This window comes from Paenibacillus thalictri, assembly GCF_004307995.1.
Classification (GTDB): Bacteria; Bacillota; Bacilli; order Paenibacillales; family NBRC-103111; genus Paenibacillus_AF; species Paenibacillus_AF thalictri.
This window is the reverse complement of record NZ_SIRE01000023.1, coordinates 57672-115342: the sequence shown is the minus strand read 5'-3', so window position 1 is coordinate 115342 and position 57671 is coordinate 57672. Positions and strand designations below refer to the sequence as shown.

The window sequence follows — 57671 nt, the reverse complement described above, 5'->3', positions numbered from 1 at the left end:
GCGATACAACGCTTATGTTTTATATGAATTTTTACAAAGCGATATGGGGCGTAGGATGATAGATGCCTTACAAACGGGGACAACAATTAAACTGATCAACCCTTCCAAATTAGAGCAGCTTGAAATCCCGTCATTTCCAATTGAGATAATGAATGAAGTGGGAGGGAAGTTAAAGCAGAATAAGCTAGAATACGAAGAAAAATTAGTGGAAGCAGAAAAAAAGTTTGTATCACAAAGGAACATATTGCTTGAACGTATAGGAATGGATTAGACGGTTTAAAGGGGATTGGATAGTGGAAAAAGAGTATAGCTTACGTTATCTTGCAATAGCCCAATCAGATTTGATAGATATCGTTCAGTATATTAGCGAACAGCTATTTGCACCAGATGCAGCCATGTTACTTGTCGATAAGCTTGATAAGGCTATTTCTAATCTACAGCAATTTCCTTTCTCCGGACATCATTACAGAGGTGTGGGAAGGCTTAAGAATGACTACCGAATGCTTGTTGTTGAGAATTATCTTGTATTTTATGTTGTAGAGGGCAAGATTGTAGAAATCCGACGCATTATTTATAGTAAACGCGATTACCAAAAGCTGCTTTGAAGTATTTATGCGACCAGAATAATTTCCAAATTAACTCTGCATACCGGCACAGTGGAGTACTGGCTCAACACCGCTGAAACCAACAGGAGTTACTCCAATTTCAGGCTGCCCGCTGCCTGACAAACATGCTACAATCATGGATAAGCAGCAAAAAATGGGAGGGAATTTAATGGAGTCAGTGGAATTGGTTGTGGACGCAAAGGCGACGCTGGGCGAAGGGCCTTGTTGGGATGAACAGGCAGGTAAGCTGTTGTGGGTCGATATCGTAGAGAAAAGAGTACATATTCACGATCCTGCGTCGGGGAGCAACCGGGTGATTCAGCTTGATCAAGAGATTGGCGCCGTCGTGCCACGCACCGGCGGCGGTCTGATGGTTGTGCTGAGGAATGGATTTTACGCGCTTGACCTGGAGACGGAGCAACTGCAGCAGATTGTGGATCCGGAGGCGGATCAGCCGGGCAATCGGTTCAATGACGGCAAATGCGACCCGAAAGGACGATTCTGGGCGGGGACGATGGATTTAAAGGAAAAGGTGAAAGAAGCCGGCAAGCTGTACTGTCTTAACGTGGACGGCAGCCTCCGCACAATGGAAGTGAACGTCACCACATCCAACGGATTGGGGTGGAGCCCTGATCATAAAGTGATGTATTACATCGATTCTCCGACAAAGCAGGTTGCCGCTTACGATTATGATGTAGCGACCGGTTCGATATCGAACAAACGTATCGTTGTAGAGTTGGGCGAAGGAGAAGGTTTCCCCGACGGCATGACGGTAGATGAAGAAGGGATGCTGTGGGTTGCGCAGTGGGGCGGCTTCAAAGTGTCGCGCTGGAACCCGCAAACCGGAGAACGGTTATCCTACATTCCAGTCCCGGCTGCGCGCGCTTCTTCTTGTGCGTTTGGCGGGGAGAACCGGGATGAGTTGTACATTACGACGGCAAGAACCGGAAACGACGAGGAATATCCGCTGGCGGGCGGCGTGTTTCGGGTGAAACCGGGAGTCCGCGGATTGCCGACATACAGCTACGGCGGGTAATTGCCGCCGCGGTCACGGGGCAAGTTTGTAGGAACATCCGGTTGTGGTATGATGAGTAGGGACCAGCTTACGAAGCAAGTTTTGCTTCGCAAAACTCAAAGCCAACGCTTAAGAAGCAAGTTTTGCTTCGCAAAACTCAAAAGCCAATGCTTACGAAGCAAGTTTTGCTTCGCAAAACTCTTAGGAGGAATCTCAATGCCATCATCAATCAAAGATACGACCGTATTACATAATGGGGTTCATATGCCTTGGGTGGGGCTCGGGGTGTGGAAGGTACAAGAAGGCGGCGAAGTGGAACGGGCAGTCGAAACGGCGATTCGCACTGGTTACGTGAGCATCGATACGGCTGCGGTATACGGAAATGAAGAAGGCGTCGGTCAGGCGATTCAGCGCAGCGGTATTGCGCGGGACCAGCTTTTTGTGACGACCAAGGTGTGGAATGCCAACCAAGGTTATGACTCCACATTGAAAGCATTTGACGAAAGCCGCCGCAAGTTGGGGCTGGACATGATTGATTTGTACCTGGTTCATTGGCCGGTTAAAGGAAAATATAAAGATACATGGCGCGCGCTGGAGAAGCTGTACCGTGACGGTGCGGTGCGGGCGATCGGCGTCAGCAACTTCCAGGTTCATCATTTGCAGGATGTGATGCAGAACAGCGAGATTACGCCGATGGTCAATCAGGTGGAGTTTCACCCGCTGCTGCAGCAGAAGGAGCTTCGCGCGTTCTGCAGTGAAAACCGCATTCAGCTTGAGGCGTGGAGCCCGCTGATGCAAGGCAATTCGCTGGACCATCCGGTGCTTGCCGGACTTGCCGCCAAATACGGAAAATCGCCGGCACAGATCATACTGCGCTGGGATTTGCAAAATGGAGTTGTGACGATTCCGAAATCGGTCAACGAAAACCGTATCCGCGAAAACAGCGATCTGTTCGGCTTTGAGCTGACGGCTGAAGATATGGCGCAAATCGAGACCATGAACCGCAATCAGCGCTTCGGCGCGGATCCGGACAACTTTAATTTCTAGCATAAGCAAGACCGGGTTTCCTTTTATCGGGACCCGGTCTTTTTCGCGTTGAAGGGAGGCATATTTTGGCGGTAGAGGCGCAACACTAAAGCTAGGAAGGAGGGATAGCCATGACAACAAACACATTAACAAAAGATGTCACGACGGTGCTGAATACGCAAGTTGCCAATTGGAACGTGTTGTTTGTCAAGCTGCACAATTACCACTGGTACGTGAAGGGACCCCATTTCTTCACGCTTCACGTGAAGTTTGAGGAGCTGTACAACGAAGCGGCTCAAGCGATCGACGACTTGGCGGAACGGCTGCTGACGCTGGGAGGCAAACCGGTCGCCACGCTTAAGGAGGCGCTGCAGACGGCTACCGTGAAAGAAGCTGCGGGCGGGGAAACGGCGGAGCAGATGGTTCAGACGTTGGCCGGCGATTTTCAAACGGTGATCGGTGAGCTGAAGCAAGGCATGAGCATAGCCGAAGCGGGCGGAGACCAGGCCACGTCGGATATGCTCCTTGGACTATGCAGCAGTCTGGAGAAGCATGTATGGATGCTGCGGTCTTTTTCGGGCCGCTAAACAAGATATCGAGGTCGCAATGAAGTCCCGTGAAGTATGATGGGGCTTCTTTTTTGTGCATTTTGTGAAAGCTTTGCTTGGCGCGCCGGGGTTTGGTATGATGCAAGGGACAGGATGATAATGGAAACGAAATTGAGCGGAACGGGGTTTGTCACCAACATGGAGAACATACAACAATTGACGGCGGAGCTGCTTTCGAGCCGTTTGCTTATACAGGCGACACTAAGCCAACTGCGCAAATCCGATCCCGAAGGATTCAGCAAGGTGATCGTCAAGCCGGTCGAGCTGAAGGGTGCGCTGCATTATCAATTCAGTTATTTTTACGGCAAAAAGGTGAAACACGACAATTTACTGCCGGAGGAAGCGGAACGGAGACTTGGGGTGTTATTCGCGGATACGTTCCGCCAAGGGCTGTATCAAACGGCGTCGGCCGACTACCAGATTCTCATCAGCAAGAAAAACAAGGCGGCCGTGCTGAAGAAGCCGGCGACCAAGCAAACCGCGGAGCTTGCGCATAACCGCAAAAAGCAATATGTGCTGGAGGAAGGCCGGCCGGTACCATTTCTCGTGGAACTGGGCGTTATGAGCCCCGAGGGCAGGGTGCTGGCCAAAAAATACGATAAGTTCCGCCAAATCAACCGATTTGTTGAAATGATCGCCGATGTGGTGCAGCATTTGCCGACGGGCCGGACGCTGCGTATCGTCGATTTCGGCTGCGGCAAGTCTTATTTGACGTTTGCCCTTTATTATTATTTGAAAGATTTACAGGGGTTTGATATTGAGATTACCGGGCTTGATTTGAAAGAAGACGTCATCCGGCATTGCAGCGAATTGGCCGGTAAGCTGGGCTGCGACCGTCTGCATTTTAGGGTGGGGGATATCGCCGATTATTCGGCTGTAGAGCAGGCCGATATGGTCGTGACGCTGCACGCTTGCGATACGGCCACGGATGCGGCGCTGGAAAAGGCGGTGCGTTGGAACGCATCGGTCATCATGTCGGTGCCTTGCTGTCAGCATGAGCTGATGCCGCAGGTGAAAAGCAGCGTGCTCAGCCCGATGCTGGAGCACGGCATTATCAAGGAGCGGTTCGCCTCGTTGGCCACGGACGCCGTACGCGCCCGTCTGCTGGAGATGGTGGGGTACCGCACGCAGCTTGTTGAGTTTATCGATATGGAGCATACGCCGAAAAACGTGCTGATTCGCGCCGTCAAGGCCGGCTCTGCGGATGTCGCTTTATTAGCGCGGGAATATCTCGAGTTCAAGCGATTTCTGCATATCGATCCGTACTTGGAACGGGCGCTTCATGATCGTCTGGCGCCGCTTTTGGCCGCTGCAGCGGGCGAAGGAACATAGACACATATTACAAAATAGGGGAGCAGGTTTGACATGAGAGGTTGGTTTCATTCGTTATCAAGCCGATTCATGGTTTATACCGGGGTTGTTTTGTTTTTGCTGATGTGCGGGTTGTATTGGTTCGAATGGCAGCAAATCCGCAAGGATGCGGAGCAGCAGCTGCTGGAGAAAGGCAGCGGGCTCGCTATTGCGCTCGCCAAAAGCCTGCAGCAAGTAACGGAAAGCGATATCATAACGGGAGTGACGCTGAAAAACGGGACAAAGCTCAGCGGCGATACGATTAAGACGAACTTGTTTAACGACAAGCTGCAACTGGTGCCGGAAAGCGAGCAGGCCGCCAAAAAACGTTCGGACAACGCTTCGTACGCAAGCTCCAAGCAGGTGCTGTTTAACGGCAAAGAAATTCCGCTTGCGCAATATGAGCTTAAATATACGAGTGCTTACGACGCGTATACCGACGATCGCTGGCAGGGCATTATGGACAGCTTTCTGGTGGACGACAGCGTCATTTTCTCCATTGCCGCGGCGTATTCCGATAATCCGGACACGGCAGGTTACATTCCTACGCATAACAGCAAGTACAGCCCGACCGGGGACGGCTCGAAAGACGAATGGGGAGCAGCCGATCTGCTCAGTCAAAAATACCGCGCCAATCGCGTGTTTAATGACGCGGTTGGTTACAATTCGGCGGCGTATGCGGACACGGCAAAAGCCAAGCTGGAAAAGTACCCCCGCGTCATCGACGGCAAGGTATTGGAGACATGGAATATAGCATACCCGCTGATGATTGAAGGGAAGCATTGGGGCGGCGTTCGCGTGGCGCTCTCCAAGGAACAGTCGGATGCGATGATCGAACGTCAACGGATGACGATATTGGCGGGAATGGGCCTATTATTTGTCGCCGTATTGGTTATTTTATATATTTTATCGCGAACGATTGTAGGGGCGCGTCTCGCTTTTATTTTAAAAGCGGCAACCAATCTGAATTCTCATGAGGCCGATCTGACCTACCGGATGCCGGTCAAGGGAAGAGACGAAATCGCACAGTTGTCGCGTGAAATCAATGCATTTTTGGGGCATTTGCAGGAAATCGTCGTGCTTATCCGCGGCGTGTCGGCCCAAACCAGATCGACGTCCGAATCGCTTACCGCCAGCGCGGCCCGTTCGGCGGAAGTGTCCGTCGGCATCGCGGAAGCGATCGGCGAGGTGGCTGCCGGAGCTGACAATCAGGCGACCGGAGCGACCGACAGCGCCAAAGCGACAGAAGAGATGGCCGTAGGCATCGGCAAAATTGCCGAAGCGTCGGGAGCGGTGACGGAAGCGTCGCATCATATGGTGCATGATGCGGAGCAGGGTAATGACATGACCCGCTCTGCTGTAGCGCAGATGGAGACGATGTACAGCTCTGCAATCAAGGTCAGCGAGGCGATCGAGCGTCTGCGGAAAAGATCGGATGAAATTGGCGAGATCGCTACCGCCATTACCGGCATTGCTTCGCAAACCAGCCTGCTTGCGCTGAATGCGGCCATTGAAGCGGCCCGCGCCGGCGAGCAGGGCCGGGGATTCTCGATTGTCGCGGGCGAGGTGCGCAAGCTGGCCGATCAATCCGACGAATCGGCACGCCATATATCGGAGTTGATCGACGAGCTGCAGAAGCTGACCGCAGCCGCTTCGGCGGCGATGGAAGAAGGCGGCGGCGAAGTGGCGAAAAGCATGGGAGCGGTCGGCCATGTAAGCGAGGCTTTCGAGCGGATCGTAGGCGCGGCCCGAGAAGTTTCCGCGGCCATTACGGACATATCCGGAGCCTCTCAAGAACTCTCGGCCGGGACCGAAGAAGTGACGGCCGGTATCGAGCAAATGTCGAGAATTGCCCATGATGCGTCGGTTCATGCCGGCGCGGTGGCGGAAGCTTCGCAAACTCAGCTGGCGCTTTCCAAAGAAACAAGCGGACTTTCCGGTTCGCTCAGCAAGCTGGCGCAGGAGCTGGACCAAACGCTGGGCAAATTCAAAGTATAAGATAAGCAGCATCCATGCGGCTTCAAGAGAAAGGAAGACAGTACAATAGATGGGCATGCTGCTCTTACTTGCGGCGACAATGTCTTGGAGTTTTGTAGGCATTCTCGTCAAATCGGCATCGGTCATGCTGGACAGTTCATCGATTGCGTTTGCCCGATTTGCCTTTGGGGTTGTCGCTTTGGCGGCGTTGCTTCTGCTGTTGAGACAGCCCTTGCGGGTGGAGTACAAAAATCGCTGGATATGGATCGGCGCGCTTGGCAAAAGCGCCAATTATTTTTTTGAATGCATCGCTATCGCCATTGGTTTTTCTTACGGCAACATATTGGTCGGGCCGATTCAAACCGTCGTATTGCTGCTGCTTAATCTTCCGCAAAAGCAAACCCGTCCCAATGCGTCATCGGTTAAAATGGCCGGGTAATCCGTCTGAACGATCGACAAGTTTGATTTAAATGGGGGGAAGCCGATGAATCCAGGCAAAGCGTCTTCAGCCGCCACGGCCGAGTGGGCGGCGTATCATCCGGCGGTGGGTTATAAGCGGTTTGGCGGCACAAGGCTGACTGTCAGCGCTGCGGGTTTCGGCTCATACCGGATCGATGCCGCAGTGGAGCTGCATCGCGCTGCACTGCGGTACAGTTTGCTGCAGGGCATTAATTTGGTCGATACAAGCGCCAATTACGGGGACGGCGCTTCGGAACGACTGATCGGCGAGGTGCTGACAGAGCTGCTGTCGGCAGGGGAGCTCCGCCGTGATCAGCTTGTCATCGTATCGAAGGTAGGTTATTTGCAGGGCGCCAATTACCGGCTCAGCCAGCGGCTGAAACAGGAAGGGCGGCCGTTTCCCGAGCTCGTCGAATATGGCGCGGGGCTTGAACATTGCGTCCATCCGGAGTTTATCGAAGAACAGCTGACACGCAGTCTGGATCGGCTGCAGTTGGAACAACTGGACGGGTACTTGCTGCACAATCCGGAATATTATTTGAATTGGGCGGCGCAGCACGGTATGCCCAAAGATGAAGCGCGGCGCGAGTATATGCGGCGTATCGAAGCGGCATTCCGCCATTTGGAGCGGGAGGCCGACCGGGGGCGGATCGCTTTCTACGGTGTCAGCTCGAATACGTTTCCGGCGGCTGCTGAAGATTACGCTCATACCGCGCTTGACGAGCTGTGGGATATCGCCGAGCGTATATCCAAGGCCCACCGGTTTCGCTGCATACAGCTGCCGGCCAACCTGCTGGAAACCGGCGCATTTACCGAGCGCAATCAGCGCGGCGGGGCCACGGCAGCCGAGTTTGCCCGCGAAAAGGAGTTGGCCGTGCTTGTAAACCGGCCATTAAATGCTTTTGCCGGCCATAGGCTGATTCGCTTGGCCGATGTGCCGTCATCGCCGGAGGCGGGAGCCGCCGACGTCGAAGCGGGGCTTGCGCGCCTGCAGACGCTTGAGCGCACGCTCGCCGCCGACCTGCTGCCCCGCATCGCCGGCGACGCGGCTTCGGCTGCGGTTACGGGCAGCAGCACGCTGGCCCATTGGCGCCAATACGGCGCTTATGCGGCGTGGATGGATGGGCTTCGCCAGCGCATCGTACCTGCCGTTCAGCGCCAGATGGCGCCGCTGCTGGCGCTCGCGCAAAACGCGCCCGAGCTCGACCGCTGGAGCCGTGAATATGTGAGCGAAATCAATCACGCGATCAAGCAGGCAAGTTTGGTTTACCAATCCGAGGCGCGCCGCGATGCCGAAGCGATTTCCGCCCGGGCCGCGGCAGCCGACCCCGATTGGGCGGATGCGGGCAGCCTGAGCCGGCTGGCTATCCGTGCGCTGCGCACATCGGACAGCGTAAGCTGCGTGCTGGTCGGCATGCGCAGCGAGGCGTACGTCCGCGACGTGCTCGCGGAGCTGGGCAGCCCTGCCGCGGATAAGCCGCGCGGCGCGGCATGGAGCCGGCTGGGGGGCGGCGTATGATCGCCGCCTTCCCGCCGGTCGCGGACGAGCGGAGCCGCACGCTTGTGCTCGGCTCCATGCCGGGGGTGGCGTCGCTGACGAAGCGCCAGTACTACGGCCATCCGCGCAACCACTTCTGGCCGATTGTCTATGGCGTATTTGACGGCGGCGCGCCGTCCCCCGACTATGAAGAGCGGCTTGCCTTCGCCGCGGCGCACGGCATCGCCTTATGGGATGTGCTGTGCGAATGCGAGCGCGAGGGCAGCCTCGATTCGGCGATCCGCAGCCCTGTGGCTAACGATTTTAATGCTTTTTTGGAGTTATATCCGGGGATTACGCGAATCTTTTTCAACGGTTCCGCCGCCGCCCAATTATTTACTCGCCATGTGGACCTTGCCGCTCCGCATCAAACCCGCCTGACCTTGGAGGGGCTGCCTTCGACGAGCCCGGCTCACACGATTTCTTACGAACGCAAGCTGGCCGCGTGGCAGGCGATCCGGCAGCCCGAATAAAAGCAAGAGGCGGATTCCGATCACGGAACCGCCTCTTTTTCATCGCTATTGTTTATCTTTGAAAATGGCTCCGCGCAGGTTCTTCGTTGTCTTTACGTCCTCAACGGTATCGTTGACGAATTCCATGTTCTGATTTTCCGCTTTCATATGGGCTGTCCCTTTGTAATTGCCTTTATGTTTCGTATTTTCCGACATGGCGCTCCCTCCTTTGCTTCTCGTCAGTGGACTGCAATGTTAACCTGTGCAGCAGAACTGACATTTATTCCATACAACGGGGGCCAAGGCATGAAACAAGCCGGATATGGTACACTATACCAAAACAGGCGTTTTCAGCACAAAACAAAGAATCGGGGTGCTCCATATGGTGGTGCGTGGGAATGAACGAGTGCCTTTTGGATATGAGCCGGAAAAAGAGGATCATAGCGCTAAAGGCACCTTGATCGTATATGACGATTTCGAAAGCTGGGAGGCCGGTGATGCCGGACATCTCGTCAGTTGGGCGATCGCGAAACGGATGGCGCGAGTGGTATGGTATCCGCTCCATGAGGAGACGGTCCGGCGGATGGGTACAGGTCCGGTGCGGCCCTATTATCGGCGATTGGAGGAGCTGCAGGCATGGGTGGAAGAAGCCGCAGCCGGAAACATCCGTCAAACGGTGGAGGAGTGGGAAGGCAAACGTAAGAAGTATACGCCGATGGACACCGCATTGCGGTTTATCGCGGATAAGTATCCGGCACCTTATTTTCTATGTGTATCCGGGAAAACGGCCAACTTGTTTGCAGGGTACAGTTCGTTTGACGAATGGATTCGCAAAATCCGGCTTGTGATTAAGCCATCTCAAGGATCGCAGTCCCTGCACCCTAAGCTAAGACAAAGTGAGCATAGATGGGAGCTTTTGGACGGCCCGCGACCGTAAACGGATGCTTAAGCCTGTAAATAGGCCGGCCAATCGCTGGTAGGAATGGCATGGTGCCCGGAAGCGCGCTTTAGGCCGATGCTGCCGCCGGTCGGTTGTATGCTGTACAACGGGCGTCCTTCCTCCAAACGTTCCGTAAGCTCAGCTAGCAAATCTTCGGCGATTGCCGCCGTAGAAGCGGGCACTTCCATTTCTTCGGGAAAGTCGGCTTGTCCGATCACGACCTCTGTGAACCCGTCCGTGCTGCCGGTTGTAGGAACTCTCAGCCAGTAGGTACGGTCGGCGGACGGGTCGTAAATCATCCGGTCGTAGTCGCATCCCTCCAGCGAACCTACCGCGCTAAAGCCCATTGTTGTCAAAACGTGGTGCACCTGGGGATAAGGTTTGGTCATGCAGTACAGCTTCTTGCGTTTTTTCACGACGATCAGCTCCTTTTACCATTCTGGTAGTGCAAGACAAGCTTCCTCTTGAGCACGAATGTATCTTTGTCGAAGGGCTTCGATCAGAAGCTTTTTTACAGTATTCGACATGTATGAATGGTTTTAAGGGGGGCGCCGGGAAAAAAGCGATTTGGGTAACCATTCGTCCGGTGATATAATGGGTAACAGGAAAACTGGCTTTATGGAGTGGTTGTTTTGAGAATTAATAAATTTATGAGCGAAACCGGCATCTGTTCGCGGCGTGAAGCGGACGGGTGGATCACAGCGGGGAAAGTGACGATTAACGGAGCGGTGGCCGAGCTTGGCAGCCAGGTGGAAGAAGGCGACGATGTGCGTATTGACGGCCGCCCGATAGGCAACAAGAAAAATCACGTCTACATCGTGTTAAATAAACCGGTAGGCATCACATGCACGACCGAGCGCCACATCAAAGGCAATATCGTCGATTACGTCAACCACCGGGAACGCATCTTCCCGATCGGCCGACTCGATAAAGATTCGGAAGGGCTTATTTTGCTGACCAATGACGGAGATATCGTCAATCTGGTGCTTCGTTCGGAATATGAACACGAGAAAGAATATATCGTAAACGTAAACAAACCGCTGACGCCGATGTTTCTGCAAGGCATGTCGAGCGGCGTGAAGATCCTTGGAACGACTACCAAACGTTGTCAGGTATCGGCTATGGGCGAGAAGGTTTTTCGAATTACCTTAACCCAGGGGCTTAACCGGCAGATTCGCCGGATGTGCGCCGCTTTCGGTTACGAGGTGCTTCGTCTGCAGCGGGTGCGCATCATGAACATCCGTTTGGGCGGACTGAAGACGGGGGCGTGGCGCGATCTAACCGAAGCGGAGCTGCGGGAACTCAAGAACCGGATCGGCTATGCGCAGCACCCGCTGTAAGCCGTCTTCTCGCCGGATCAAGCTTCGGCGGCGTTTTCCGCATCCAGGGGGACGGCGCTAAATTTGTATCCGACTCCGCGGACCGTGACGATATATTTCGGATCGGTCGGGTTTTGCTCGATTTTTTTACGCAGATTGCTGATATGGACAAGCAGCGTTCGTGTATCTCCATTGCTGTCCACGCCCCAGATCGAGCGGTATAACTGCTCGATCTTGTATACTTTATTGGGTGTTCTCGCTAGCTGGACGAGCAGGTCGAATTCTTTGGAGGACAACGGTACGAGCTGGCCGGCCAAATGCACGTGATGACTGAGCAGATTGATCTCCAGGCCGGGAAAAGTCAGCATTTGCAGTTCCCCTTTCGGCTGCCCCGTAAACTGGGTGCGTCTGAGGTGGGCTTTCACCCGGGCGACAAGCTGGCTTGGACTGAACGGCTTGGTGATATAGTCGTCTCCCCCCATGCTCAGGCCCAATATGATATCCATATCCTCGCCCCTGCAGCTGACGAACAGAATCGGCGTATGCACTTTTTTGCGAAGCTGCCTGCATACCTCAATGCCGTCCATTCCGGGCAGCAAAATATCCAAAATAATCAGATCGGGACGATGCTCCATCACCTGATCGATCACTTCACTGCCGTCCTGAATACTGATGACTTGAAACCCCTCTTTCAGCAAGTACAATTCAATGAGCTCGACGATCTCGGGCTCGTCATCTACGATCATGATTTTTTCGCCAGTCATATATGCTCACCTCGTTATATTCCTGTGCGGCAAACTTCCTCTCCGCCTCGTGAAAAATCATTTCCAAAAAATTTAATTTGCGCTACTATTTATGTACAATATCTAAAAATCAGGGAGAATGTGGTATCCATTTCCAAGTCGGTTTTAGTTTATTATAAGATGCTGGCGCTCCTTTTCGCTATCATTTTGTCGACAGGTTGCTCGAATGATGTCGATTCTTCACCCGATGCACCCAAAGCGATCCGTGGCACGCTTAACCTCTCTGCATGGGATTTGTCGCAGGACGGTCCGTTGACGCTGGACGGAGGATGGGCTTTCGATTGGATGCAGCTGCTGGAGCCCGATCAAAATGCCGTTCCGCCGCGGTGGTTTACTGTGCTGCCCGGCTCTTGGCAGCCGGCCCAACCGGACAAACATAGCTCTACGGGATACGGCACCTACCGGCTGCGTATCATATTAGCCAGTCCGCAGCAGCAGCTTGCGCTGCGTGTGCCGCAAATCGCCACCGCCTATAAGCTGTGGATCGGCAGCGAACTGGTCGCCTCCAAAGGCCAGGTCGGCACGGATGCTGCTTCTTCCCGGCCGCAAACGGAAGCGGAAATGATTTATTTTCAATCGCCGTCCACGAAGTTTACGCTAACGCTGCAGGTGTCCAACTACGAATACCGGACGAGCGGGGTACAGAGCAGCATCATCTTGGGAACAGCCGAGATGATGGCGAAAGAAGACCGGAGCCGGTGGATGACCGACGCGTTTTTATACGGCAGTCTGTTTGTTATGAGTATTTATCACCTCGGTGTATTCCGCATTTGGAGGAAGGATTTAGCCAGGTTATACTTCGGATTGTTCTGCTTGGCGCTGGGTGTATATGCAATACTAATCAGCGACATATCGCCTTTCGGTTGGGTGGCCGACTTGCCCTGGAAAGCGATGATGCGCGCGCAATATGTGATGTTAAGCGTCAACTTGTCGCTGGCCGTTTTGCTGTTCTCGGCGTTGTATCCTGTGGAATATTCGCGCCGCGTGCTCAAGATCATCGTCTGGAGTTCCATTCTGCTTAGCGCTTATTCGCTGCTTGCGCCGTTTCCGCTTGTCACTTATGCCGATCTGCTTCAGATTGTCATCACCATTCCGGCGGCAGCTTACGGTCTGTACGTGCTGGGACTTGCCGCCAAACGTAAGCTTGATGGAGCATTTACCGGCTTGATCGGGGTGCTCATCATTATTGCGCTGTATATATATCTTGTATCGGATGGTCTGCGCATTTCTGAGAGTCGGATTTTAATGGCTGTAGGATTCATTTTGTTTGTTTGGCTGACTTCATTGATTATCCACTTCCGGTTTGCCAAAACATACCGCGAGGCGGAAAGCATGTCGCGGCATATGCGGGAGGTCAATACCGGGCTGGAGCGCAAAATTAACGAACGTACGGCCGATTTGGAGTTATCCAATCAAAGTTTGGAAAAAATGAACGCGGAGCTTGCCCGCTTGGAAAATTCGCGCCGCAGACTGCTCTCCAATATCTCCCACGATCTCGGCACGCCGATGACGCTGATTCAAGGTTATGTGGAGGCGATGCTGGATGGCGTAGTCGATAAGCCGGAGCAGCTCCGTAAATATTTAAGGCTTATTCATGCGCGCATAATTGGCTTAAACCGGCTGATTCACGACCTTTTCGAATTGTCCAAGCTGGAAGCGCGGCAGATCAGCTTTGCCATGCAGGAGCTGCCGGTGCGGGAATATGTCGGGCTATTCTTCGAACGATACGAGCTGGAGGTGAAAAATGCCGGATTGTCCTTCGAGCTTCGGCTTCCGTCGAAGGAACCCGGCCCTTCCTTGTTTGTTATGATAGACGTCGACCGTCTGGATCAGGTGTACACCAACATTATCTATAATGCGATCAAGCATACTCCGGCCGGAGGCACGATTACACTCGAATATACGGTTGGCGCCGGGAGAATCGTCACGCGTATCGGCGATTCCGGCCCCGGGATTAAGGAGGAAGACCTTCCGTATGTGTTCGACCGGTTCTATAGAAACGACAAACTGCGCAGCTCTGCGGGAGGAGGGAGCGGGCTTGGATTGTCGATCGCCAAGGAAATTGTCGAGTTCCATGCCGGAACCATTTGGGCGGAAAGCTCTCCGGGGCAAGGAGCGTCCATTTTGTTCGTGCTGCCGGTATTTCGGCCAAAGGACGGCGGGTAAGCTTCAAACGGATTTCATCAATAATTTAGTGAAATTTTAACTTCAGACTATGGCGATCATGCTACTATAGAAGTAATTCGTTCCCTTTAGCTTTCTATTAAATGTTCCGCGGTGGTGAGCATGATGGAAGGAAGAACCCTTCGTCAATGGATTGGCTATACAATCAAACGCGATTTATTTAACGAGCGGGGAGTCGTACTTATTCCTGCCAAAACGATTATAGATAACCATCATGTAGAAATGATTGAAAATCACCGCATTTCGCTGAGTGTTCACGATTTCGAGCTGGATAAGCAGGAACTGGCGCCCCGCGAAAGCAAAACGAATGACAAGCTCGTGGTCAAGGCCATGGAAGAAGTAAAATCGATGTTTCACTTCTTGAGTGAAAAGGGCACACTGCCCGTGGAAGAAATAAACCAATCGATCATTCCCGCCATACATCAAGCTGCCGAATACCCCAGCTTGCAAAGCGTGATGTCCGGCTTGCAGGCCAAGGATGATTATACGTACCGGCACAATATCGGCGTAGGTGTCATCTCCACATTAATCGGCAAGTGGCTGCATTTAAGCGAAAGCGAACTTGCGCTGCTGACGATGGCCGCAACACTGCACGACATCGGAAAAATCCACATCTCCGACTACATTTTAAATAAACCGGGACGTTATACCGATGAGGAATACGCGGTGATGAAGAAACACACGGTGATCGGATACGATCTGCTGTGCCAGATTCCCGGGTTGGATGCGCGGGTACCTTTAGTGGCCTTGCAGCATCATGAGCGGGAGGATGGCGGAGGGTACCCGTACAGGCTAAAAGCCCACGAAATCGATTTTTTCAGCAAAATTGTCGGGGTGGCGGACATTTTTCACGCCATGACTTCGAAAAGAGTATATAAAGACGCATCGCCGTTTCATCTGGTTATCAAGCAGATGCTGGATGACGGATTCGGGAAGCTGGAACCGTCCATTTGCAAGCTGTTTATACACCGTTTAATGGAGATGGCTGTCGGAGACGAGGCTATTCTGACGGATGGCCGCCGCTGTCAGATTGTCGGAATGAATCCGCTTGATGTCGCTAATCCGCTGATCCGGGTTGACGGGAAATACGTTGATTTGAGCAAAAGCCGCGAACTTCATATCCTGGCATTGGTCGGGTGAATCGGTAAAAGGGGTGGGGCACAGCATGTCGTTATTGGGGCCGACCGAGAATGCTCGCAAGGCCGAGCAGCTGTTATTGCAGCAGGAAACGCTGCTCGCGCTGGTTGATCATATGTTTGAAAGTGTGTATGTATTGGATGCGGAAGGACGTTGGATGTATGGACGTTCTTGTCGTACCGAGCTAGCTTCGGGAACTGTCCGGGAAATGGAAGAATATATCAGCGGTATCGAACCGGAACACCAGAGCCATGTTCGCCAGGCGCTTGATTTGGCTTTGAAAGGGAAGGTCCCTTCCACGGTCGAATACCGGAGTGTTCGCGATGACGGCGATGTTGTATGGTATGAGGGTAGAGGATTTTGCATTGGCGGCGGAGAGCAGGCGAAGGAGAATACATGCATCTGGGCGGTTAAAGAGATCACCGAGCGCAAGCTGCTCGAAGAAGAGCTTGTGCGAATGGCGTTTCACGATCCCCTTACCGAGCTGCCGAATCGGCGATTGTTTCAAGTGCAATTAAACCAATCGCTGGCATATGCAAAGCGGAACCGTCAACTGCTTGCGGTGCTGTCGCTGGATATCGACGATTTTAAGATGATTAACGATTCGTTCGGTCACGAAATCGGTGATGAATTTCTGAGAGCTTTCGCCAACAGGGTGAAGCGCTGCGTTCGGGAAGTTGACATGTTCGCCCGGATCGGCGGGGACGAGTTCAGCATCCTGCTGCCGAAGATTGAGTCGGTCGACAGCATTCAGCTGGTCACACACCGCATCTTGTCGGCAATCCGCAAGGGCTGGGATATCGGCAGCAGGACGCTGCAGTCTACCGTCAGCATGGGAGTGGCCGTTTTTCCGGCAGACGGCAGCGATGCCGACACACTGCTGAGAAACGTCGACTTGGCCATGTACCAGGTGAAGGCCGGCGGCCGGGACGGATGTTTATTCTATAACAGCCAAATCGGGTAAAGAGTGCAGTTGGTATGAAGAAGATAATAGTTAGCGCATAATAATAGGCCGTGTCGTCCGGGACGCGGCCTGTTTGCATGAAGTTTTGTCTATATACGCTGTGTGCAACGAAAGGAGAACTCACAGTTTTTTCATCGACTCGCGGTACTCCGTCGGCGGCATGCCGCACCATCGTCTAAACTGCCTTGAGAAATAAAGCGCGTCGTGAAACCCGACGGAGGCGGCAATCTGCTCGACGGTCAACTCCTGGCGTTCGCGCAGGAGATGGCGGGCTTTCTCAATCCGGTGCTTGAGCAGAAAGGTTACCGGCGTCATGCCGGTGTATTTGCGGAACAAGGTCGATAAATAGGCGCGATGATATCCCAGGTTTTCCGCCATCATTTCCATCGTGATCGGCTCGGCGTATTGTGCGGTAATAAATTGAATCGCTTGCTGGACCGCCTTTTCCCCGGCAGTTGCATGCTCTTGCGGCAGACGGTTCAGCGGCTGCAGCACATCGGCGTATTCGGCTAGCAGCAGTTGGAGCAATGCGGATGATTTCAGGTGAGCTGTTGCGGAGCGTTCCTGGAATAACGTTCTGATCCGGTCGGCATGTGCCGCGGGTGACGAAAGGTCCCCTGCCTGCACGACGGGACGGTGAGAAGTAATGCCCAGATTGTGCAGCAGCTTGGCCGCCTTGGAGCCATTAAATGCGATCCAGCGGTAAAACCAGGGGTCGTCCCCGTCCGCTTCATAGCTGATCAAATGCCCCGGCTCGATAAAAAAGCTGTCGCCGGTCCCCAGTTCGTAGGTGACGCCTTCGCAGGTAAAGGTTCCTTTTCCCGATTCAATGTGATGCAGCAGATAGTAATCGACGACCTTCGGGCCTAACTTATGCCTGGGAGCCGTTTGGCTGATGCCTGTAAACAAGACATACAGCTCTTCGTCTTGCGAAGGCTGAATCGGGTTCGATGTTACGTAATAGCTTTCCGGCTGAGGCATGCCGCACCGCTCCTTTGGCACCTTGGAATCTTTATGTAAATTGTATCATACTTGCGGGTAAATATATTCGCGATCTTACATTTATCCATATGCTTCTGACATAGCTCCATAGTGAAATCTGGCGGAATCACGTATACTACAAGTATCAAAAGCACTCTATGAAGAGCCGTTTCCAGTAAAGAAAAAAGAATAGGCGGTGTTGATTTACATGGCAGATTTGAAAAGTTTACAGCAGCAATTTACAGCATTGTTCGGCGAAAGTACGGAACCGGTTCATACGTTTCATGCGCCGGGCCGCGTGAATCTGATTGGCGAGCATACCGATTATAACGGAGGTTACGTTTTTCCGGGGGCGCTTACCTTCGGAACAACGCTGCTGATCCGCAAACGCGGAGACGGACAGCTTGGACTGGCATCCGGCAACTTCCCGCTGCGCGTACAGGTTGCAGTGGACGATTTATCGTTTCGCCCGGAGCACGAATGGGCCAATTACCCGAAGGGCGTTATCAGCGAGCTGGTTGAGCAAGGGCTGCAGGTCGGGGGCTGCGACATGCTGTTTTTCGGAGAGATCCCTAACGGCTCGGGCTTGTCTTCATCGGCATCGGTCGAAGTGGCCACGGCTTTTGGCATCATGACGGTTTTTGAGGCGCCGTCGATTGATAAAGTGAAGATCGCGCTGCTGTCGCAAAAAGCGGAGAACGAATACATGGGCGTACAATGCGGCATCATGGACCAGTTTGCCGTAGCGATGGGCAAACAAGATCATGCAATCCTGCTCATGTGCGATACGCTGGAATACGAACATGTGCCGTTTCAGACCGGGGCATACAAAATCGTTATCGGCAACACAAACAAAAAGCGCGGCCTCGTCGACTCCAAATACAACGAGAGAAGAGCGCAATGCGAGCAGGCGGTCCGCGATCTGCAAGCCAGCTATCCGGAGCTGACGCTGCTTGGGCAGCTGACGCTCGCGCAATTTAACGATGCGGCCCATCTGATCGGCGATGAGACAGTTCGCCGCCGGGCGCGCCACGTCGTGGAGGAAATCGACCGTGTGAAGCAAGCGGTGACGGTGCTGAAGGCGGGCGACTTGGCGGCATTCGGCAAGCTGATGATCGGTTCGCACGATTCGCTGCGCGATCTGTACGAGGTAACGGGAGCGGAGCTTGACGCAATGGTCGAAGCGGCGCTGAAGGTTCCCGGCGTTTTGGGCTCACGGATGACCGGAGCCGGTTTCGGAGGCTGTACCGTATCGCTGGTCCATGAGGACAGCGTAGCGCGGTTTATGGACGAGGTTGGCGAAGAATATACGGCGAAAACCGGTTTGAAGGCCGACTTCTACGTATGCGATATCGGCGACGGGGTTAAAGCATTGGCGTAACAGGTCTACACAAGCTGCTTCGGCGGCTTTATATACAGGCACATAACACGATAAAGGACAAGGAGAGGTTGGGATGGCTATCATGGTGACAGGCGGCGCAGGGTATATCGGTTCCCATACGGTAGCGGAGCTGCTGGCGCGCGGCGAAGAAGTCGTTGTTGTCGATAACCTGCAGCAAGGCCATCGTCAAGCGGTGCTTGGCGGCAAGCTGTACGAGGGAGATCTCCGCGATCAGGTGTTTTTGGATAAAGTGTTCCAGGAGAACAAGATTGAGGCGGTCATTCATTTTGCAGCCAATTCTTTGGTTGGCGAAAGCATGAAGCTGCCGGGCAAATATTATCATAACAACGTGTATGGCACGTTATGTCTTCTGGAGAAAATGAATGAATACGGAGTGGGCAAAATCGTGTTCTCCTCCACGGCGGCCACCTACGGCGAACCGGAAAACGTGCCGATTCAAGAAACGGACCGGACGCTGCCGACTAACGCCTATGGCGAAACTAAGCTGGCGATGGAAAAAATGATGAAGTGGTTTGATACCGCCCATGGCATCAAATATGTATCGCTGCGTTATTTTAACGCGGCAGGCGCTCACGAAAGCGGCAAGATCGGCGAGGACCATAACCCGGAAACCCATTTGATCCCGCTCATCTTGCAGGTTCCCCTCGGTCAGCGGTCGCATATTACCGTCTTCGGCAATGACTATGCGACATCGGACGGGACCTGTGTGCGCGACTATATCCACGTCAGCGATTTGGCCGACGCGCATGTGCTGGCGGTGGAGAAGCTGCGCCGCGGCGAAGACAGCGGCATCTACAACCTCGGCAGCGGCAATGGGTTCTCCGTCAATGAGGTCATCGAGGTGGCGCGTCAAGTGACCGGACATCCGATCCCGGCTGTGATGGAGCAGCGCCGGGCCGGTGACCCGGCTGTACTGATCGCCTCCTCGGAACGTGCGAGAGCCGAGCTCGGCTGGCAGCCGAAACGCGACAAGCTGGAGAACATCATCGCTTCCGCATGGGCTTGGCATCAGGCCAATCCGCATGGTTACGCCAAGGCGTAAGCGCTGTGCAGGTCAGAAACAGGGAGTGAACAGCTATGACATCCAATCAACATGAACAACGGGCGGCGCAAAACATCGAGCGCCTGCTCCAATTCGCGGCCAGCCGCGGACTGATGGAGCCGATTGACGCTTATGCCGCGCGCAACAGCTTGCTTGATCTTTTGCATATCAGTGAGCCTTACGAAGGCACGTTAAACGACCCTTCGGCAAACAGCCCGGTAGGAATTCTCGAAGAGTTGCTTGATTACGCGGCAGCTTCAGGCCTGCTGGAGGACAACAACACCACGCTGCGCGATTTGCTGGATGCGCGGATGATGGGGGCGCTGATGCCGCGCCAGTCGGAGGTAGCCGCTAAGTTTTGGCAGACGGTGAGGCACAGCGGTGTGGAGATGGCGACGGACGATTTTTACCGGTTGTGTATCGATGCGAATTACATTCGCATGGACCGGATCGCCAGCAATTTGTATTGGCTGGCTCCGACGGAATACGGCGATCTGGAGATAACCGTGAATTTGTCTAAGCCGGAGAAAGATCCGAAGGAAATCGCCATGCTCAAAAATGCGCCGCAAAGCAATTATCCAAAATGTTTGCTGTGCATCGACAACGTCGGCTACGCCGGCCGTCTGAACCATCCGGCACGGCAAAACCTGAGGGTGATACCGCTGGAGCTGGACGAAGAGCCGTGGTATTTTCAATACTCGCCTTATGTTTACTATAATGAGCACAGCATTATTTTCGACCGCCGGCACCGTCCGATGAAAATGTCGAAAACGACGTTTTACCGGCTGCTTGATTTTATCGACCAGTTCCCGCATTATTTCATCGGCTCCAATGCCGATCTGCCGATTGTAGGCGGGTCGATCCTTAACCATGAGCATTTCCAAGGCGGGAAACATAGGTTTGCCATGGAAAAAGCCCCGGTGGAGATGTCGTTTACTCATCCCGATTATCAGGGAGTGAAGGCGGGTATCGTCAACTGGCCGATGTCGGTTATCCGTATCTCGAGCCACAACAAGCTGCCGCTGCTGAAGCTGGCCGGCGAGCTGCTTGACGCTTGGCGCGAATATAGCGATCCGGAGCAGGATATTTTGGCGTATACGGTTAAGGATGGCGAAGCCGCCATTCCGCATAACACGATTACTCCGATTGCCCGCAACAACGGCAGCGGAGAGTATGAACTCGATCTCGTGCTGCGTAACAACCGGACGAGCGAGCAGCATCCGGACGGCATATTCCATCCGCATCAGGAGCTTCACCATGTCAAGAAGGAGAACATTGGCTTGATCGAGGTGATGGGATTGGCTGTGCTGCCGGGCCGCTTGAAGGGAGAGCTAGACGGGATCAAGCGCATATTGTCCGGCGATGCAGAGCTGCTTCAGACCGCTGAACAAAACGGGGAGCATGAGCTGAACAAACATGTTATCTGGATTCGCGAGCTTTGCCAGCGTTATGGCACCGGCCTTGAGGAGCAGGCGGCGGAGCAAGCCGTACAGGATGAGGTCGGCCGCAAATTTGCCCAGGTGCTGCAGGATGCCGGCGTATTTAAACGGACCGAGCATGGCCGGATCGGATTTGTGAAATGGATGGAAAGCGCAGGCTTTCAATTATTATAATCAGTGAGTTTTGCTCACATCGGGAGACCCGCTTTGTATAAGCAGGGTCTCTTTGGCATGTCGCGCAGTAATATCGGGAAATCGCTGCCCTCTTGTTAGCCCTACGCCCTCTCGAGGCGGAATAGTTTTTGCCGCTTAATCCATACTGAGAGTACATCAGGAAGATCTGGGCCAGATGCCCAGATCGGCAGAAGGGAAGGGTGTAAGGAAGATGATAAAGGGCATGTATGCGCTTGGAATCATGGGACTTATTGGCGGATGGCTGGCGGGAGCGGGGCATGCCGGAGCGGCTGAGCCGCTGCTTGCTTTCCCGGTTATTAGCGACGTTCACGCACAAAGCTTTGACGAGCTGGCCGCGCAGAAGCTGCAGGCGGCATTGGCTGACTTAAACGAGGTGAATCCGCAGGCGGATGCGCTGATCGTCAACGGTGATTTGGGCGACGGATCGCCGCGCGATTACGCGGCATTGTCTCGCATTTTGCAGAAAACACCGCATCCCCGGACGTTATTTTTTACCATCGGCAATCATGAATATTATCAGGCATGGCACGACCAATCCGGGAAGTGGAACATGCCGGCGTTCCCGAATGGGGAGACGGAAGCGGCTTCGATCCGGCGGTTTCTGCAGCTGACCGGCGAGCCCACGGTGTACTATGACAAGTGGTTGAACGGATATCATTTTATTTTCCTCGGTTCGGAACGTTACCGGCAGTCGGATTCGCAAATGGGAGAAGATGCTTATTTGTCGGCCGGGCAGCTTGAGTGGCTGCAGGAACGGTTGCAGGCAGGAGGGGAGCCGGCAAAGCCGGTATTTGTTTTTTTGCATCAACCGCTGCCGGATACGGTGAGCGGAAGCGGCGCGGAGCGCGGGGTTGTGCAGCACCGGGAGCTTGCCGCCATATTGGGGCGGTATCCCCAGGTCATCTTGTTCTCTGGGCATACGCATGCACGGCTGGGTATGGCACAAACGATGGTGCGGGACCGGTTTACGATGATTGGCAGTTCTTCGGTATATGAACCTTATGATGACGACGGACAGCGGGTCCCGCAGAAACTCAGAAGCAGTGAAGGGCTGTACGTCGAGGTTTACGAGGACCGGGTAATGCTGAGAGGCAGAGATTTTACACATCAGAAATGGATTCCCGAAGTCCAGTTCAAGTGGGAGCCAACCTTACCTTAAAGCTCCCATTCATTGTTGTATTGTACGACAAATGGTTAGCAAATCTCTTTGGAAATGAAAAGAAATGAAAGGGGGCAGGAAAATCATGCTAATTGTTGTTGCGTTCATAAGAGGCTGTGCTTTACAATACACATAACGATATAACATGTCAGAAAATCTCCCACACAACAGGCATCAAAAAGGGGTGACAGATGGTGCGATACAGCGAGATGATACCGGGCGAAAGAGAAATCCTGCCGTTCTTTCAACCGATCGTTTCACTCCAAACCCAGAAGGTTATTGGTTACGAGACGCTGGGCAGACAAAAGATAGGTAATGAAATACGCAGTCTGGGCCCCTTTTTCGGGGATACATCCATTCAGTATGAAACTCATTTGCGGATCGACCGCATTTTACGGGAGCAAGCCATTCAGAAATTGTCCGGCGATTCGTCGGGGGCGTGGTTATTTATTAATTTGAAGCCGTCTTGGATCTACCGGATGTTTCGCGAGACGAAGACGCTGCCCACACTGCAGTTTGTGGAAAAACACGGGATCGATCCTTCGCGGATCGTGATTGAAATAACCGAAGAGGAATTTCAAGGCCAACTGGAAGAACTGACGCAAATTATCGAGGTTTACCGCAGGCGCGGCTGTACGATTGCGATTGACGACATTGGCAGCGGCTTCAGCAACTATGACCGTATCGCCACCATTCAACCGAAAATTTTGAAAATGGATTTGAAAATATTAAAAAAAAGCGCGGTCCACAAGGGATATAAAGCGCTGCTGAAATCATTCTCCATCTTAGCCTCGCAAATCGGCGCTTCCCTGCTCGTAGAGGGCGTAGAGACCAAACAAGATCTTCATAATGCGCTCGAAGCCGGGGCCCGGTATGTGCAAGGTTTTTTGTTCTCGCCGGCCGAGCCGCATTTTATAACCGAAGATACGTTTGAAGAGATGCTTAAGAAAGAAATCAAGCTGTATACGGAACAGGAGCTGAAAAAATACCGCAGCTTGTATGCCGTACAGGACAGCTTAAACGAGCTGATTACCGCGGAAGCGTGGATCGTATCGGCGGACGATGCCGATGCGCTGGTGCAAGGGCTGCTGACCCGCGTAGCGGAAAATGTGGAGCGTATCTACATATGCCGGGAAGACGGACGGCAAATATCTTCCAACTTCACCCGTACCGATCTGGGCGCATGGCGGGTCGACGCCGCATACCGCGGCTCGAATTGGATTTGGCGTCCGTACTTTATCCCGAACGTACTGCAGATGAGCGTGCAAGGGCAAGGCAATTTATCGGCGGTGTATACCGATTTGGATAGTTCACGGCTTATGCAGACGTATTCTTGTCCCATTAATCAGCATCATTATTTATTTCTCGATTTATTTGTGTAAGTTGTTTCGCTAACATTCTTATTTCCGGTCTCATTTATTGTTTTCCTTCAACCGCATTTCGGATTGAACGATCTCTTTTATAAAATCTGCCGCATCGTCAAGCTTAAGCTCCCATTGGCGGCCGCTGCTCTGATGTTTGAGCTCGGCGAGGCCTTCTGAAGCACCTTTGCCGATAATGAGGCAAAGCGGGATGCCCAACATATCGGCATCATGAAACTTCACCCCGGCACGTTCGTCGCGATCGTCAAATAGCACCTCAAGCCCTTCTCCCTGCAAACGGGAGTAAAGCGTGTCCGCCGCCGTCCTCTGGGCTTCATCTTTGGCGGAGACGCGGATCAGATGCACGTGGAAGGGGGCGATCCCCATCGGCCAGACAATCCCCTTTTCGCCGGCGCACTGCTCTGCAACGGCCGCCAGTAGACGGGAAACGCCGATGCCGTAGCAGCCCATCTGCATCCTCTGCATGCGGCCGTCCGTCCCGCTGTAGACGGCATTTAGCGGCGCGCTGTATTTGTCCCCGAGCTTAAATACGTGACCGACTTCGATTCCCCGGTAACTTTCAAGGGGATGATGACAGCGGGGACATGGATCTCCCTCGCGGGCGATGCGAAAATCACCAATTCGCTCCAGAGTAAAGTCGCGTCCGGGACGCACATTCTTCAGATGCCAGTCCTGCTCGCCCGCACCGGTAATGGCGCTGCGGAGCGCTGCCGCTTCGCGGTCGACGTAGGCGGGCACGCTCAGCTTCAGCGGCCCGGCAAATCCGGCCGGCGCTCCGGCGGCGGCAAGCACGGTTTCGGCGTCCGCCAGGACAAGCTCTTGGGCGCCGAGATGACGCATCAGCTTGATTTCATTAACCTCGTGATCCCCTCTGACCAGTACGGCGACCGGCGTGCCGTCTGCGACATAAATTAACGTTTTGATGATGTGCTCGGGTTTGTATCCGGCGACGGCAAGCTGCTCTATCGTGCGGATGCCCGGCGTATACAGTCTTTCCGGTACCCCTGCATCCGCGCCGTGTTCACTTTGCTGCAACGGCGCAGTTTCCGCCTTCTCCACATTCGCCGCGTATTCGCAATGCGAACATACGGCAATCGTATCTTCCCCGATTTCGGCCAGCGCGACAAATTCGTGCGAACCGCCGCTGCCTCCGATGGCGCCCGCATCGGCTTCCACCTCGCGGAAGATGAGCCCGCACTGCTGGAATATGCGCGCATAAGCCGCTCTCATCGCCGTGTACGCTGCATCCAATCCGGCTTCGTCGGTATCAAACGAATAGGCGTCTTTCATCGCAAACTCCCGGCAGCGCAGCAGCCCGTAACGGGGACGGCGTTCGTCGCGGAATTTGTTTTGTATCTGGTAAAGTCTTAAGGGCAGCTGGCGATAAGAGCTGATTTCCTGCCCGACCAGCGCTGTGACGATTTCCTCATGCGTAGGACCTAACGCGAATTCGCGGCCATTCCGGTCATGGAAGCGAATCAGCTCCGGGCCGTACTCGTCATACCGTCCGGACTGATGCCATAGTTCGGCAGGCTGCATCGAAGGGAGCATCAGTTCCGCGGCTCCGGCGAGCTCCATTTCCTCTCGGATGATCTTCTCGATGTTCCGCAGCACCCGCTGCCCTAAAGGCAGGTAAGAGTAAACGCCGGCAGCGAGCGGACGGATGTAGCCTCCGCGCAGCAGCATCCGGTGTCCGAGTGCTTCGGCTTCAGCCGGAGCCTCGCGTAAAGTCGGTGCAAATAAATGAGATTGGCGCATAACGATCCCTCCATGGTTTGTATGTAAGGCGATGAAAATGAAGTGTTGCGCAAAAAAAAGACGCTTCGTCAGGGACGAATGCGTCGTGGTACCACCCTTATTGACTGTGTCCAATCACCTGAAGCCCCATTGAGGCAGACACGGTCCTTTATGCCGATAACGGAAGCTCCCGGCAGCGAATACTGAAGCCCAAAGGCCGTTCATCGCCGCGGCTGGAAGGGGGGAAGATAACCGGATCGTTCGAAAAGCCTCGCAGCCATGGGCTTTCTCTCTGGGTGAATGACCGGATATCTCATGTCCTTCGTCAACGCCGTATATATTGGTTCTACTTTACAGTACATGGGTATTTTTTACAAGTCCAACGTACCCGATCATAATCATAGAGCCGCTGGGCGTCATAGCAGTGCCAATCGGCCAGGCCGGTTACGCCTCGACCCATTCCGACCGCAGCATAAACATTTCCCGCAAATCGTCGGTGGACAGTTCGGTAATCCAGTTTTCGCCGCTGCCGACAATCTGTTCGCTCATTCCTTGCTTACGTTCGATCATTTCGTCGATTCGTTCTTCGAGCGTGCCAAGCGTGACAAACTTATGCACCTGCACGTGCCTTGTTTGCCCGATCCGGAAGGCACGGTCGGTGGCCTGATTCTCCACAGCGGGATTCCACCACCGATCGAAATGGAACACGTGATTGGCCGCGGTTAAGTTCAGCCCGATCCCGCCGGCACGAAGCGACAACAGAAAAATACCGGAGTGGCCGGTGTCGTTCACGTCCTGGAACTGCTCGATCATTTCCTCGCGCACGCTGCGCGGCGTACCCCCGTGCAGGAATGGAACGTCCGCGTCGAGCTCCTGACGGAAAATATGCTGCAGCAGCAGCCCGGTCTCCACAAACTGGGTAAAGATCAGGCAGCGGTCGCCTTCCTGGCGAAGCTCCTGCACCATCTCGAGCAGCCGTTCCACTTTATTGGAACGGTTCTGCCAGGGGCGCGAGGTATCTTCCTTCAGCAGCAAGGAAGGATGATTGCACACCTGCTTGAGTTTGGTCAGCGAAGCGAGAATGTGCCCGCGGCGTTCCATCGGGGACAGCTTATCGACCCGCTCAAGCAGGTTCTGCACTTGGCTTTCGTACAGCATCGCCTGCTCGGAGGTCAGCGACACGAATGTTTTGTATTCGTTTTTCTCCGGCAGATCGAGCTGGATGTTCGGATCGTTTTTCACCCGGCGCAGCAGGAAGGGCCTAATGAGACGCTGTACTCTGCCGATCAGCTCCGGATCCTGCGTTTTCTCCAAAGCCACCGCGTAGCGCTGGGTGAAGTCGCGCAGCGAGCCAAGGTATCCGGGATTTAAGAAGTCGAAAATCGACCATAACTCGGTGAGCCGGTTCTCGATCGGCGTACCGGTCATCGCAATCCGGTGGTTGCCGGACAATTGGCGGATCGATTGAGCTTGCTTGGTGTATGCATTTTTAATATTTTGCGCTTCGTCCAGACAGATCGAATCCCACTCCACAGAGGAGAGATCGGACTCATCGAGATGGGCGAGCGTATACGATGTCAGCACCAAATCCATACCTTCACAGCTTTCCGCAAACTTCTTGCCGTGAGCGCGGGTCGGACCGTAGTGCAGATGAACCTTCAGCATCGGCGCAAAACGCTGCAGCTCCTTCTGCCAGTTGCCGAGCACCGATGTCGGACAGATGAGCAGCGACGGCTGAGCCGAGTTGCTTTGCTGCTTGACGAGCAGCAAATAAGTGATCCATTGAATCGTTTTACCTAACCCCATATCGTCGGCGAGGCAGCCGCCTAAGCCGGTCTGCCGTAAAAAATAAAGCCATGAGATCCCATCGAGCTGATAAGGGCGCAGCGACCCCTGAAAGGTATCCGGCGGCGTTACGGCTGGAATCCGCTTGGCATGTGTCAGCAGTTCCATCATCTCTTCGAGCTGCCCGTTTAATTCGACCTCAATCGGCAGCGAGCGCTCCAGCTCGAGCTCCTCGTCATCGGAGAGCGGGCCAAGCAAGTGCAGCTCGAGCACATCACGAAACGATAAGCCGCGTTTTTTCTCGACTTGTTTCATCGCTTTTTCAATTTTCGCAAGCTGGGTAGGATCAAGCTGTATCCACGCCCCGCGCAGTTGCACGAGCTTACGCTTTTCGGTGAGCAGCTGGCGGAACTCTTCTTCGCTCAGCTCCATATCGCCGACGGCGATTTTCCAGTCGAATTGCATCAGCTGCTCCAGTCCGAACAGCGATGTGCCGGAACCCGCGGACGACTTCAGCCGTGCCTTGAGACGCGGACGCCAGCGGCGAATGCGTTCCCACCAGGACGGAAGATAGATCGTATAACCGGCTTCAATCAACCGCAGGCTGTCCTCGGCCAGAAAATCCCACGCTTCATCCGAAGTCAGCTTGGTGCGGATGCCCCCGCTTTCTTCCGGGCGAAGCCATGGAACGATACGCACCCATTTGGCGATGTCTTTGGTCAGCCGCTCCGGCGTCCAGCCCTCCGGCAGCGCAAGATCCTCCTGCGGTTCGCCGAGCTCATTCACGACGAACACGGCATCAGGGTTGGCGCGGTTCTGCAGAATGAAGCGCAGCTGCCAATAGGCCCCTTGCTGAGGCTCCACGAGCTGGAGGCAGGAACGGTAAGGCGCGGCGTCCGTCTGCCAACCGATGGAAACAAGCCAGTCCTCCTCGTCCATCCATGTATCATGAGGCGCATTTTCCCGGAGCAGCTTCGGGTACTCCATCTCCAGCTGGCGCAAACTCTCTTTCATACTGCCGTCCTGCTCCACCCATTCGGGGATGAGCTGGGCCATCCATTCCTGCACGATTGGTTCTTCCGCTTCCGGCGTATCCGGCCCGAGCTTCAACTTCCAGCCGAGCTGACCGTGTTTCCACTTGGTGAAATCCGGCATGAACTGCCCGCCGAGCAGCGCGTCTTTAATCGCCGGTGCGGAATGCAGCAGCGCCGACGTTTCGTGGTCCCATTGCAGCTTGATATGCTGTGCATGGGCCGGCTCACAGAAATAATCGAGGGCGTCCAGCGCCGGCAGCGTAAGCCCTTCTTTTTGCGACCACTCGGCCGTGTCCAGAAAAGTGCCGTAAAAGGAAGGCTGATGCCACGCAAATAAAATGTTTTTCAGCTCCATGGCATCCCAAACCCCGCCGTTGGCCCGGGTTCCCCATATGAAAAATGAGCCGGCCGGAAGCCACCGGGCATGGACGGTCAGCGTGTTCAGATCGATCATGGCAGCCATTTCCCTTTCTTCAATTCTTCCTGAAACGCTCTAAGCCGGCTGTATTTAGCGGACAGTCCGGCCATGTACTCATCCCAGCGCTGCGGCGCGCCGATCTGCTTATAGAAGCCGTTCAGCTTTTTGAGCAGCTTGACCGCGGTGGCGTAGGAAGTCCGGTTTTTTTCCACGATGCACCGTTCCACGGCTTGCGTGTACAGCGGCAGCAGCAGCGCCGGATCATGGGCTTCAACCGCTTTGAGCTCCGCTGCATATAAATTGGCGGGTGAAATCCGGTTCGAAATTTGGAGATCGACCCAGTGCTTAAACCGCGACGTTTGGAGCAGATACGCCGTATAGTAGTAATATGTGCGCGGCAGCAACGTCTCCATGACGGCGACCCATTCCTCATCGCTGGACTGATGCTGCATGGCTTCCGTCCAATACCCGCAATATACCCCGAAATCGTCTTGGCCCGCCCGCTGCATGGCTGGAGTCAGCCATCTAAGCAGGCTGAGCATCCGTTCCCATTCGCCCATCCGTTCAAATCTGTATAAGTAGAGGAAGAAATCGCGCGGCTCGCGTACTTTCAGTTCCTGCAGTTGCAGCATAGCTGCCTGATCATCGCCGCGGATGACGGCGAAATGCGCCATGGCCAGCAGCAAAATGTCCTTTTTGCGCGGTGTGACATTGGATTTCTCCGCTTCGGTCCGCAGATGCTTAAGTTCTTCCTGTATCCACGTTTTCTGCTCGGCGGCCCGCCACCAGAACTGCCGGTACACGGTCAGCCAATCCAGCGGCGTGTCCTTGGATTGCAGCATATGCTCCGACAGCATGGCGGCCGTTTCTTTTACGTATCCGTTGTATTGCTTCAGCAACTGCTCGATCGGCAGCTCCGGCAGCAGCTCCAGCGATTGATCAAGGCACAGCTTGGCGACCGCTTTGCAGCCGGACTCGTGGTAATGCGACAAATACGAAGACTTGCTGTCCAGAAAGAACTGCTCGGTTTTTCGCATAATAAACAACACGACATGAAGCCGGTACAACTGCAGCAGCGGGTCCGGCCATTGCTCGGCCAGCTTGCCAAGCGTCTCTTGCGCCGTCTGGTAGAACGCTTCAATCGAGGATTGATGCGTTACCGAGAATCCGTAAAACTGCTGGTCAAAATAGCGGTGCCATGAAGAAGGCGGCTTGTTCTCGGCGGGAGCAACGACCTGATCCTGCTTCTTATCGCCGCGTGGACCGCCGGTGCGGGCTTGCTGCTGCTTGGCTTTGACCAGCAGCTCTTTTTTGAGATGCTGAAGCAGAAGCTCGGGGCGCCCGTAAGGCACATACAGCGCAAATACCGTTGCAGGGATGTGGGCGCACCAGCCCTCATCGGGACAGCTGCATTCGCTTTTTTTGAAATCCTCCAGATCGATGATGACGTCGTAAGCGCGGGATTCCCGGACCAAAGCATGGATCTCGACGCCGTAGAGCTCGACGCCGGATATTTTGCCTTTGTGGAATAAGTCCCAACCGTTTTCGACTTGTGCCGCGTCATAATGAGCCTGCAGCCCGTCAATCAAATAATTCATCCGGTTTTTTGGAATTTGCAGCCTTAGCATCGGACGAATCTCCTTCACTCCACTTATTTTCCGTAAAAAAGATAATACTTCTAGTGTACCAGATTTTGAAAAAAATTGCTCAAGGCCATACTATATGTTGTCATGCCAACACGATTCTTTTTTTCAAGGGAAGGGGGGAATACGATGGGAGTAAGGTACGCACGGGAATATTCGGACATCATTGCCGATTTGAGCGAAGCTTTGTCTTCGGTCCGCGGCTGCTACGAACTGCTGGATATGGGGCGGGAAGATTGGGAAGCGATGGAGCTGACGGAACGCTCCGAATGCTTGCGTACGCTGGCCGACGATGTGTTTTACGGACTGGGTTCAGGCGGGGCGATCCGCCACAGCGGCAGCGCGATCCGGCATGACCGCAATCGCCATATTATCGTGGTCAGCAGCGGGACCAATGTCGTCACCGTCGTTTTTTTGATATGATATAGGGAATATAAGGAAATGGCGGTGTTTGGATGAAGCTGACTGAAGAGCGGATTGCGGAGCGGCTGGAACGGGCTGCCGGCTGGAGCCGGGAAGACGGGAAATGGATTGTGAAAAAGTACCGTTTTCCCGCGTTTACGGGTTCGGTCGCTTTCGTCAATGAAGTTGCGCAGATTGCGGAGGAATTGAACCATCACCCGATGATCGCAATTGACTATAAACTGGTGACGCTTCGATTGACCAGTTGGAGCGCGGGAGGATTGACAGAGCTGGATTTTACCTCGGCAGCACGTTATGACGCGGTGTATGCGCAGGCGATCTCGTAAGCGGCCTCGGGATAAGTAACCAGTGAACCAGTTACTGCCGGATCATTGGACGCAAAGCATGTCACTGCCGGACGCGCTGTCTCTGCGAAAAATCCGGTTCAAGCGGCATCGCTCCTAATCGCGGTAAACCATGCAGTAAAAAGCGGACATGCCCTTCGGTGTCATTTTCTCATAGCTGTCGGTCGGCTCAAAACCTGCTTTGGCATACGTCCGGATTGCTCGTTCATTCCACGTCAGCACTTCCAGGTCGATTTCATCGTCCGACTTCAATCTGCGGGCTTCCTGCACAATGGCTTTTACAAAGGCTGTACCGGCGCCTTGGCGGCGGCCGCACCGGTCCGGCTTCATGCCCAGACCCAGCCGGGTTACACCCAGCATCGGAAACAGCTGCGCAAAACCGCAAAGCTCGCCGCTTGCGTCGATGACCGCATGGTATTGGGATGAGCGGATGCGCGGGTCGGCGAACTCTTCTTCATGCCGCTTCATCTGTTCCCATGAGGGCCAATTATATATATCGTAAGGCGCGGGATATTTCCAGCCGCATATGAGCTTTCCATGCTCTTCCGTCATCGGAATCAGCGTAAATTGCGTATTCAGCTGGGACAAGTCCGTGTCCTCCTTTTTGAACCATAGATACTCTTTATAGTAACGGATGCTTTTTATATTAGTGGTACCGACGATCACATGCAAATCGGCTTTCGGGTGGTTAGGAATAAGTTCCAATGTTTCCCTTATGGAGCGGTCCATTGTATACTGGAGAAAATGAACCGTTATGACGAAGGGAGCGATCCGCTTGAAGCATATTGTAGATAGGGAATGGCTTTTTGAACATGGCAACGACGAGCATGTCGTTATTGCAGATTGCCGCTTTGTGATGGGCAAGCCATCAGCCGGTCAGGAGAGTTACACGGCAGACCATATACCCGGAGCCGTATATTTTGATCTGGACCGCCATTTGTCCGATCCCGTCGGGGAGCATGGCGGCCGGCATCCGCTTCCCGATATGCAGGCTTTTGCCGAACAACTGGGCGCGGCGGGAATCGACAACCATTCCACCGTTATCGTATACGACGATCAAGGCGGCGCAATGGCTTCCCGCTTATGGTGGATGCTGACGTATCTCGGCCATCAAAAGGTGTTCCTGCTGGATGGCGGATACACCAAATGGAAAGAAGCCGGATATCCGGTGACGGATGAAGCAACTACTCCGCACTCGACCGTCTATAAAGCGCAACCTCAGACACAGCTGCTTGCCAGCATGGAAGAGGTGAAGCAGCGCATCGGCCAAGTAGGAACGGTGCTTGTCGATTCCCGCGAGAACAGGCGTTATCTGGGCCTCGAGGAGCCGCTGGACAAAGCGGCAGGACATATTCCCGGCGCCAAAAGTTATTTTTGGAAGGATGCGCTTAACGAGCAGGGAGACTGGAAGTCGTCGGAAGCGCTGCAGGAGCGCTTTAAGGACCTGTCCCGCGATGAGGAAATCATCGTCTATTGCGGCTCGGGCGTCACGGCATGCCCCAATGTGCTGGCGCTGAAGGAAGCGGGCTTTAATAATGTGAGGTTATATGCGGGTAGCTGGAGCGATTGGATTTCGTATAGCGATAATCCGATCGCCACGGGAGAAGAGTAAAAGGCGAGAGACCGCGTGGGACGCGGTTTGGGGCTGTGACGGGTTCCGGTAGGCGGGCTGTTGCGGCCCTTTTTGTTTTGTTCAACAGTTTGCAAACCAGAACGGATTGAAAGTAGTTTCTAGTCATCCTAGGCGGTAGTTAGTGACTACTAGGTTAAACACGATTTTTTTATTTTCCTCCCGTGTCAAATGTGCACGCGTGGCATAGTTTATCATATACACGCTGGTTTAATATCACGATTGCCCTGGAGGTTACTTATGAAATCCCGATCACATCGAGTGAATAAATCTCGCCATTCCAATCGCCGAACGAGTTCGCCGTCGCTGTCTTCAGCTTCCTCGCCTATGCGCAGCAGTTCGCAGTCCGGTAGTTCGACTCCGGCAGCCGGTACACCGGGACGAAAATCGTCTGTTCGTTCTGTAACGCCTGGCGGTCTTGGTTTTCCTGGAGTGCCCGGCGGCCCCGGTTTCCCTGGGATGCCTGGCGGTCCTGGTTTCCCTGGAGTGCCTGGCGGTCCTGGTTTCCCTGGGGGTCCCGGCGGTCCTGGTTTCCCTGGGGGTCCCGGCGGTCCCGGTTTTCCTGGGGCGCCTGGCGGCCCAGGTTTCCCTGGGGCGCCAGGCGGTGTGCAGGCACCAACGACCCCGCCTCCGCCTTTTGCGCCGCCAAAGCCGTTTACGGCAGCCGGCACGTTTGTAAATCCGGGAGCGCTTAGAGGCTGTTTGTTTCGGTTTACCTATGTTTGGCTAATCAACGGCGCGCAATTCTGGTTCTTCCCAGTATTTATCGGTTCAAATTCGGTCGCCGGCTTCCGGTGGGACGGCTTTTTCTGGAGATATATCGGCCTCAACGCGCGGATGATAAACGCATTTACGTGCTGAGTCTTCGCTTATAGGGGAATGTAGCAGCTTCGCAGGGTTGGATCAGACACCAAAAAGGTTATCGCGATTGAAAACAGTTCTTTCGGGATAACCTTTTTTCGCTGCCGTTGGCGATCCATGAATGAAAAGTTTGCTTCAATAAACACGGTTATCAGATTCTAGGACGAAAGCTTTGGAATACACCGCTGCTTGCGCCGTATGCTTCCGGTCCCTATCGGAAATACTTGCTACTAAGCGAAAAGGAGCCCAAAGGGCCCCCTTTCAACGCTGTATATTCAAAATCGGAACCCCAGCACTCGCTGTGAGTTGCCGGAAGGTTTCTAGTAAACTTTTTTTATTGGCGCAAATATAGTAAAGTAAGGTTCGCACAATTATCGTTGTTCGACAATTTATATGAAAATTCTTCATATTATTAGTGAATTCTACAAATAACCCGATATTTTGCATTATATTAAATTTGCTCTGACAATACAAGTGACCTAGTATTAATTTACTATAAACTGTCTTTAAGGCTGTCTTCGACAAAATCGGGGGCTGCTTTTTTTATTTGTTGGACCGTGTGCAGATAACGCTGCGTTGTGTTGATATGCGAGTGCCCCAGCGATTCTTGGACCTGCTGCAAGGTGGCCCCCCGAAGTAGGGCCAGAGTCGCATTGGTATGCCTGAGCCAGTGAGGCGTTACCTTTTTTCCTAATCCGCACTGTTCGCGTGCTCTTTGGATCATCTTCTCAACGCGTCTGACGGAGAGAGGGAAGATCCTTTTGATTGACGGCGGAGCAGTCTTTTGCAATAACTGGGGGAAATGTTTTGTATACAGGTCCCAAAGCATTTGCGGGACCTTCACTTCCCTTTCTTTTTCGCCTTTGCCATGGACTGTCAGCCAGACCGAGCTTTCCTCGGGATCCATGTGAAAATGCCCCCATTCCATAGAGACCAGTTCGGAAACCCGCAGCCCCAGTAAAACCAAAGTCAGTCCGATTACATACTCGCGTGGGCCTTGCCTTTTTAATTGTTCGCAGAGACGAACGACTTCTTTTTTAGTTAAGTAATGATTTCTGCTCGTTATCGAGATCTTGGGCGTACGGACGCTCGTAAGCGGGTTATGATGAAAAATGCCTATATTGGAATCGCTTCCCCATTTATACAGAGACCGTAAAGGGGCGATGTGAATCGCGACGGTTGCAGGCGCCTGGGGTGTGTTTTGTTTGCTTAACAGCCCCTCCATCAAGCCGATTTTGTAGATTTCGACTTCTTTCCAAGTCACATCTTTTAGAGACTTGTCCCCGATAAAGCTGCGGAATTTGTTAAACGCGCTGCGATAATTCCTCACCGTATATTTCGAGCGCGGATAAGCTGCAAAAAACATATTGACGATTTGATCGTTAGAATAATGTTCGCCGTGCTGCAGTTGGGCCGGATGTCGAGAAAAAGATCCAGAAATTGACATAGATCTGCTTTTTCCTCCTTGTTTGGTTCGAACAACGATAATTGTGCGAATACCTACTTTACCATGATTTGGGCACTTTGAGAAATATATAACAATTTCGTTATCGAAATAATTAGGTTTAAAGGCACACCTGCTGAAAGGCGGGGCCGCAAAGCTAGAGGGGCTAAAGCGTTTGTTCGTTACAAGCGTCATGCCAGCCAGCTGCCCTCCTGAAAAGATGGGCTCCTGAACGGCATGGAGACGTCTTTTTATTTTGCGGCAATTCGGAAGGAAGGAGCGGATGCATGGAGGAGCGGGTGTACAAGGATATCATGGACCGGCTGTTAGAAAAGGATCCGAACACCTATGAACACAGCATCAGAGTCGGACAATTGTGCGAGGCCATGGCGGAGCGATTGAATTTGCATGACAAACAAGCGAATGTTCTTATCTTGGGAGGGTATTTGCATGATATCGGAAAAATCTTTGTGCCGGATGACATTTTGCTCAAGGATTCGGCGCTCAGCGCCTCGGAATGGGAAGTGATGCGGCAGCACACCCGGTTGGGCGCATCCAAACTGCTGGAGTACGAAGGGATTGATCGGCAAATTGCCGAGATTATCGAACTTCATCATGAGCGTTTGAACGGCCAAGGGTATCCTTACGGTTTAAGCGGCGGCGAGATTCCCGTGTTGGCTCGGATATGCGCCATTGTCGATTCATTCGACTGCATGGTCTCCGACCGGCCGTATCGTAAAGGATTGTCATTCCGCGAAGCGGTGGACGAATTGCAATACCACAGCGGCACACAGTTCGACAGCGACTATGTCCGGCTGTTTGTAACACTGTCCCCGTCTTATGGGGGAATATATACCAACCATTACTAACAATAACGGAGTGATTGCCATGAAATGGTATTTTAATTTAAAGACGTCGGTTAAGCTGATCTCATCGTTTTTTATCGTCTCCATGGTATTGGTTTTTGTAGGCATCTACGGTTTGACGAATTTGAACAAAATCAACGACAGCTTGTCCGATATGTATAAGAACAATTTGACGCCGGCCCAAATGCTGTCGAACACGCAAATCTTGTATCAACGGCTGAGGCTTAACCTCAGAGATATTAACGACGCCGATAATAAAACCGACAGGGACCAGATGGTCGACAAAGGGAAAGGTTTCAGAAAAGAGATCGAAACCACGATCAGCGCCTACCGCAAAACACGGCTGTCCGAGGAAGAACTTGAAGCGATCAAGAAATTCGATCCCGCATGGCAGGACTACCTGAAAGCTGTGGATCAAGGAATTCAGATGATATATGAAGGGAAAGACGATGTCTTTAAAGCTTCGTTTAAAACCGGAGACATCCGTAAAACCGGAGATGATGTAAACAATTTGCTGGATCAGCTGATCGGCATCAACGTGAATTTGGCGGATAAAGCCAACATGGAAGGGGATGCATTGTTCCGTTCATCGCGGTCGGTGACCATTACCGTGATTGTGATTTCGCTGCTCTTCAGCATCGGGCTCGGTTATGGAATTTCTCAAATGATCGCACGTCCGCTTAACCGGGTCGTCGATCTGATCTCTAATGTGGCCGAAGGAGATTTGACGCAGACGTCGGATATAAACACCAAGGATGAGGTCGGACAGTTAGGCGAATCGATTAATAAGATGGTGTTTAATTTGCGCAAAATCATCGGATCGGCGTTAGCTTCTGCAGAAAGCGTATCTGCCGCGGCTCAGCAAATATCGGCCACCACCGAGGAAATCGCCAGCGGCAGTTCAAGCCAAGCGCAAGCGGCTCAATCGATGAACGAGTTGTTTAAGGAATTATCGCTGGCGATCGGCTCGGTAGCGAGAAATGCGGAGATGGCGTCCGAGCTGGCGAACAAAACGATGGAAACCGCGCAAGACGGGGGCGTCGTCGTACAGGCATCTATAGAAGGAATGAATCTCGTGAATGAGCAGATGTCTCGATTGGAAGCGGACTCTGACAAAATTGGCGAAATTATCGAAGTCATCGACGATATTGCCGACCAGACGAATCTGCTTGCACTGAATGCGGCGATTGAAGCGGCCAGAGCGGGGGAACAAGGCAGAGGTTTTGCCGTGGTGGCGGATGAAGTCCGCAAGCTGGCGGAACGCAGCAGTGAAGCGACCAAGCAAATTACATCGATTATTAAGGGGATGCAGCAGAATACCCGGCAAAGCGTAAAATCCGTAAGCGAAGGTGTCGCTTCGTCGCTGCAATCGGGCGAAGCTTTTAAAAACATTGTACTGCTGGTCAACGAAACGGCAAACAAAGCGGCGGAGATTGCGGCGGCCAGCGAGGAGCAGGCGGCTCAAACCGAGGAAGTGCTGATCTCTATTGAAAGCATCTCCGCAGCAACGGAGGAATCCGCGGCCAGCAGCGAAGAAACCGCCACGACGGCCCAGTCGCTTGCTCAATTGGCGGAAGAATTAAACGGCAATGTAGCCATTTTTAAGTTGTGAGAAGGTGACTACATGAATGCGGTCCATCAGGAGCAATATATCGAAGTAGGCATAGATAACGAGAAATATGTGGTTAAAATTCAAGACATTCACGAGATCATCAAGCTGCAGGATATTACCAAAATACCAATTAGCAAAAACTACGTGAAAGGCGTCATCAACTTAAGAGGCAGCATCGTGCCGGTGATATGCCTTCGCAGCCGTTTCCGGATGGCGGAGGCGGCGTATACGAAAGCGACTCGGATTGTCGTTATTCATTATGCGGACGAAATGGTCGGCATGATTGTAGACCAGGTCAACCGGGTCGTTGCGATATCGGAGATTCAGCCTCCTTTGGATGTTGTAGGGGGACAAGACGGCTCCTGCATCATTGGTTTCGGTAAAACGGACAACGGCCTCGTATGCCTTCTGAACCTGGAGCAGGTGCTCCGGCACTAGGATGAACTTTGCTGCTTATGATGCAGCTGCATGGAAACAGAAGAGGAACAAGGGGCGAGAGGCCGTGTGGAACCTCGGTATTCGGCGTACAGTACGTTTTGTGCTGTGCGCCTTTTTTGGCGTTTCTAAGAGGGTTTTCTAATGAAAAGTCCAAAGAACGAGCACACAAAAAAATAAATATAAATTAAGCAGCTTAAGCGTTTACAAGATATTGTGCGGCATGCTAAAATTTAGCCGAAATTATAAGAGGATCCCGGGTACGCCGGGACTTGTCCACTAGGGGTGATGAAGTGGATTTTTTTTATAAATACGCGCAATGCAGTGCCCTGGTCGTTATTTTCGTTTTTATTTTGCGGTGGCTGTATCCGTTCTCTGCGAAGCGCTCCAAGATAACCCAGGCGATTATCTTTGGCCTCTGTTTTACGGTTATGGGTTTTCTGATCATGCAAATGCCGATTGTCATCGAAAACGGCTTTCGTATGGATGTCAGGCTGATCAGTGTTGTGCTGTCAGGTTTAATTGGCGGGCCTCTGTCCGCTGTGGTTACTGCTGCCGCGCTCAGTGCGTATCGGATCAGCTTGGGCGGCGGTCTGGTGTTCCCGGTCGGCACGTTGATTACCGCAGCGCTGCTCAGCATCGCAGCATATCGTTTGAACCGGCGGTACGATGGGTTTATGGATCGCTTCGGATGGCTGCTCGGGCTTGTTGTGGCGCTGCAAATGCTGGGCTGGTCGTTTTCAGCTTCCCCGGTAACCCAAGCTCTGTTCTTGAAGCAGTATTCTGTGGCTTTTGTCATCTTCCATGTGGTTGCCGTACCCGTGTTTTATTCGCTGATTGCGTATGAAATCAGAAGATACGAAACGGAGAAGCAGTTGAAAGAGAGCGAACAGCGGTACCGCTCGTTAGCGGAGCATCTGGAGGAATTGGTGGCGGAGCGCACCGCCGAGTTGGAGCACAAGCATACGCTGCTTGCCGAAGCGAAGGAAACGGCGGAAGCGGCCAATCGCGCCAAAGGCGAGTTTTTGGCCAATATGAGCCATGAGATGAGGACCCCGCTGAATGCGGTGATCGGCCTGAGTTATTTGCTGCAGCAGACAAACCTGACGGAACGGCAGTTGGAATATGTGGACAAGACTGTGCTTTCGGCGCAAAATCTCATGACTCTCATTAACGACGTGTTGGATTTTTCTAAAATTGAAGCAAAGAAAATCGTCATCGAGCAGGTGAGCTTTGATCTGTATGAAGTATTAAGCCATATCTCGAATTTGATCAGCATTAAGGCGCTGGACAAAGGGCTAAAACTGCGGTTGTCGGTGAAGCCGGACGTGCCGCAGCGGCTGATCGGAGATCCGTTCCGGTTAAGTCAGATCCTGCTGAATCTGTCCAATAACGCGGTCAAATTCACGCATGCGGGAGCGGTTGCTATCGAGGTGCGGCTGATTGAGGAAAATGAGCGGGAAACGGTGCTGGAATTTGCCGTGTCAGATACGGGAATCGGTATTACGCCGGAGCAGCAGGAGATGCTTTTTCGCGAATTTACACAGGCCGATATGTCCACGACCCGAAAGTATGGCGGAACCGGGTTGGGGCTGGTCATCAGCAAAAATTTGGCCGAGTTGATGGACGGCACGATCCGTGTGGAAAGCGAGCAGGGAAAGGGGAGCTGTTTTCTATTTTCAGCGCGTTTTGCAGCAGGCATGGGGGAATTGGCGAAAGAGGAGCATGCGCCCCGGCAGACAGACCGGCTGAATAGGCTGGAGGTGCTGTTGATCAGCGATAACGCGGAGCTGCGTGTGGTGTTGAAACGGCAGCTGGAGCAGCTTGGTTATGCCGTGTGCGTTAGCGGTTCCGATACGGGGGCTGTGGAACAAGCCGTGCAGAAGGGCGGATACGATCTTGTGCTTGCGGATTGGCAGCTGCAAGGATCGGATGTGGCACAGCTGACTAACCGGCTGCGCGAGGATAACGCGGGGTTTGCGTGGATTAGCGGCGAATACGTCTCGGAGCTGCAGACAGCGGCTGTAGAGAAGGTGCTGTATTATCCGATCGGTGAGGCGCGCCTGTCCAAGGAACTGCTTAGGCTGGTACAGCACCGATGGCCCGCAGGGGAAGCGGCAGGGAATGGCTTCGAACACGAGGACAAGTATACAGAGCTGCGAAACGCTTCCGTGCTGATTGTGGAGGATAATGAAATTAATCAGCAGGTAGCCAAAGAGATTCTGAACGGAATGGGTGTACAGGTCGATATAGCCGCGAATGGCATGGAGGCGTTGGAAAGGCTCGGCGAAGATAGAGTCGGCGGGTACGATGCGATTCTGATGGACCTGCAGATGCCGGTGATGGACGGCTATGAAACCGCTCGGAGAATCCGAGGGCAGGCGCGTTGGACACATACGCCGATCATCGCGATGACGGCTGATGCGATGAAGGGAGTTAGGGAGCAGGTGCTGGAGGGCGGCATGAACGCGTATATCGCGAAACCTTTTGACCCTGTCCAGTTGTTCGGGCTGCTGCAGCGGTACATTCAAGTATCGAGAATGGGGGCGTGGTCGCAAGTGGCGGCCGGCGTGGAACCGAAGACGGAAGCAAGCGGGCTGAACGAGGCAGACGCGCTGAAGCGCCTGGGCGGTAATGAGGCGTTGTACGGGAGGATTAGGAAGTTGTTTTTGGAAAAACACCGCGAAGCGGTTCATGACCTGCGATTGGCGCTGCTCCACGGAGAGAAGGGGGCGGCCGTCGCGCTGGCTCATACATTAAAGGGAGCGGCTGGTGCGATCGGCGCTGCCGAGTTGGCGAAGGCGGCCGATGAATTGCAGAATGCCATCGAATTAAGCCAAGAGCGGCGGGCGGAGGAACTGCTGCTCAAATTAGAGGAGCGGCACCGCGTAGTCATGGCTGAGCTGGAGCGGTAGCCGTGTGGTATAAGCACAAGAAATTCGATGGTCGGAGTACCCTACCGACGCGAACGGAGCCATTCGGTCATCGTGCCGAAAGGAGACGTAGATGACAACCTCCGGGATAAGCAAACTGTGACGGCAGGTCATTTTGAAGAACGGTCACAGAAGGCTGCTGGAAAAGTTGCATTAATACCTGAAAAGGTACGGTTTCTCGAATGTTCGAGAAAACTGTACTTTTTTTCTCTACCGTTAAAAACTTCCGTTGAACCGCGATTCGGCAGCAAGCCGGGATGCCCATGGTTTAACAGGAGCCGTTGGCGGGAATCGACAATGTAAATATGGTCTTTCCGGGTTTGCTTTCGGACAATACCAGATCTCCGCCCAAGGAACGCGCCACCAATTTGCTGAATGGCAGTCCAAGACCAAGACCGCGTACCCGTCTTTTCTTGTTTTCCCCGCGATAAAACGGTTCGAATACGTTCTCCTGTTCCGCGGCGGGAATTCCCTGCCCCATATCCCGCACTTGGACCTGGAGTTCGGTCAGATTCAACGAAAGTTGAACACGGATGGTTCCGGCGATTATCATCGCATCCTTCGCATTGTTCAACAAATTGACCATGATTTGCTCGATACGAATCGGGTCTGAGAGAACCTGCCAGCTCGTATCATCGCTTTCCGCCTCAACGACCAGTTCCAAGGCTTGCTGCTTCTGGCTTAATCGCCACCTTGTTGTAATGTCCGTCAGCGCATTTTTCAGATCAAAGAGCTCCTGCCGGACCGTAACGGCATTGGACGCAAAGCTATTGAAATCGAGCAAATCCTCGACCATTTTTTGCAGACGGTTGCTATGCCGCAGACAGCTATCCAGAAAAGCTTCCGCTTCTTCGCCGTTGACGACGCCTTCTCTTACAGCTTGGATCAAGCCGCTAATGGACGTAATAGGTGTCTTCAGTTCATGTGTGACGCCGGCTAACAACTGCGTACGAAGCGCTTCCAGCCGGCTTAATCGCTCGGCCATTTCCTTGAACGCTTGCATCAGCTCATGGACTTCCTTCTCATCATGCTTTTTATCCAGTTGAATGTTGTAGTCTCCGGCTACAATCTGGTTGGCGGCGTCGACCGCTTCTTGAATCGGTTTCACTAAACGTTGCGTCATCAGATAAACAATTCCCCAGCCGATGAATAAACAAGTCGCAAGCCCGATTAACGTTATAAACCTGAAGTGAAGCAGCCCCTGCAGCGCGTTTACTTTTGGCATCAGGTACAGTACATAACCCGTAATGGAAGAGGAGATTTTCACCGGATGAACGGCCACCAGGAATGGCGGATGGCCTTCCTGCGACTTCAGAGCGAAAATATGCGCTCCCCCCGTTTGTATGTCCGCCAGTCGGGAACGCAATTGGGCTGCCTCATGAGGAGGGGCCTCGGGAAATTGCTGGACGATACGTCCCTTTTTATCCATGATAAACATAATCGGTCTGTTCTGCAGACGATATTGCTCCGTTTTGTCGATCAGATAACGATTCAACGCCAGGTCCTCAGGGAGTTCCCCTCCATGTTCCTCTACTAACTTCCCGATATCGCGGACCATCTGTTTCATTCCGTTGTATTGGTTGGACAGAGCGCTTTTTTGAATCGCATATAACGTGATCATACCTACGATAGCCGAACTTGCGAGCATGATCAGAAAATAACGGACGGACCAGTAGTAAAGAAGGCTTTTATGATTATTGGTTAACACGCAGTTTATACCCTATACCTCTCAAAGTGACGATCTCTCCTTCTTCGGCGGGCCAATTCGCCAAGGATTGGCGAATTCGATTCACGGCGATATCGACGGCACGGTCGCTGCCGTCGTAGTCCATTCCCCATACAGATCGGATCAATTGCTCCCGGCAGAAGATTTGGTTCGGATGGTCCGCAAGGAACAATAACAAGGTTAGGTCACGCGGCGTCAATTGTAGGGGACTGCCGTTCAAAGTGGCCTCGCGTGAGGAGAGATTGATTTTCAGGCTTCCGTATATCGTCGTATTCTCCGTTTTAATCTGGGGCATCCGCCTTAACACCGTTTGGACGCGGGCGACCACTTCTTCTCCGATAAAAGGCTTACATATATAATCATCGGCGCCTTTATTCAGCCCTGAAAGCCGATTGTTAATGTTGCCGAGAGCAGTCAACATAATGACCGGACAGGAACTCTTCTGCCGGATATACTCCAGTATCGACCACCCGTCCATGTCGGGCAGCATAATATCAAGCAGCACAAGCGATGGCTTCCATTGCTCAAACAGATTCAGTGCCTGAGCCCCATCGTAGGCCCGTTCCGTCGTATATCCGGCTTTTGTCAGGTAGGCCCGCAAAACCATCAAAATATCGGGTTCGTCCTCCACAATCAGTATCTTCTTCACGTTTAACCTCCCAGATACAGGCTGCCAAAGCGTTCGTCCGTTCGTACCCGAGTCCTTATGAAGAGCGGGGCTCCGGATATGGCACCGGGTCCGGCCATCCGCCCCATTCTTGATTCGGGGTTTAGCTACCGAATTCCCGCCTGCAGTGCGCACTTTCTGTCAATATTCGATAAATCAAGCCTTATTTCCTGCCTGCTGCCGTATATTTGGCTGTGGCTAAGCAGGGGCCGTTTACCAATTGATTTCTTTGTGGGAACGGTAAACGCCGCTTCTCAACTTGGCTTGCAATTGGATGAAGTATCCCTCGTCGCTGGTGACTACACCAACGGTGCCCTTTCGATCACGCACGGCGGCAATGAAGTCAAGAAGCAAGCGGTAGCCGTCGTTATGCTGGACCGGCTCCCAAAACTCCAAAACATACTTCACCTTGCGGAAGTAGAGCAGGCTTATCAGGCAATGATGAAGAAGGCGTACATTGTTATTATTTATATGCCGCTGGATAATAAGGGTAATACGGTCGCTCATGTGATGAAGCTCGAACGGCAAACCGGACAACATCGGGGCTTCCAGTTTCAGCGGCTCCGGTTTTTTAGGGGGGCTATTGTTCTCTTCTGCCGAGTTCGTGACGGACTCGATCTTGGGGACTTGCTTCTGTATCGGTTCACCCCCGAGTACGGCATGGATGACTTCTTTTATTTTAGCCGCAGTAAATGGCTTGACGATATAATGTTTGGCTCCCATCTTAATCGCCGCATACACTTTGCTTTTTTGTTCGACTGAACTGATTATTACGATGACCGCTTGCGGGTTCCGTTCCCGGATTAATCGAACTGCCTCAATACCACTCATGTCGGGGAGCTGAATATCCATAGTGATCAGATCGATCTTGTTGTGTTTATATAATTCAATCGCAGCCCTGGCATCCTCAGCTTCGACTGCGATGTAATGTCCTTGTTCTTCCAATATGGCGCGCAAACTGCGCCGAATAATCGGCGAATCATCTACAATCATGATGCTGGCCATCATATCCCTCCTCTTTAGATCATTATAGAAGCCGCATTCCTCATCATAATGGCTGAAAGTTTCAAGAATATCTCAAGGCCGCGGATACGGTACAGCAAACCGGGGAAAAGAAAGCCATGTGCATCCGATGGAAACATCTAAAGGCACCCCGCGGGTGCCTTTCATGGCGCAACAATGTATTCGGATCGTACCTTCGGACGAATGGCCGGAACAACCGGTTACTCCGCTTTCACCGGCGTCCCTTTATAACCTCCAAGTGTATATGGATACTCGTTTGTAACATGGTAATGATACATCTCTACTTTTTTTCCATCCCATTCGATGACATGAGTGTGGCCGTGCAATTCATCCAGGTCAGCGTTTGACAGCAGCTCGCCCGATTCTCCATACTTTCCGTAAATGCCGAATCCGTCCAGCGCATATCCGATCAGCGGAGAGTGCTGCCCTGTCGATACGTCGTCGATACAAGGCGACAGATTATGATAATGATACGTTTTGCTGCTTTCGGGATGCCCCGAGCATTTGTCCTGAATCTCATGTGCTGCCGCATCCCTGCCCATATCGTCAACGGCGTTGAAAATGACGCTTCCGGTAGTCATAATACCGATTGCCCCCATGGGGAGAGGCGACGGCTTGGCTGCAGCAGTCGGATTTGCCGGAAGAACGAGCCGGAAATTATGTTCGCCGATTGTGTTTGGATTTCTGTCGTAGTTGTATGCATCGTCATTGCGGGCAACCGGATAATTGCCTGTCGGATGATCCGGCAGCTTGTTGCCGGTGAAGATACGTTTGTCACCCTCGACTTTTATCGTCAATTCCGAGTTCCATAATACACTGCCGTCGACGATCGGTTTTTTTGTGCTGTCGTACGTCCCGTCACCATTAAACCAATCGGCGTTTGCTGTAGATCCGCCACCGTTAAATGTGCTTTTTGCTACGTAAACATAGCCGACTTTGGGGCCGTCCGTCGATACTTTGCCGTCACCGATGGGCAGTGCGGTTAGCGGCGGCGCATATGTAGGGGTTGTTCCTGCGCTGTTCGTCGAGCTGTGCGAATGGCTCCCGGAATCAATGTCGCTGCTTGCATGGCTGTGCTGCTCGCCGCCGATGATAATTGTTCGTGTTTCGTCCTCCCAGCCGATCTCGGTATTAAGGGCTTGCGCCAACGAACGAACCGGTAAATACGATACCCCGTCAATGACAACCGGGTAAATGGTTTCTCCGGAGGAGTCGGTTGGAGTCCATGCCGCTCCATGGATACCCAGATTGATATCCTTGGCTACGACAGCTGTAATTGTTTTTAAGGCGGCGGAAGCATCTTGCAAACTGGCGGTTGCTGCCACCAGCAGACTGATTCCGGCGACGGCCACCAGCTTCATATACTTTTTCAATATTCCATCTCCTCTCTATACGCTTATTAGGCGATCATTACCTTCCTTGCGGTCCACCCGGTCTGGGGGGCTGCTGGGAACCTTGATGCCCACCTTGTGCTGGGGGCTGCTGAGGGCCTTGCTGCCCGCCTTGAGCTGGGGGCTGCTGAGGGCCTTGCTGCCCGCCTTGAGCTGGGGGCTGTTGAGGGCCTTGCTGCCCGCCTTGAGCCGGGGGCTGCTGAGCACCTTGCTGTCCGCCTTGAGCCGGGGGCTGCTGAGCACCTTGCTGTCCGCCTTGAGCCGGGGGCTGTTGAGCACCTTGCTGCCCGCCTTGAGCCGGGGGCTGTTGAGCACCTTGCTGCCCGCCTTGAGCTGGAGTCTGCTGAGACGCTTGCTGCCCGCTTTGTCCCGGGGACTGCTGAGTGTCTGTTGTCTTGCCATTCTTGAATTCTTCGCCATTATAGCCGCTGCTGCTTTGTGAAGCTTTGTCACCAATCATAATGGTTCTGGTTTTGTCATCCCATCCTATTTCCGTATTTAGTGCCACCGCCAAGGCGCGGACCGGCAAGTAGGAAACGCCATTAATAATGACTGGATAAATAACGTTGCCGTTGGAATCCGTTGCTTGCCATTCCACTCCATTCAATCTCAGCTTGATATCGGAAGCAATCACCGCCGTCTCCGTATCCGCAACCGAATCCGCGCTCACGGAGAGAGCGGGGAGCAGCGTTATGGCGCTGACGATACCTGCCACGCCGATCCATTTCCATTTTTTACCCAAATGTTTCTCAACTCCTTAAACAAAATTTATAATTGCGCACGTGCATATCATAAATCGGCAATGTTTCAGATATATCTCAAAAAATATTAAATTTTGCGAGAAAATGTCGATGGAGCGCGAGGCATGTGTTCAGCCGGACGAGACGGACGCCTGGCGCTCCTCTAATTTTGCAAGAAAAAGGGTTACACCCCACACCGCACGTTGGCCGTCTTGATCGTCTCTCCGCTAACCCTCCTGGGAACCATCTCTGGTTCGTGGACGGATTCAATCCAGTTGGGGGAGCTCAAACAGGAAGGAGGTGCCATGCTCCGCGCTGCTCTCGATCCGCACCGTTCCCTTTAGCTGGTCCAGTGCTTCCCGAACCGCAGATAAGCCGATACCCCTTCCCGATAGCTCGCTGATCGTATTTCTGGTTGTAAACCGCTCGCGGAAAATAAGCATAAGCTGCTCTTCTGTAGTCATAGCGTTGAATTCGATTTCCGTACAAATTTCTTTGTCCAAGGCATGATTTTTAATTTCCATTAAATTCATCTCTCTGCCGTTATTCGAAAGACGGATTTGAATTTGCTGTTCGTTACCGCTCACCGCGCAACCAATCGTACCGCGCCGCTCCTTGCCCACGGAAGCCCGCTCTTCGGGCGTTTCTATGCCATGATCGATCATATTGCGAAATACATGAATTAAGGTTCGCGCAAATGCCGCATACCTGTCCGGATTGACAAGCATATCTCCCCCGATGATCCGGATCGGATAAATCTCCTTGCCTGTTCGCTCGGCCAGCTTCGCCGTATATTCCGGATACGTGTCGAGCAGTTCGCTGAACCGGCGATACTGCAATTTTTGCAACTCCATGATGATGATCCGGGCTTCCTGTTCGGGTAAAATCGTCTGCACCAGCCGCTCGAAATGCCGCAGTCTATCGAGCTCAATCGAAACCACCTCGTTTTCGCTATCGAAACGATCCCCCAATATATCACGCAATATGCGCAAATCTTTCTCCAACCACTCCAGCAGGCGGGCGTCTCCCAACCATTCCTTCAATGAGCAAGGGGTTAAGGACTTTGCCGTATAGTTAACCGCATCAATCCATCCTGTCAGCTGCGATTCAAGCCGGTGCAACCCCTCCGCCGTATTCATAAAATCGATCTGAGCAAAGTTGCCCTTGAAAGTGTGAACGATTCCGGATAATTCCGCCCACTTGATCTCTTCGGGTATTTCCCGGCAGAGCAGTTCATTTAACCCTTCCAGCGCAAATGTACGGAACTCCTCAACTATGTTCTTGAAGTCCCTGTAGTGCTTGGTGGCCCAAACGACCATCTGCAGCACCTGTTTCTCTTGGACCATCTGGGTTTCCAACTGAATGCGTGCGGTGATATCTGTGATAATAACCAAGACGCTTCCGCAAGATGCTTCAAGCCCCGGTATCCACTTATATTGCAGAGCCACCCGTTTGCCCAGCACTTCTGCTTCCTCAGTAAGGAGAGACAAGATCACATCACGCCGAAGTTCGTCCTCTTGAAAAACGGAATCAAGAATTTCCCCGCAGAGTGCCTGTTCGGCCGCATCGTTGGGATATAACAGATCCACATACCTAAGGCCGGAGATGTCCTTCTGGAACAACCGGTGGCACTCAATGCTGTACTCCGCTTGGACGATCAATTGCTCGTTAAAGGTGAGGAAACCTTGCCCGGCGTGGTCAAGCAGATTCTGGATTGCTTGGGTGCGCTCCTTGACCTTCCATTCAAGCGTTTGATTCCAACTGGCCAACTGCCGGTTGTAGTTGCGGGTTGCCCGATATACTTCGGCGTATCGTTTGAACGAGATGATGCCAAAGAAGAATGTGCTGAAGAGCAAAGAGTAGTCCAGACTATTGTTGAGCACTTGTATAAATTCGAGAGGCGCTATCTTCGCGAATTCCATGTTTCGCTCAATAAACAAGCGCAGCGGATAACCGATCATGTTGATGATCAAATATAAAGAGAATCCTGCAATGAACCATTTGGCGTCGTTGATGACCTGCTGCCTGCGGAACGATAAGGCAATTATCGTCAAGCACAATGTACATAGGAGAAAAAAGCCCATATTGGTAGCGGCGGCGATTCCCCCGCTGTATTTCTCGAATGTTACGGGACTAAGCAGCCTTACGATGGTTATAACGACACCGGCAGCAAGCAGGACCAGACCGGTACCGTGAATCAAGCTCTCGAAGACAGGTTTCAGAACATGAATAAAATATAAAATAGCCAGGTACAGCGTCACACCGTGCAGCAGATCTTCCGTATACATCCTAAGTGAATATATATCCCAGAAAAATACGAGACTTCTTAAGGAAAACAGCTGGTTGCAGCAAAGCGCTAACGAAAACAGCGCAAAATATAAATTGGCGGGAATGTCGCGATGAATAAAATACATAAGCAAACACACAAGTCCAATGATGAAAAAAATGAACAAGCTCAGTCCATTCAAAACATCCTCTTTAATCAGATCCAGCTTAAGCTCCGCTTGCGAACCATAAAGAACAGGGCCGATCTTACCGGCTATGACGCTGTCCCGTTGCGAATGGAGGCGGATAAACAGCGGTTTGTCCGGCGAATGCCCCTCCAGAGACAGAAAGACCGGTTTGTTCGGCAGGGAGGTCGTCTCCCCCTCCTGCATCTGGCCATATCGAAAAAGGAAATCGGAGCCGGAGTAAACTTCAAATTCGTATTGGGCGTTTTTGAACAACATATACGGGTCATTTTCAAGTTTGCCGGTAGGGCCAACAGGAATCATCGTCATGAACCAGGCGTATTCGGTAGCGACCTTCGGGCCCGGTGGCATCGGCATACGGTTCCAGTCCTTCATTGCTTCAGGTTTTGTCCAGGCAAACATACCGGCCTCATCCATCGGAGAGTCTCCCAGCCTGTATTGCATCAAGGGGAGACCGGATCCCTTCGGTGGGGGAGACGGCATGTCGACGGGTGGCTCGGTCATGAGGCCCTGGACACGAGGCCCCGGCGGCGGAGCATCCGGGGGAATGCCTGGGGGAGGCGTTGATTGCGCCCAAGCGGCGCAACCTGTCAGCCAGCATGCAAGCAGCGTCGCAACAAGGATGACCGCAATATACCTAATCCAAGCTTTCCCCGCCCAAACCGCCTGCAGCCCCCCGCGCACTTTACTTGTGCCGCGCCATCGCCGAATACTCGGCGAATGTTTTGCAATCGTTACGTTGGTCATAATAGTTCTCCTTAAAATTGCACGGATGTCATACCCCCATCATAATGAAGCAATGTTTTAGGAATATCTCAGCGTTATGTTCACGGCGTTGTTTGATGGTTTTTTTTGCATTTCAGAATTTTTTTGGCAAATAAGAAAGATTTCCAATTTAAATTCGTCATATTAAAAGAGAACTTGCTGCGCAGCAAATCTTTTTGACAGGAGGGCAGGTATGCAGGAAGACCAAGATATTGTAAAAGATGTCCTGGGAGGGGATAAGCAGGCTTTTGCCTTCGTCATTGATAAATACAAAGGACAGATTCTCGCTCTTCTGAGAAAAATGCTGGGGCCTTCGCCTGACCTGCAGGATATCGCCCAAGAAGTATTCATTCAAGCGTACAACCATTTAAAAGAATACAAAGCGGAGCACAGCTTTTCTGCCTGGATATACCGGATTGCGTCAAACCGGTGTATCGACGAGCTTCGCAAACGAAAACGTACGCCGATTGCCGTGAGCTTCGAGTTTGAAGCGGCTCATTGCGAGACCCCGGAGGCAAGTTATTTAGAGAAGGAGCGTAATTCGGCTCTCGAGAAATTGATCTGGGAATTAGACCCCGATCATCGCGTGGTCTTTATATTAAGGCACCAGCAATATTTGAGCTACCAAGAGATCGCGGAGCAGTTGTCGCTTCCGGTGAGTACCGTGCAAATGCGCCTTTACCGTGCCCGCTTGAAATTACGGAAAAGCTTGGTTACTTCAGGGGAAAAGGGGGGGTCCTTGTATGAATTGTATGAAGGCTAAAGGTCTGACTGCATACATGGAAGGCCGGCTTCCCCATCTGGAAAGCGTCGAGTTTGAGAAGCATGTACAAGACTGTCCGGATTGTCAGGAACAATTGGAGTTATGGATTAATCAGCATGAAGATTTTGATGATATGGGGCAAATGGAGCCGATAGACGAAGGGTTCACACAGCAAATACTGGATAAGCTCACCCCTTATCTGCCGGAAGAATCTGATTCTGCCGAACCTGCTGCCAAAGGACGTCGGCGTATTGATTGGAAAACTTGGAGAAAAAGGAGCCTGACGATTATGAAAATAACCACGGTTGCAGCAGTCGGATTGGCCGTAGTCATCTCATTAGGAACGTATGTATCTCCTACCTTTGCGGATTATGTGAAAAGCTTCTTTAATAGTACAGAAAAAATCGATCCCGGCATGAAAAACGCTTATAGGGAAGGCTTTGTAAAACCATTAGGCCTGAGTGTAACGGATCAGGGCATTACTTTGGAAGTGAAGGAAGTGTTGGCGGATACGTTGCGGATCGCCGTTATCTGCGAGGCTCTAGATCAGGACGGCCGCCCTATCGATCTAGAATCCTACAGGGACCTGCAATTTATTATTAAGGATACCTCGGGAAATCCGCTGATCGATCCAAGTATGGGGGGATGGCGCAACAGCAAGAAAGGCGAATACTTAATGGTAGAGCGGGAACTGACCGAGTCGATTAAAGATGAGCAGACGCTGCCTGATGAAGTGACCGTGGAGCTCAGCTGGACTAAGATTGGCGATACGTCAGGGAACTGGGTAGTGGATGTCCCGATTGATATGGTCAAAGCCAAAGAAGCTACGAAAACGATAAATATTAATAAGAAATATACTACACCGCAAGGGCTTATGATCGATTTGAAAAGAATGGATCTGGCGCCGAGCTTGACGCTTCTCTCACTGGGAACCGGTTTAGAACCTGAAGCATACCGGAAGAAGAAAGAGATTATTGCCGCTAACGGATTAAAGGAGGAGCTTAAGCAAGGCGAGCCCCGCCTGCCCTTCCTGCTTGGATATAAAATTCAAGAGTACAGGCTCGCATACGAACTGCTTGATCAACAGGGAGCGGTAGTTGCAGCTTGGGATGAAATTAACGATAAAAGCTTAAGCATTCAAAAAAATATGATTCCTAACGGAATGAACGGTCTTGGCGATGAAGCCGGTATGAAATGGTGGCATTCGTTTGTACCGTTTACGGAAAGGCCGGAGCAGCTTAAGTTTAAGTTGTACGCCGTTTATTCAAACGAGCTTGCCGACTTCAGCATGAAGCTGAATTTAGCCGATTTAAACAGCGACAAGGTGGAGGCGGAAAACAACGGCAACAAACTAACGTTTAGCGGTTTTTATTCGAAAGAGGGCGAGAAGGGGGTTGTTTTGGAGGGGGCGCCAGTCACAGGTAAAAGCGGCGTCATTTCCGTTCAAGGCGAGCTGGCCAAGGGCACGGTTGGTCTTGATGTGTGGAAAGCCGTGGACGAGAACGGTCAAGAATACGATGTTAGGTTTGAAAAAAAATCGGCCATGGATGAAAACGGTAAGGTCACCTTCCAAGGAAATCTGATTATCGATCAACCGCTGCAGCAGCCGAAAGAATTGACGATATCGTATCATATTGCTGAAATACAGCACCGCGACGTCGATTGGGAAGTGCCTATTTATTTAAATCCGTCTGCAGCGGATGTAACGGATGTAACTGTCGATGATGACGCGAAGGAACAGGATAAGGACACCAAAGAGACGCAGACAGCTGTGAAGCCGCAACCGGAACCAGAGAAGAATTCGGAGCCGGAGCAGCAGCAGCCGGTACAGCCGAAGCCGGAGCCTGAGAAACAAGCAGCGCCGCAATCGCAGACACCGGCGAAACCGGAGCCGGAATCGAAACCGCCCGTAAAAACGCAGACGGAGCAGCCTGCGAAGTCGGAGCCGGAACCGCAGCAGCCGGCGAATTCGCAAACAGAATCGAAGCCCGAGGCTAAGCCTGTGAATGCTGAAGATGAAGCGGCCAAAAAGGCCTTTAATATAGCCGTTAATTTTGAAACGCGGTATATAAGCATTAAAGATTTGAAGAAAAGATATGATATTGATTTTATCGTTCATAATGCGAAGAAAGACAAGTATGGTGTATACGAAAGGGCTTTCTACGATTTGAAAAACCAACAGGTCCTGTATGTCGTGAAGTTCGTCGATAACGAACCGAGAACGATGTTTGCATCGGAAAGTCTCTCTTTTATTGAATTAAGTGATGGCCTATACGTCGGTCTAGAGTCTTTAAAGAAACTAGGTATCGTAAAATAGTTGCTCTGATGTGCCTTGTATCAGGACCTGCAACTAGTTAAAGCGACTGGAACAGCACCCCGTGTTCCATCGCCGCGGGGGAACAGTAAAAGAGAAAGATAAGTGAGATGCGGGTTAGAGGGACTGTGGCAGCTGCCGGCGAGCAGGCTGCAGCAGCCCTCTTTGTTGCGCTTTTTCCCACTATAACTGTTTAATAGGCACACATCGTTCGCAAAGACCTTTGTTAAGCATTTGGCGGGTATATCTTTCTATAACCATAGTCCAATATTTTGTTTATTCAATACTTACAATCGACCTATTGCAATGAATACGGCCAACGCCAAAAAGACGATGTTTACGCCAATTTCCCGGTATTCATGCCGCTTAACATGGAATACAGCTCCGCAAAAAACGACTACCGCAAGAGCGGTGGCGGCAAGCGGGGTCAGCACAGGCGCAATATCCAGCGCTTGAGGGAAAATTAGCCCGAGAGCCCCCAGCAATTCCATGATCCCGATAAAGGCAACAAAACCTTTTGGAACATCATGCACCCAAGGCCAGGAGACCTTGGCTTTGTCTTGCAGGAACACCTTCATCCATCCGGAAAATATGAACCCTAATGCCAGCATTCCTTGCACAATCCATAACGTCACATTCATGACTTGTCGGCTCCTTTTTCTGTTCATCTGCGGTACTCAGGTTTATAATATTTTGTAGGCTTCCTAACGATGAGATTCAGCGAACTACAGCGGACGATTCCGAACATTACCAAAAAGATGCTCACCCAGTAATTAAGAGAATTAGAGTATCACGATATTATTCATCGTAAGGTGTATCAGCAAGTCCCGCCTAAAGTGGAATATTCCATTACGGCATATGGCCAGCGAATGACCCCTCTATTGCAGGCGATGAATGATTGGGGAGTGGCGCACATTGCCCATTTAGACGAGTTGTATGGGGAGGAGCGGGCAGAGGAATCGCCGGAACGCAGCTGAAGTTCATGTGCCTGACCCCTATTACACCGGCAATTTTCAAGAGGTTTATGAAATGATCGACGAAGCCAGCGACCGGCTGCTGGCGTATATTCGCAGTAATGAGCGGATTTGAGTAAGGTAAGTATACGGACTAGGAAAGGCATACAGTGCATTTGAGGCTGTACGCCTTTTTTTCGTTTCATAGACTGCCAATATGCTTCGATGCCGTCATACTTGCATGACGGGAGATCCTTGCATGTTCAGAAAATGTTGAGAGGCATTTTTATACAATAGCAAGGGACAAGGAAGATGGAGAGCGACTCATCCTCAGATGAAATCGGAGAGAAAATGGAGGTAACACAAATGTCTTTTAAAACCAAATTACTGAAATGCGTAACATTGGCAGTTGTTGCACTGACCATCGCAGCATCCCTGTTTACGGGAACTGTGAGCGCTGTAACGGGAGCAACCGGTGCGGTGGTTACAGCAGGAACGACATTTACTCGAGGCCAAGACGTAGACTTTAACGTCGATCTGGCCAACTTGAACCTGCTCGATTCGACGGGCTTCAAGTCGGCTACGATCGACGTCAAGATTCCCTCGATCTATTTTGAAGTGACTCCTTTTGTCACTAACAGCAGTCCAAATGTGTACACCTATAATAACGGTACATGGAGCCGGGGACCTTTACTCACCGACACGTCCAAGTATACGTACACATCTTTCACGGCTTATGTAGGTAATGAATATACCGATATTATGTTTACGGTTACCGCAAGCTCGGGCAATTTGATTCCCACCGGGAATATCCGGCTTATCACGGTTCCAGTGAGGGTTAAAGCGAACGCGCCTACGAATAATCTCCCTTACGGGGCATTCGCTTGGGTTGATGGTGCTACCTTAATAGGCTCGAATAATACCAGCTATGGTGATATGGATAACGCTATTGCCAACGTGACAGCAACTTTTACCATAACAAACGGACCGCTTAGCAGTACATTAACCCCGGCGACCGCTTCGTTCGATAAATATACTCCGGCGAATGCAACAACCAGCATTGCCCTGAACGGCAATACGTTAAGCGACATCACGCTAAATGGAACCAGCATCGGCCAGACCAATTATACCTTTGATAGCATTGCCAATACGGTAACGATCAAAAAGGAGTATTTGTCTACCTTGGGGCTTGGCGATCAAACGTTTACGTTTGATATGAACGCGGGAACGGATCCGACGTTCAAGGTGACGATCAGCGATACAACGCCGGTGGTGAACGCAGCGGCGCCGACGATTGACACGCAGCCAGCGGATTTGACCGTGTATGCAGAGGAGCCTGCCCATCTGCAGGTAGCGGCAACGATAAGCGATGCCGGGGCGCTCAGCTATCAGTGGTATAGCAATACGTCGAACAGCAACAGCGGCGGCACGTTGATTAACGGTGCAACAAACGCTGCCTTTGATGCGCCGTCAACGGTGGTCGGGGCTACATATTATTATGCAGAAGTAACCAACACAAACAGCTTGGTTAACGGCAGCCAAACAGCTCATACGACAAGCCGTGCAGCCAAAGTAACGGTAAATATCCCAAATCCGCCTTCTAGCCCCCAAAACCTGACGGCCGGGTACGGGAATCGTGAAGTTTTATTGAACTGGGGAACCGTAACAGGAGCGACCTATTATCAGGTATACATGACAACAGTCTCCGGACAGTATGGCGCCGAACCGTCGGCCACAGTGACGAATGCCGCCTACACCGTGCAAGGACTGAATAATGGGACACCTTACTACTTTATCGTGAAAGCCGGCAACTTGGGCGGTATAAGCGCGGGATCCAATGAAGCAGGAGCAACTCCCGTTACCGTACCTTCGATACCGACAAACGTCTCTGCAGTGGCTGGTATTGGACAAGCTTTCGTTTCATTTACAGCTCCCGACGATAACGGGGGGACCCCGATCACCGGATATGAAGTGACGTCTTCGCCGGGAGATGTGACCGTAACCGGTACGGCCAGCCCGGTGACAGTTACAGGCTTGATGCCGCTAACCAGCTATACCTTTACGGTGAAGGCGATTAACGGCGAAGGAAAAAGTCCGGCCTCCGCCAGCACCGAAGCTGTAATAACGAGATTATCATCCAGCAGCAGTTCTTCTTCCGGCACCTCACCGTCAGCAGGCACAGCATCAACGGATACAACCAGTCAAGGCGCGGAGATACTGGTTAACGGCAAGATGGAGAGTGCAGGCCAAGTTTCGACAGAAACCATAAACGGTCAAAGCGTTACAACCGTAGTGATCGATCAAACGAAGCTGGAAAGCACACTTGCTGCGGAAGGCATGGATGCTGTTGTTACGATTCCTGTAAAATCGAATTCGAATGTCGTGATTGGCGAATTAAATGGAGAAGCTGTAAAAAGCATGGAAGCCAGCCAAGCTGTTCTGGAAATTAAAACCGACTCGGCCACCTACAAAATTCCGGCCCAGCAGTTCAACATTGACGCTCTGCGGAACCAGATCGGCAATTCGATAGCGTTGCAAGACCTCAAAATCCAGATCGAAATTGCACAGCCGTCAGCGGATACGGTAAAGCGGGTTGAAACGGCAGCGTCTCAAGGGGCATTCACACTTGTCGTTCCGCCGATCAATTTTACGGTGACCGGTACGTATGGAGATCAAAAAGTAGAAATAACCCAGTTTAATGCCTATGTCGAACGCACCATCACCTTACCGGAGGACATTGATCCGAGCAAAATCACCACCGGGGTCGTTGTCGATCCTGACGGGACTACTCGCCATGTGCCGACCAAGGTCGTATTTAAGGACGGCAAATACGTTGCCGTTATTAACAGCTTGACCAACAGCACGTACTCTGTCGTCTATCATCCGCTTACATTCGGGGATACGGCGGATCACTGGGCGAAAGCAGCCATTAGCGATATGGGTTCGCGTATGGTCATTGACGGTACCGGAAACGGTCTGTTTAGTCCGGAGAAACATATTACCCGAGCTGAGTTTGCCGCTATGATGGTACGCGGTCTGGGACTCAAACTGGAAAACGGCACCTCGTCGTTCTCTGATGTGAAGGCCGGTGACTGGTACAGCGGCGTAATCCACACCGCTTATACAAATCATCTTATCAGCGGTTTTGAAGACGGGTCGTTCAGGCCCGGCGAGAGCATCACCCGGGAACAAGCGATGGTGATTATCGCCAAAGCAATGAATATCACGGGACTCAAGAGTAAGCTTCCTGCCAAAACGCAACAACTCTCGTTAAGTCCATACGAAGACGCACTGTCTGCTGCCGAGTGGGCGCAAGCCGGCATCGCTGACAGCTTGGAGGCAGGTATTGTCGGAGGAAGAAGCGATAAGCAGCTTGCGCCTAAAGCGCTGGTCACGCGAGCTGAAGTTGCCGCCATGGTTCAACGCCTGCTGCAAAAGTCTGACCTCATTCAATAGGTTACGCAAATGAAATAGGAGCCGAGTTCCGATTGTCGTCAGACAGCGGGGCCCGGCTCTTTGTACGTTTGTCGGCATGAATTGCTCAGGTCTGCCTTGAAATGAAACTCCATTTTATAAAGTTCATAAGAAGATCACATTCTGTGGATTTACATACGGCAATGGTTTGAAGTACTATAAAAGAGACCGAACCGTACGGTCTCAAAAATGACAGGAGGTAATTTTATGCTGGTTCAAATCGTTTTGTTTGATGGATTTGAT

The 57671-nt window shown here is 52.4% G+C and carries 47 protein-coding genes, 1 pseudogene and 1 riboswitch (2 of these 49 cut by a window edge); of the genes and pseudogenes, 32 read left to right on the top strand and 16 right to left on the bottom strand.

Annotated elements, in window-relative coordinates; all coding sequences use genetic code 11:
- The 10 genes from EYB31_RS28540 to EYB31_RS28495 form a co-directional block, all read left to right on the top strand.
- A protein-coding gene (locus tag EYB31_RS28540) for an N-6 DNA methylase (RefSeq protein WP_131016875.1) crosses the window boundary here: on the top strand, positions 1-271 show its end. The gene continues 1580 nt to the left of window position 1, outside the view; the window shows 271 of its 1851 coding nt (coding positions 1581-1851); its start codon lies off the left edge, out of view; the stop codon is at positions 269-271.
- Between the two features lie 22 nt (positions 272-293).
- Positions 294-605 (top strand): type II toxin-antitoxin system RelE/ParE family toxin, encoded by a 312-nt coding sequence (locus tag EYB31_RS28535; RefSeq protein WP_131016874.1) that lies wholly within the window; start codon positions 294-296, stop codon positions 603-605.
- Between the two features lie 169 nt (positions 606-774).
- Positions 775-1641, top strand: coding sequence for an SMP-30/gluconolactonase/LRE family protein (locus EYB31_RS28530; RefSeq protein ID WP_131016873.1), 867 nt, complete (start codon positions 775-777; stop codon positions 1639-1641).
- Between the two features lie 195 nt (positions 1642-1836).
- Positions 1837-2667: an aldo/keto reductase gene (locus EYB31_RS28525; RefSeq protein WP_131016872.1), complete on the top strand. Its 831-nt coding sequence runs from the start codon at positions 1837-1839 to the stop codon at positions 2665-2667.
- Between the two features lie 110 nt (positions 2668-2777).
- Complete coding sequence (locus EYB31_RS28520) at positions 2778-3233, top strand: Dps family protein (RefSeq protein ID WP_131016871.1); 456 nt, start codon at positions 2778-2780, stop codon at positions 3231-3233.
- A 159-nt stretch (positions 3234-3392) separates the two neighbouring features.
- Positions 3393-4586, top strand: coding sequence for a class I SAM-dependent methyltransferase (locus tag EYB31_RS28515; RefSeq protein ID WP_131016936.1), 1194 nt, complete (start codon positions 3393-3395; stop codon positions 4584-4586).
- A gap of 33 nt (positions 4587-4619) precedes the next feature.
- Positions 4620-6602, top strand: a complete 1983-nt coding sequence (locus EYB31_RS28510) for a methyl-accepting chemotaxis protein (RefSeq protein ID WP_131016870.1) — start codon at positions 4620-4622, stop codon at positions 6600-6602.
- A gap of 55 nt (positions 6603-6657) precedes the next feature.
- On the top strand, positions 6658-7020 hold the full coding sequence (locus EYB31_RS28505) for a hypothetical protein (RefSeq protein WP_165452666.1): 363 nt from the start codon (positions 6658-6660) through the stop codon (positions 7018-7020).
- A 45-nt stretch (positions 7021-7065) separates the two neighbouring features.
- Positions 7066-8559, top strand: a complete 1494-nt coding sequence (locus tag EYB31_RS28500; RefSeq protein ID WP_131016868.1) for an aldo/keto reductase — start codon at positions 7066-7068, stop codon at positions 8557-8559.
- Positions 8532-9050 carry a DNA-deoxyinosine glycosylase gene (locus tag EYB31_RS28495; protein WP_240762945.1) on the top strand — a complete coding sequence of 173 codons (519 nt, stop codon included), beginning with the start codon at positions 8532-8534 and terminating at the stop codon, positions 9048-9050. Before EYB31_RS28500 ends, EYB31_RS28495 begins: the two co-directional genes overlap by 28 nt.
- A gap of 45 nt (positions 9051-9095) precedes the next feature.
- Here EYB31_RS28495 and EYB31_RS40395 read toward each other — a convergent pair whose 3' ends face one another.
- Positions 9096-9245 (bottom strand): hypothetical protein, encoded by a 150-nt coding sequence (locus EYB31_RS40395; protein ID WP_165452665.1) that lies wholly within the window; start codon positions 9243-9245, stop codon positions 9096-9098.
- Positions 9246-9351: 106 nt separating this feature from the next.
- On the opposite strand from EYB31_RS40395, the gene EYB31_RS28490 reads away from it, so the two are divergent.
- Positions 9352-9966, top strand: a complete 615-nt coding sequence (locus EYB31_RS28490; protein ID WP_240762943.1) for a hypothetical protein — start codon at positions 9352-9354, stop codon at positions 9964-9966.
- Positions 9967-9974: 8 nt separating this feature from the next.
- Here EYB31_RS28490 and EYB31_RS28485 read toward each other — a convergent pair whose 3' ends face one another.
- Positions 9975-10385, bottom strand: a complete 411-nt coding sequence (locus EYB31_RS28485; RefSeq protein WP_131016867.1) for a hypothetical protein — start codon at positions 10383-10385, stop codon at positions 9975-9977.
- Between the two features lie 216 nt (positions 10386-10601).
- Here EYB31_RS28485 and rluF point away from each other — a divergent pair, with 216 nt between their 5' ends.
- On the top strand, positions 10602-11309 hold the full coding sequence (rluF, locus tag EYB31_RS28480) for a 23S rRNA pseudouridine(2604) synthase RluF (RefSeq protein ID WP_131016866.1): 708 nt from the start codon (positions 10602-10604) through the stop codon (positions 11307-11309).
- A 17-nt stretch (positions 11310-11326) separates the two neighbouring features.
- Here the strand turns inward: rluF and EYB31_RS28475 are convergent, their stop codons facing one another.
- Positions 11327-12052, bottom strand: a complete 726-nt coding sequence (locus EYB31_RS28475) for a response regulator transcription factor (protein ID WP_131016865.1) — start codon at positions 12050-12052, stop codon at positions 11327-11329.
- Between the two features lie 186 nt (positions 12053-12238).
- Between EYB31_RS28475 and EYB31_RS28470 the strand changes: the two genes are divergently transcribed.
- The 3 genes from EYB31_RS28470 to EYB31_RS28460 all read left to right on the top strand — a co-directional run bounded on the left by EYB31_RS28470 (position 12239) and on the right by EYB31_RS28460 (position 16376).
- Positions 12239-14257 carry a sensor histidine kinase gene (locus EYB31_RS28470; protein WP_165452664.1) on the top strand — a complete coding sequence of 673 codons (2019 nt, stop codon included), beginning with the start codon at positions 12239-12241 and terminating at the stop codon, positions 14255-14257.
- Between the two features lie 120 nt (positions 14258-14377).
- Entirely contained in the window at positions 14378-15415 is a 1038-nt protein-coding gene (locus EYB31_RS28465) for an HD-GYP domain-containing protein (RefSeq protein ID WP_131016863.1), read from the top strand.
- 25 nt (positions 15416-15440) lie between these two features.
- Positions 15441-16376: a sensor domain-containing diguanylate cyclase gene (locus EYB31_RS28460; RefSeq protein WP_131016862.1), complete on the top strand. Its 936-nt coding sequence runs from the start codon at positions 15441-15443 to the stop codon at positions 16374-16376.
- 120 nt (positions 16377-16496) lie between these two features.
- Here EYB31_RS28460 and EYB31_RS28455 read toward each other — a convergent pair whose 3' ends face one another.
- Positions 16497-17357, bottom strand: a complete 861-nt coding sequence (locus tag EYB31_RS28455; protein ID WP_131016861.1) for an AraC family transcriptional regulator — start codon at positions 17355-17357, stop codon at positions 16497-16499.
- A gap of 208 nt (positions 17358-17565) precedes the next feature.
- Here EYB31_RS28455 and EYB31_RS28450 point away from each other — a divergent pair, with 208 nt between their 5' ends.
- From EYB31_RS28450 to EYB31_RS28430, 5 genes are all read left to right on the top strand, one after another.
- A complete protein-coding gene (locus EYB31_RS28450) occupies positions 17566-18738 on the top strand; it encodes a galactokinase (RefSeq protein ID WP_131016860.1) in 1173 nt (390 codons plus the stop codon).
- 73 nt (positions 18739-18811) lie between these two features.
- Positions 18812-19801, top strand: coding sequence for a UDP-glucose 4-epimerase GalE (gene galE, locus EYB31_RS28445; RefSeq protein WP_131016859.1), 990 nt, complete (start codon positions 18812-18814; stop codon positions 19799-19801).
- Positions 19802-19836: 35 nt separating this feature from the next.
- Positions 19837-21414, top strand: a complete 1578-nt coding sequence (locus EYB31_RS28440; protein ID WP_131016858.1) for a UDP-glucose--hexose-1-phosphate uridylyltransferase — start codon at positions 19837-19839, stop codon at positions 21412-21414.
- Between the two features lie 211 nt (positions 21415-21625).
- Positions 21626-22594, top strand: coding sequence for a metallophosphoesterase family protein (locus EYB31_RS28435; protein ID WP_165452663.1), 969 nt, complete (start codon positions 21626-21628; stop codon positions 22592-22594).
- Between the two features lie 209 nt (positions 22595-22803).
- The gene (locus tag EYB31_RS28430) at positions 22804-23976 is read left to right on the top strand and encodes an EAL domain-containing protein (protein WP_165452662.1); all 1173 of its coding nucleotides are present in this window, start codon (positions 22804-22806) and stop codon (positions 23974-23976) included.
- 30 nt (positions 23977-24006) lie between these two features.
- Here EYB31_RS28430 and EYB31_RS28425 read toward each other — a convergent pair whose 3' ends face one another.
- The 3 genes from EYB31_RS28425 to EYB31_RS28415 all read right to left on the bottom strand — a co-directional run bounded on the left by EYB31_RS28425 (position 24007) and on the right by EYB31_RS28415 (position 30578).
- A complete protein-coding gene (locus EYB31_RS28425) occupies positions 24007-25734 on the bottom strand; it encodes a proline--tRNA ligase (RefSeq protein ID WP_131016855.1) in 1728 nt (575 codons plus the stop codon).
- Positions 25735-26157: 423 nt separating this feature from the next.
- Positions 26158-28986, bottom strand: a complete 2829-nt coding sequence (locus tag EYB31_RS28420) for a DEAD/DEAH box helicase (protein ID WP_165452661.1) — start codon at positions 28984-28986, stop codon at positions 26158-26160.
- Positions 28983-30578: an SWIM zinc finger family protein gene (locus EYB31_RS28415; protein WP_131016853.1), complete on the bottom strand. Its 1596-nt coding sequence runs from the start codon at positions 30576-30578 to the stop codon at positions 28983-28985. Before EYB31_RS28415 ends, EYB31_RS28420 begins: the two co-directional genes overlap by 4 nt.
- Positions 30579-30722: 144 nt before the next feature.
- On the opposite strand from EYB31_RS28415, the gene EYB31_RS28410 reads away from it, so the two are divergent.
- Positions 30723-31016: a hypothetical protein gene (locus tag EYB31_RS28410; RefSeq protein WP_131016852.1), complete on the top strand. Its 294-nt coding sequence runs from the start codon at positions 30723-30725 to the stop codon at positions 31014-31016.
- Between the two features lie 32 nt (positions 31017-31048).
- Positions 31049-31342, top strand: coding sequence for a 4a-hydroxytetrahydrobiopterin dehydratase (locus EYB31_RS28405; protein ID WP_131016851.1), 294 nt, complete (start codon positions 31049-31051; stop codon positions 31340-31342).
- A gap of 114 nt (positions 31343-31456) precedes the next feature.
- Here EYB31_RS28405 and EYB31_RS28400 read toward each other — a convergent pair whose 3' ends face one another.
- Positions 31457-31912 (bottom strand): GNAT family N-acetyltransferase, encoded by a 456-nt coding sequence (locus EYB31_RS28400; RefSeq protein ID WP_131016933.1) that lies wholly within the window; start codon positions 31910-31912, stop codon positions 31457-31459.
- Positions 31913-32135: 223 nt separating this feature from the next.
- Between EYB31_RS28400 and EYB31_RS28395 the strand changes: the two genes are divergently transcribed.
- The gene (locus EYB31_RS28395; RefSeq protein WP_131016932.1) at positions 32136-32972 is read left to right on the top strand and encodes a sulfurtransferase; all 837 of its coding nucleotides are present in this window, start codon (positions 32136-32138) and stop codon (positions 32970-32972) included.
- Positions 32973-34344: 1372 nt separating this feature from the next.
- Here the strand turns inward: EYB31_RS28395 and EYB31_RS28385 are convergent.
- Positions 34345-35298, bottom strand: a complete 954-nt coding sequence (locus EYB31_RS28385; RefSeq protein ID WP_131016849.1) for a tyrosine-type recombinase/integrase — start codon at positions 35296-35298, stop codon at positions 34345-34347.
- A 113-nt stretch (positions 35299-35411) separates the two neighbouring features.
- Positions 35412-35507: riboswitch (cyclic di-GMP riboswitch) on the top strand.
- 75 nt (positions 35508-35582) lie between these two features.
- On the opposite strand from EYB31_RS28385, the gene EYB31_RS28380 reads away from it, so the two are divergent.
- The 4 genes from EYB31_RS28380 (at position 35583) to EYB31_RS28365 (ending at position 41123) form a co-directional block, all read left to right on the top strand.
- Complete coding sequence (locus EYB31_RS28380) at positions 35583-36164, top strand: HD-GYP domain-containing protein (RefSeq protein ID WP_240762941.1); 582 nt, start codon at positions 35583-35585, stop codon at positions 36162-36164.
- 19 nt (positions 36165-36183) lie between these two features.
- The gene (locus tag EYB31_RS28375) at positions 36184-37773 is read left to right on the top strand and encodes a methyl-accepting chemotaxis protein (RefSeq protein ID WP_131016848.1); all 1590 of its coding nucleotides are present in this window, start codon (positions 36184-36186) and stop codon (positions 37771-37773) included.
- Positions 37774-37785: 12 nt separating this feature from the next.
- Positions 37786-38211: a chemotaxis protein CheW gene (locus tag EYB31_RS28370; RefSeq protein WP_131016847.1), complete on the top strand. Its 426-nt coding sequence runs from the start codon at positions 37786-37788 to the stop codon at positions 38209-38211.
- Positions 38212-38501: 290 nt separating this feature from the next.
- A complete protein-coding gene (locus tag EYB31_RS28365) occupies positions 38502-41123 on the top strand; it encodes a response regulator (protein WP_131016846.1) in 2622 nt (873 codons plus the stop codon).
- A 286-nt stretch (positions 41124-41409) separates the two neighbouring features.
- Here the strand turns inward: EYB31_RS28365 and EYB31_RS28360 are convergent, their stop codons facing one another.
- The 6 genes from EYB31_RS28360 to EYB31_RS28335 all read right to left on the bottom strand — a co-directional run bounded on the left by EYB31_RS28360 (position 41410) and on the right by EYB31_RS28335 (position 49906).
- Entirely contained in the window at positions 41410-42849 is a 1440-nt protein-coding gene (locus EYB31_RS28360; RefSeq protein WP_131016845.1) for a HAMP domain-containing sensor histidine kinase, read from the bottom strand.
- Positions 42836-43516, bottom strand: a complete 681-nt coding sequence (locus tag EYB31_RS28355; protein WP_131016844.1) for a response regulator transcription factor — start codon at positions 43514-43516, stop codon at positions 42836-42838. Before EYB31_RS28355 ends, EYB31_RS28360 begins: the two co-directional genes overlap by 14 nt.
- A gap of 231 nt (positions 43517-43747) precedes the next feature.
- Positions 43748-44542: a response regulator gene (locus tag EYB31_RS28350; RefSeq protein ID WP_240762939.1), complete on the bottom strand. Its 795-nt coding sequence runs from the start codon at positions 44540-44542 to the stop codon at positions 43748-43750.
- A gap of 215 nt (positions 44543-44757) precedes the next feature.
- Positions 44758-45930, bottom strand: a complete 1173-nt coding sequence (locus EYB31_RS28345) for a YHYH protein (protein ID WP_131016843.1) — start codon at positions 45928-45930, stop codon at positions 44758-44760.
- A 37-nt stretch (positions 45931-45967) separates the two neighbouring features.
- Positions 45968-46690 carry a stalk domain-containing protein gene (locus tag EYB31_RS28340; protein ID WP_131016842.1) on the bottom strand — a complete coding sequence of 241 codons (723 nt, stop codon included), beginning with the start codon at positions 46688-46690 and terminating at the stop codon, positions 45968-45970.
- A 264-nt stretch (positions 46691-46954) separates the two neighbouring features.
- Positions 46955-49906, bottom strand: a complete 2952-nt coding sequence (locus EYB31_RS28335) for an ATP-binding protein (protein WP_131016841.1) — start codon at positions 49904-49906, stop codon at positions 46955-46957.
- A 211-nt stretch (positions 49907-50117) separates the two neighbouring features.
- On the opposite strand from EYB31_RS28335, the gene EYB31_RS28330 reads away from it, so the two are divergent.
- Positions 50118-50687, top strand: a complete 570-nt coding sequence (locus EYB31_RS28330) for an RNA polymerase sigma factor (protein WP_131016840.1) — start codon at positions 50118-50120, stop codon at positions 50685-50687.
- Positions 50668-53004, top strand: a complete 2337-nt coding sequence (locus EYB31_RS28325; RefSeq protein WP_131016839.1) for a DUF4179 domain-containing protein — start codon at positions 50668-50670, stop codon at positions 53002-53004. Before EYB31_RS28330 ends, EYB31_RS28325 begins: the two co-directional genes overlap by 20 nt.
- Before the next feature lie 284 nt (positions 53005-53288).
- On the opposite strand, the gene EYB31_RS28320 is transcribed toward EYB31_RS28325, so the two are convergent.
- The gene (locus EYB31_RS28320) at positions 53289-53612 is read right to left on the bottom strand and encodes a DoxX family protein (RefSeq protein ID WP_240762963.1); all 324 of its coding nucleotides are present in this window, start codon (positions 53610-53612) and stop codon (positions 53289-53291) included.
- 96 nt (positions 53613-53708) lie between these two features.
- Here EYB31_RS28320 and EYB31_RS28315 point away from each other — a divergent pair.
- The 3 genes and pseudogenes from EYB31_RS28315 to EYB31_RS28300 all read left to right on the top strand — a co-directional run.
- Positions 53709-53978: pseudogene (locus EYB31_RS28315) on the top strand (winged helix-turn-helix transcriptional regulator); the annotation flags it as partial.
- A 342-nt stretch (positions 53979-54320) separates the two neighbouring features.
- Positions 54321-57410, top strand: coding sequence for an S-layer homology domain-containing protein (locus EYB31_RS28305; protein ID WP_165452660.1), 3090 nt, complete (start codon positions 54321-54323; stop codon positions 57408-57410).
- A 225-nt stretch (positions 57411-57635) separates the two neighbouring features.
- Positions 57636-57671: the start of a DJ-1/PfpI family protein gene (locus EYB31_RS28300; protein ID WP_131016836.1), read on the top strand. The gene runs 1011 nt beyond the window's last position; only the first 36 of its 1047 coding nucleotides appear in the window; its start codon is at positions 57636-57638; its stop codon lies off the right edge, out of view.

Bases quoted from the DNA above. Each gene is read 5' to 3' on its own strand.
- EYB31_RS28530 (WP_131016873.1), top strand. From the start codon at position 775: ATGGAGTCAGTGGAATTGGTTGTGGACGCAAAGGCGACGCTGGGCGAA.
- EYB31_RS28525 (WP_131016872.1), top strand. From the start codon at position 1,837: ATGCCATCATCAATCAAAGATACGACCGTATTACATAATGGGGTTCAT.
- EYB31_RS28520 (WP_131016871.1), top strand. From the start codon at position 2,778: ATGACAACAAACACATTAACAAAAGATGTCACGACGGTGCTGAATACG.
- EYB31_RS28515 (WP_131016936.1), top strand. From the start codon at position 3,393: ATGGAGAACATACAACAATTGACGGCGGAGCTGCTTTCGAGCCGTTTG.
- EYB31_RS28510 (WP_131016870.1), top strand. From the start codon at position 4,620: ATGAGAGGTTGGTTTCATTCGTTATCAAGCCGATTCATGGTTTATACC.
- EYB31_RS28505 (WP_165452666.1), top strand. From the start codon at position 6,658: ATGCTGCTCTTACTTGCGGCGACAATGTCTTGGAGTTTTGTAGGCATT.
- EYB31_RS28500 (WP_131016868.1), top strand. From the start codon at position 7,066: ATGAATCCAGGCAAAGCGTCTTCAGCCGCCACGGCCGAGTGGGCGGCG.
- EYB31_RS28495 (WP_240762945.1), top strand. From the start codon at position 8,532: ATGGAGCCGGCTGGGGGGCGGCGTATGATCGCCGCCTTCCCGCCGGTC.
- EYB31_RS40395 (WP_165452665.1), bottom strand. From the start codon at position 9,245: ATGTCGGAAAATACGAAACATAAAGGCAATTACAAAGGGACAGCCCAT.
- EYB31_RS28490 (WP_240762943.1), top strand. From the start codon at position 9,352: ATGGTACACTATACCAAAACAGGCGTTTTCAGCACAAAACAAAGAATC.
- EYB31_RS28475 (WP_131016865.1), bottom strand. From the start codon at position 12,052: ATGACTGGCGAAAAAATCATGATCGTAGATGACGAGCCCGAGATCGTC.
- EYB31_RS28465 (WP_131016863.1), top strand. From the start codon at position 14,378: ATGATGGAAGGAAGAACCCTTCGTCAATGGATTGGCTATACAATCAAA.
- EYB31_RS28460 (WP_131016862.1), top strand. From the start codon at position 15,441: ATGTCGTTATTGGGGCCGACCGAGAATGCTCGCAAGGCCGAGCAGCTG.
- EYB31_RS28455 (WP_131016861.1), bottom strand. From the start codon at position 17,357: ATGCCTCAGCCGGAAAGCTATTACGTAACATCGAACCCGATTCAGCCT.
- EYB31_RS28450 (WP_131016860.1), top strand. From the start codon at position 17,566: ATGGCAGATTTGAAAAGTTTACAGCAGCAATTTACAGCATTGTTCGGC.
- galE (WP_131016859.1), top strand. From the start codon at position 18,812: ATGGCTATCATGGTGACAGGCGGCGCAGGGTATATCGGTTCCCATACG.
- EYB31_RS28440 (WP_131016858.1), top strand. From the start codon at position 19,837: ATGACATCCAATCAACATGAACAACGGGCGGCGCAAAACATCGAGCGC.
- EYB31_RS28435 (WP_165452663.1), top strand. From the start codon at position 21,626: ATGATAAAGGGCATGTATGCGCTTGGAATCATGGGACTTATTGGCGGA.
- EYB31_RS28430 (WP_165452662.1), top strand. From the start codon at position 22,804: ATGATACCGGGCGAAAGAGAAATCCTGCCGTTCTTTCAACCGATCGTT.
- EYB31_RS28425 (WP_131016855.1), bottom strand. From the start codon at position 25,734: ATGCGCCAATCTCATTTATTTGCACCGACTTTACGCGAGGCTCCGGCT.
- EYB31_RS28420 (WP_165452661.1), bottom strand. From the start codon at position 28,986: ATGATCGATCTGAACACGCTGACCGTCCATGCCCGGTGGCTTCCGGCC.
- EYB31_RS28415 (WP_131016853.1), bottom strand. From the start codon at position 30,578: ATGCTAAGGCTGCAAATTCCAAAAAACCGGATGAATTATTTGATTGAC.
- EYB31_RS28410 (WP_131016852.1), top strand. From the start codon at position 30,723: ATGGGAGTAAGGTACGCACGGGAATATTCGGACATCATTGCCGATTTG.
- EYB31_RS28405 (WP_131016851.1), top strand. From the start codon at position 31,049: ATGAAGCTGACTGAAGAGCGGATTGCGGAGCGGCTGGAACGGGCTGCC.
- EYB31_RS28400 (WP_131016933.1), bottom strand. From the start codon at position 31,912: ATGACGGAAGAGCATGGAAAGCTCATATGCGGCTGGAAATATCCCGCG.
- EYB31_RS28385 (WP_131016849.1), bottom strand. From the start codon at position 35,298: ATGTCAATTTCTGGATCTTTTTCTCGACATCCGGCCCAACTGCAGCAC.
- EYB31_RS28380 (WP_240762941.1), top strand. From the start codon at position 35,583: ATGGAGGAGCGGGTGTACAAGGATATCATGGACCGGCTGTTAGAAAAG.
- EYB31_RS28375 (WP_131016848.1), top strand. From the start codon at position 36,184: ATGAAATGGTATTTTAATTTAAAGACGTCGGTTAAGCTGATCTCATCG.
- EYB31_RS28370 (WP_131016847.1), top strand. From the start codon at position 37,786: ATGAATGCGGTCCATCAGGAGCAATATATCGAAGTAGGCATAGATAAC.
- EYB31_RS28350 (WP_240762939.1), bottom strand. From the start codon at position 44,542: ATGATGGCCAGCATCATGATTGTAGATGATTCGCCGATTATTCGGCGC.
- EYB31_RS28335 (WP_131016841.1), bottom strand. From the start codon at position 49,906: ATGACCAACGTAACGATTGCAAAACATTCGCCGAGTATTCGGCGATGG.
- EYB31_RS28330 (WP_131016840.1), top strand. From the start codon at position 50,118: ATGCAGGAAGACCAAGATATTGTAAAAGATGTCCTGGGAGGGGATAAG.
- EYB31_RS28325 (WP_131016839.1), top strand. From the start codon at position 50,668: ATGAATTGTATGAAGGCTAAAGGTCTGACTGCATACATGGAAGGCCGG.
- EYB31_RS28320 (WP_240762963.1), bottom strand. From the start codon at position 53,612: ATGCTGGCATTAGGGTTCATATTTTCCGGATGGATGAAGGTGTTCCTG.
- EYB31_RS28305 (WP_165452660.1), top strand. From the start codon at position 54,321: ATGTCTTTTAAAACCAAATTACTGAAATGCGTAACATTGGCAGTTGTT.